The sequence below is a fragment of the Bifidobacterium sp. SO4 genome (assembly GCF_018555355.1).
Taxonomy (GTDB): domain Bacteria; phylum Actinomycetota; class Actinomycetes; order Actinomycetales; family Bifidobacteriaceae; genus Bifidobacterium; species Bifidobacterium miconisargentati.
The window spans coordinates 1-57,671 of record NZ_JAFEJP010000014.1 but is presented as its reverse complement, the minus strand read 5'-3'; the positions used below and the strand labels follow the sequence as shown (position 1 = coordinate 57,671).

The 57,671-nt window shown below is 64.7% G+C and carries 43 protein-coding genes, 1 other RNA gene and 1 pseudogene (1 of these 45 running past the window's edge); 31 read left to right on the top strand and 14 right to left on the bottom strand.

Annotated elements, in window-relative coordinates:
* The 12 genes from rsmH to ssrA form a co-directional block, all read left to right on the top strand.
* Positions 1 to 220, top strand: partial view of a 16S rRNA (cytosine(1402)-N(4))-methyltransferase RsmH gene (gene rsmH / locus JS536_RS09365; RefSeq protein ID WP_214356715.1) — the 3' portion only. Its footprint begins 872 nt before the window's first position; only the last 220 of its 1,092 coding nucleotides appear in the window; the start codon falls outside the window, past its left edge; the stop codon is at positions 218 to 220.
* A complete protein-coding gene (locus tag JS536_RS09360; RefSeq protein ID WP_236029224.1) occupies positions 220 to 666 on the top strand; it encodes a hypothetical protein in 447 nt (148 codons plus the stop codon). Before rsmH ends, JS536_RS09360 begins: the two co-directional genes overlap by 1 nt.
* Positions 667 to 2,469 (top strand): penicillin-binding transpeptidase domain-containing protein, encoded by a 1,803-nt coding sequence (locus tag JS536_RS09355; protein ID WP_214356714.1) that lies wholly within the window; start codon positions 667 to 669, stop codon positions 2,467 to 2,469. It begins immediately after the preceding gene.
* Between the two features lie 26 nt (positions 2,470 to 2,495).
* Complete coding sequence (locus tag JS536_RS09350; protein ID WP_214304087.1) at positions 2,496 to 3,365, top strand: hypothetical protein; 870 nt, start codon at positions 2,496 to 2,498, stop codon at positions 3,363 to 3,365.
* Positions 3,366 to 3,472: 107 nt separating this feature from the next.
* Positions 3,473 to 4,939 carry a UDP-N-acetylmuramoyl-tripeptide--D-alanyl-D-alanine ligase gene (gene murF / locus JS536_RS09345; RefSeq protein ID WP_214356713.1) on the top strand — a complete coding sequence of 489 codons (1,467 nt, stop codon included), beginning with the start codon at positions 3,473 to 3,475 and terminating at the stop codon, positions 4,937 to 4,939.
* A gap of 42 nt (positions 4,940 to 4,981) precedes the next feature.
* On the top strand, positions 4,982 to 6,088 hold the full coding sequence (gene mraY / locus JS536_RS09340; protein ID WP_214304089.1) for a phospho-N-acetylmuramoyl-pentapeptide-transferase: 1,107 nt from the start codon (positions 4,982 to 4,984) through the stop codon (positions 6,086 to 6,088).
* A 54-nt stretch (positions 6,089 to 6,142) separates the two neighbouring features.
* Entirely contained in the window at positions 6,143 to 7,588 is a 1,446-nt protein-coding gene (murD, locus tag JS536_RS09335) for a UDP-N-acetylmuramoyl-L-alanine--D-glutamate ligase (RefSeq protein WP_214356712.1), read from the top strand.
* The gene (ftsW, locus tag JS536_RS09330) at positions 7,575 to 8,792 is read left to right on the top strand and encodes a putative lipid II flippase FtsW (protein WP_109057745.1); all 1,218 of its coding nucleotides are present in this window, start codon (positions 7,575 to 7,577) and stop codon (positions 8,790 to 8,792) included. Before murD ends, ftsW begins: the two co-directional genes overlap by 14 nt.
* Before the next feature lie 16 nt (positions 8,793 to 8,808).
* Positions 8,809 to 9,987, top strand: coding sequence for a UDP-N-acetylglucosamine--N-acetylmuramyl-(pentapeptide) pyrophosphoryl-undecaprenol N-acetylglucosamine transferase (locus tag JS536_RS09325; RefSeq protein WP_214356711.1), 1,179 nt, complete (start codon positions 8,809 to 8,811; stop codon positions 9,985 to 9,987).
* 90 nt (positions 9,988 to 10,077) lie between these two features.
* Positions 10,078 to 11,607 carry a UDP-N-acetylmuramate--L-alanine ligase gene (gene murC / locus JS536_RS09320; RefSeq protein ID WP_214356737.1) on the top strand — a complete coding sequence of 510 codons (1,530 nt, stop codon included), beginning with the start codon at positions 10,078 to 10,080 and terminating at the stop codon, positions 11,605 to 11,607.
* A 551-nt stretch (positions 11,608 to 12,158) separates the two neighbouring features.
* A complete protein-coding gene (locus JS536_RS09315; RefSeq protein WP_346427478.1) occupies positions 12,159 to 13,031 on the top strand; it encodes an FtsQ-type POTRA domain-containing protein in 873 nt (290 codons plus the stop codon).
* A gap of 92 nt (positions 13,032 to 13,123) precedes the next feature.
* Positions 13,124 to 13,521, top strand: a transfer-messenger RNA (tmRNA) gene (gene ssrA, locus JS536_RS09310).
* 318 nt (positions 13,522 to 13,839) lie between these two features.
* Here ssrA and JS536_RS09305 read toward each other — a convergent pair.
* The 3 genes from JS536_RS09305 to JS536_RS09295 all read right to left on the bottom strand — a co-directional run bounded on the left by JS536_RS09305 (position 13,840) and on the right by JS536_RS09295 (position 17,487).
* A complete protein-coding gene (locus JS536_RS09305; protein WP_109057742.1) occupies positions 13,840 to 15,066 on the bottom strand; it encodes an MFS transporter in 1,227 nt (408 codons plus the stop codon).
* A gap of 240 nt (positions 15,067 to 15,306) precedes the next feature.
* Positions 15,307 to 16,203, bottom strand: a complete 897-nt coding sequence (locus tag JS536_RS09300; protein ID WP_109057741.1) for a carbohydrate kinase — start codon at positions 16,201 to 16,203, stop codon at positions 15,307 to 15,309.
* Between the two features lie 69 nt (positions 16,204 to 16,272).
* The gene (locus JS536_RS09295) at positions 16,273 to 17,487 is read right to left on the bottom strand and encodes an ROK family transcriptional regulator (protein ID WP_214356735.1); all 1,215 of its coding nucleotides are present in this window, start codon (positions 17,485 to 17,487) and stop codon (positions 16,273 to 16,275) included.
* A 381-nt stretch (positions 17,488 to 17,868) separates the two neighbouring features.
* Here JS536_RS09295 and JS536_RS09290 point away from each other — a divergent pair, with 381 nt between their 5' ends.
* The 5 genes from JS536_RS09290 (at position 17,869) to JS536_RS09270 (ending at position 24,904) form a co-directional block, all read left to right on the top strand.
* Positions 17,869 to 19,191, top strand: coding sequence for an extracellular solute-binding protein (locus tag JS536_RS09290; protein WP_109057740.1), 1,323 nt, complete (start codon positions 17,869 to 17,871; stop codon positions 19,189 to 19,191).
* Positions 19,192 to 19,370: 179 nt separating this feature from the next.
* Positions 19,371 to 20,342: a sugar ABC transporter permease gene (locus JS536_RS09285; protein WP_109057739.1), complete on the top strand. Its 972-nt coding sequence runs from the start codon at positions 19,371 to 19,373 to the stop codon at positions 20,340 to 20,342.
* Positions 20,343 to 20,347: 5 nt separating this feature from the next.
* A complete protein-coding gene (locus tag JS536_RS09280; protein ID WP_214356734.1) occupies positions 20,348 to 21,298 on the top strand; it encodes an ABC transporter permease subunit in 951 nt (316 codons plus the stop codon).
* A 221-nt stretch (positions 21,299 to 21,519) separates the two neighbouring features.
* Positions 21,520 to 23,772: a 1,3-beta-galactosyl-N-acetylhexosamine phosphorylase gene (gnpA, locus tag JS536_RS09275; protein ID WP_214356710.1), complete on the top strand. Its 2,253-nt coding sequence runs from the start codon at positions 21,520 to 21,522 to the stop codon at positions 23,770 to 23,772.
* A gap of 199 nt (positions 23,773 to 23,971) precedes the next feature.
* Entirely contained in the window at positions 23,972 to 24,904 is a 933-nt protein-coding gene (locus JS536_RS09270) for an ROK family protein (protein WP_214356709.1), read from the top strand.
* A 148-nt stretch (positions 24,905 to 25,052) separates the two neighbouring features.
* On the opposite strand, the gene JS536_RS09265 is transcribed toward JS536_RS09270, so the two are convergent.
* The gene (locus JS536_RS09265) at positions 25,053 to 26,186 is read right to left on the bottom strand and encodes an ROK family transcriptional regulator (RefSeq protein WP_214356708.1); all 1,134 of its coding nucleotides are present in this window, start codon (positions 26,184 to 26,186) and stop codon (positions 25,053 to 25,055) included.
* A gap of 463 nt (positions 26,187 to 26,649) precedes the next feature.
* On the opposite strand from JS536_RS09265, the gene JS536_RS09260 reads away from it, so the two are divergent.
* The 4 genes from JS536_RS09260 to JS536_RS09245 all read left to right on the top strand — a co-directional run bounded on the left by JS536_RS09260 (position 26,650) and on the right by JS536_RS09245 (position 32,367).
* Positions 26,650 to 28,281: an ABC transporter substrate-binding protein gene (locus tag JS536_RS09260; RefSeq protein ID WP_214356707.1), complete on the top strand. Its 1,632-nt coding sequence runs from the start codon at positions 26,650 to 26,652 to the stop codon at positions 28,279 to 28,281.
* Between the two features lie 90 nt (positions 28,282 to 28,371).
* Complete coding sequence (locus tag JS536_RS09255) at positions 28,372 to 29,463, top strand: ABC transporter permease subunit (RefSeq protein WP_214356706.1); 1,092 nt, start codon at positions 28,372 to 28,374, stop codon at positions 29,461 to 29,463.
* A gap of 1 nt (position 29,464) precedes the next feature.
* Positions 29,465 to 30,646, top strand: coding sequence for an ABC transporter permease (locus JS536_RS09250; RefSeq protein WP_214356705.1), 1,182 nt, complete (start codon positions 29,465 to 29,467; stop codon positions 30,644 to 30,646).
* Positions 30,647 to 30,648: 2 nt separating this feature from the next.
* On the top strand, positions 30,649 to 32,367 hold the full coding sequence (locus tag JS536_RS09245) for an ABC transporter ATP-binding protein (RefSeq protein ID WP_214304099.1): 1,719 nt from the start codon (positions 30,649 to 30,651) through the stop codon (positions 32,365 to 32,367).
* A 284-nt stretch (positions 32,368 to 32,651) separates the two neighbouring features.
* Here the strand turns inward: JS536_RS09245 and JS536_RS09240 are convergent, their stop codons facing one another.
* The 4 genes and pseudogenes from JS536_RS09240 to JS536_RS09225 form a co-directional block, all read right to left on the bottom strand.
* On the bottom strand, positions 32,652 to 33,173 hold the full coding sequence (locus JS536_RS09240; RefSeq protein WP_214356704.1) for an NUDIX domain-containing protein: 522 nt from the start codon (positions 33,171 to 33,173) through the stop codon (positions 32,652 to 32,654).
* 414 nt (positions 33,174 to 33,587) lie between these two features.
* Positions 33,588 to 35,189 (bottom strand): aminopeptidase P family protein, encoded by a 1,602-nt coding sequence (locus JS536_RS09235; RefSeq protein WP_214356703.1) that lies wholly within the window; start codon positions 35,187 to 35,189, stop codon positions 33,588 to 33,590.
* A 396-nt stretch (positions 35,190 to 35,585) separates the two neighbouring features.
* Positions 35,586 to 35,687: pseudogene (locus tag JS536_RS12040) on the bottom strand (macro domain-containing protein); the annotation flags it as partial.
* 160 nt (positions 35,688 to 35,847) lie between these two features.
* Positions 35,848 to 36,867: a hypothetical protein gene (locus tag JS536_RS09225; RefSeq protein ID WP_240544350.1), complete on the bottom strand. Its 1,020-nt coding sequence runs from the start codon at positions 36,865 to 36,867 to the stop codon at positions 35,848 to 35,850.
* Between the two features lie 941 nt (positions 36,868 to 37,808).
* Here JS536_RS09225 and JS536_RS09220 point away from each other — a divergent pair.
* Together JS536_RS09220 and JS536_RS09215 are read left to right on the top strand one after the other, a co-directional pair.
* Entirely contained in the window at positions 37,809 to 39,419 is a 1,611-nt protein-coding gene (locus JS536_RS09220) for a folylpolyglutamate synthase/dihydrofolate synthase family protein (protein WP_240544349.1), read from the top strand.
* 101 nt (positions 39,420 to 39,520) lie between these two features.
* The gene (locus JS536_RS09215) at positions 39,521 to 43,237 is read left to right on the top strand and encodes an AAA family ATPase (protein WP_214356702.1); all 3,717 of its coding nucleotides are present in this window, start codon (positions 39,521 to 39,523) and stop codon (positions 43,235 to 43,237) included.
* Positions 43,238 to 43,300: 63 nt separating this feature from the next.
* On the opposite strand, the gene JS536_RS09210 is transcribed toward JS536_RS09215, so the two are convergent.
* Together JS536_RS09210 and JS536_RS09205 are read right to left on the bottom strand one after the other, a co-directional pair.
* Entirely contained in the window at positions 43,301 to 44,299 is a 999-nt protein-coding gene (locus tag JS536_RS09210; RefSeq protein WP_214356701.1) for a GNAT family N-acetyltransferase, read from the bottom strand.
* Positions 44,300 to 44,374: 75 nt separating this feature from the next.
* Entirely contained in the window at positions 44,375 to 45,928 is a 1,554-nt protein-coding gene (locus JS536_RS09205; RefSeq protein WP_214356700.1) for a UDP-N-acetylmuramoyl-L-alanyl-D-glutamate--2,6-diaminopimelate ligase, read from the bottom strand.
* A 269-nt stretch (positions 45,929 to 46,197) separates the two neighbouring features.
* On the opposite strand from JS536_RS09205, the gene JS536_RS09200 reads away from it, so the two are divergent.
* Positions 46,198 to 46,908 (top strand): sigma-70 family RNA polymerase sigma factor, encoded by a 711-nt coding sequence (locus tag JS536_RS09200; RefSeq protein WP_240544352.1) that lies wholly within the window; start codon positions 46,198 to 46,200, stop codon positions 46,906 to 46,908.
* Entirely contained in the window at positions 46,905 to 47,192 is a 288-nt protein-coding gene (locus JS536_RS09195; protein WP_214356699.1) for a hypothetical protein, read from the top strand. Before JS536_RS09200 ends, JS536_RS09195 begins: the two co-directional genes overlap by 4 nt.
* Before the next feature lie 529 nt (positions 47,193 to 47,721).
* On the opposite strand, the gene JS536_RS09190 is transcribed toward JS536_RS09195, so the two are convergent.
* The gene (locus JS536_RS09190; protein ID WP_214356698.1) at positions 47,722 to 48,669 is read right to left on the bottom strand and encodes an aldose 1-epimerase family protein; all 948 of its coding nucleotides are present in this window, start codon (positions 48,667 to 48,669) and stop codon (positions 47,722 to 47,724) included.
* Positions 48,670 to 48,823: 154 nt separating this feature from the next.
* On the opposite strand from JS536_RS09190, the gene JS536_RS09185 reads away from it, so the two are divergent.
* Both JS536_RS09185 and JS536_RS09180 read left to right on the top strand, forming a co-directional pair.
* The gene (locus JS536_RS09185) at positions 48,824 to 49,837 is read left to right on the top strand and encodes a 4-hydroxy-3-methylbut-2-enyl diphosphate reductase (protein ID WP_214356697.1); all 1,014 of its coding nucleotides are present in this window, start codon (positions 48,824 to 48,826) and stop codon (positions 49,835 to 49,837) included.
* A gap of 183 nt (positions 49,838 to 50,020) precedes the next feature.
* The gene (locus JS536_RS09180) at positions 50,021 to 51,337 is read left to right on the top strand and encodes a zinc ribbon domain-containing protein (RefSeq protein ID WP_214356696.1); all 1,317 of its coding nucleotides are present in this window, start codon (positions 50,021 to 50,023) and stop codon (positions 51,335 to 51,337) included.
* Between the two features lie 3 nt (positions 51,338 to 51,340).
* Here JS536_RS09180 and ybaK read toward each other — a convergent pair whose 3' ends face one another.
* The 3 genes from ybaK to JS536_RS09165 form a co-directional block, all read right to left on the bottom strand.
* The gene (gene ybaK, locus JS536_RS09175) at positions 51,341 to 51,850 is read right to left on the bottom strand and encodes a Cys-tRNA(Pro) deacylase (protein WP_214356695.1); all 510 of its coding nucleotides are present in this window, start codon (positions 51,848 to 51,850) and stop codon (positions 51,341 to 51,343) included.
* A 125-nt stretch (positions 51,851 to 51,975) separates the two neighbouring features.
* Positions 51,976 to 53,034, bottom strand: a complete 1,059-nt coding sequence (gene gap / locus JS536_RS09170; protein ID WP_033890062.1) for a type I glyceraldehyde-3-phosphate dehydrogenase — start codon at positions 53,032 to 53,034, stop codon at positions 51,976 to 51,978.
* A gap of 215 nt (positions 53,035 to 53,249) precedes the next feature.
* Entirely contained in the window at positions 53,250 to 53,975 is a 726-nt protein-coding gene (locus JS536_RS09165; protein WP_214356694.1) for a thiamine diphosphokinase, read from the bottom strand.
* Positions 53,976 to 54,073: 98 nt separating this feature from the next.
* Between JS536_RS09165 and JS536_RS09160 the strand changes: the two genes are divergently transcribed.
* The 4 genes from JS536_RS09160 (at position 54,074) to rplT (ending at position 57,446) form a co-directional block, all read left to right on the top strand.
* Complete coding sequence (locus JS536_RS09160) at positions 54,074 to 55,828, top strand: fused MFS/spermidine synthase (RefSeq protein ID WP_240544347.1); 1,755 nt, start codon at positions 54,074 to 54,076, stop codon at positions 55,826 to 55,828.
* 238 nt (positions 55,829 to 56,066) lie between these two features.
* On the top strand, positions 56,067 to 56,834 hold the full coding sequence (gene infC, locus JS536_RS09155) for a translation initiation factor IF-3 (protein ID WP_236029232.1): 768 nt from the start codon (positions 56,067 to 56,069) through the stop codon (positions 56,832 to 56,834).
* On the top strand, positions 56,815 to 57,009 hold the full coding sequence (gene rpmI, locus JS536_RS09150) for a 50S ribosomal protein L35 (RefSeq protein ID WP_109057724.1): 195 nt from the start codon (positions 56,815 to 56,817) through the stop codon (positions 57,007 to 57,009). Before infC ends, rpmI begins: the two co-directional genes overlap by 20 nt.
* 53 nt (positions 57,010 to 57,062) lie before the next feature.
* Positions 57,063 to 57,446 (top strand): 50S ribosomal protein L20, encoded by a 384-nt coding sequence (rplT, locus tag JS536_RS09145; RefSeq protein WP_109057723.1) that lies wholly within the window; start codon positions 57,063 to 57,065, stop codon positions 57,444 to 57,446.
* Positions 57,447 to 57,671: the final 225 nt, after the last annotated feature.

Genomic DNA, 57,671 nt, shown 5'->3' with positions numbered 1-57,671 from the left:
CATCAAGGCGGACGAGCAGGAGATCGCCTCCAACCCGAGATCGGCCTCCGTGCGATTGCGGGCCGTGGAGGTCAGCCGCGAGATTCCCGCACGCTGGCGCGCCCGTTTCGCCGAGACCGCCGAACACCCGAACCCGTCGGCGCGCAAGGTCGGCACACATCACGCAACACGTTCCAACACACGAGCCAACCGCGGCGAACGCCGCACTAGGAGGGGCTGATGGCAGCCAGCGCACGCAGCGTCCGGTCGAACGCCGCCTCGTCCAGCCGACCCGAATCCAAGACGCAGACCTCGTCCAGGCCGCAGCTGCGTCTGATCTCCGGCCAGCGCACCGAGACGCAGGGCAATATGGTCGCCCGCGTCATCGAATGGACACGCACCCGCAGCGCGCCGCTCGTCCATGTGGTCGTCGCCGTGGCCTTCCTGATGGCCACGCTCTTCGGCGCGCTCATGCTGCGCACCCAGATGGTCCAGAACTCGTTCGAGGCGGCGCAGATCGAAGCGCACATCAACGTGCTCACCCAGGACGTGGAGGACGACCAGGCCAAGCTCGACCAGCTCGTGGCCTCCCTGCCCGACAAGGCCAGCGACATGGGCATGGTGCCCCAGCAGGGATCCGTGTCCATCGACCTCAACGGATACAAGTCCAATGAAAGCGGGAAGTAAGTGAAGACCATCCAGCGCATCGTCCGGTTCGCCAAGGTGAAGACCTTCGCGTTCAAGTGCATCGCCGTGGGCACCGCACTCGCCCTGGTGGCCACCGCATGCGTGGCCCAGCTGGCATCCACCCAGCTCATCGGAGGACGCCAGACCGCGCAGGCCGCCACCGCCAGCCGTACGCTGACCGTGACCCTGAGCGCCAAGCGCGGACGCATCCTGGACACCAACGGCAACGTGCTCGCCCAGAGCGTGGAGCGCTACACCATCGTGGCCAACCCCGAGGCCGCACAGGAATTCGTGCCCATCACCTGCAACGACACCACCCGCGACTACTGCGACGAGATCGACGGCAAGCCCGTGGGCGCCACCGGCGCCGCGGCCGTGGGCCGTCTCCTGGCCAAGGCGCTGGGCATGAACGCCATGGAACTGGGCGCCAAGATGTCCGGCACCGGCCAGTACGTGGTCCTCAAAAAGGACGTGACCCCGCAGGTCAAGCGCAGCATCGACGCGCTGAACCTCGGCGGCATCGTCTGGGGCGAGCTCAGCAGCGAACGCCTGTACGCGGACGGCGAGATCCTGGGCTCCCTGCTCGGCGGCGTCAACGACGAAGGCACCGGTGTGGCCGGCATCGAGCAGATGGAAAACAAGGAGCTCACCGGCACCGACGGCCACCAGACCTACCAGCGTGGCAACGGCGGCGAGGAGATTCCCGGCACGATGACCGAATCCGTGGCCGCGAAGGACGGCTCCGACGTGACGCTCACCATCGACCGCGACGTGCAGTGGTACGTCAAGAAGGTCCTCAAGGAAGCCAAGTCCAAGTACGGCTCGCCGTGGGGCATCGCCGTGGTGCAGAACATCTCCAGCGGCGAGATCCTGGCGCTCGCCGACAGCGACGAGGTGGAGGCCGGCAGCGACGAGGCCAAGATGAGCACTTCTCGCGCCGTCTCCGAAACCTTCGAGCCCGGCTCGGTGGGCAAGGTCATCTCCATGTCCGGCTATCTGCAGACCGGCCTGCACAAGATGACCGACCAGCTCACGGTGCCGGACCACACCACCCAGGACGGCCAGACCATCAAGGATTCGTTCGACCATGGCAGCGAACGCTGGACGCTCGCCGGCATCCTGCAGAACTCCTCCAACGTGGGCATGGTGCTCGCCGGACTCGGCTTCACGGACGAGCAGCGTTATGAGTTCATGACCAAGTTCGGCATCGGCCAGTCCACCGGCCTGGGCCTGCCCGGCGAGTCCTCCGGCATGCTTACCAGTCCATCCTCCTGGGATCTGCGCACCCGCAACACCATCCTGTTCGGTCAGGGCTACACCGTCAACGCACTGCAGCTCAACAACGTGGTGGCCACCATCGCCAACAAGGGTGTCAAGCAGCAGCAATCCATCATCAAGTCCACCACCTCAACCGGCGGTACCACGTCCAAGACCGGCAAGGACACGGCCACGAGGGTGATCGACGAGGATGTGGCGGCCGACATGATGAACGCCATGGAATCCGTGGCGGAAAGCTACAGCAAGTTCGTCAAGGTCGATGGCTACCGCATGGCCGCCAAGTCCGGCACCGCCGAGGTGCAGGGTGCGGACGGCACGCTGTCCTCGATCATCTCCGATTACTCGGTGGTTATCCCGGCCGACAACCCGCGGTACGCGGTGACCGTGGTGCTCAAGGACCCGAGCGGCGTCTACGGCGGTCTGACGGCCGGCCCGGTCTCCGCCCAGATCTGTGAGTTCCTTATGCAGAAATACGAGGTCCCTGTCTCATCACCGCGTAAAAATGCTATCCCGGTCACGTGGTGAATGGCGCGGCAGAAAGGCGACAATCCATGAGTGCAGTGAGCGAATCCATCGCCCAGCGGATGACCTTGGGCATGCTGTCCCAACGGTACGGTCTTGAGATCGATCCGCCGTTCGCGGTCAACGTCACCGTCACCTCCCTCAGCGACAGCGTGGACACCGTGGTGCCCGGATCCCTGTTCATCTGCGGCAAGGACACCGCCGATCTGACGCAGGCGGAGCAGGCCGGCGCCTATGCGGCCCTGCTGCCGTACAGTCTCAAAAGCAAATGCCCGGAGATCGGCATCCCGAGGTTGTTCGGCACGCTCGACACGTCGCTGCTGGGCGATCTGGCTTCGGGATTCGCCGGTTCCCCATCCGGCACGATGGCCGTGTTCGTGGTGGCCGGCACCGACAAGGGCGAGGTCGATGCGGGCGCCGGCCAGCTTGCGGACTTCCTGCACATGCTGGGCAACCCCGTGGCCATCATCAGTTCCTCCGGATCCACCTCGATGACCCGTCCCCTGAACCTCACCTACCCGCTGGGCATCCTGGACATGCAGCGCACGCTCGCGGTGTGTGCCGAGGATGGCGTCGCGGCGGTGATCATCGCCATGGACGACGAGACGTTGCAGCCCCACGCCTTGGAATCGGTGAACGTGGACGTGCTGGGTTCCCAGCGTTCGGCCAACGCCGACGATCTGGCATCCCTGAAAAGCAAGTACGCCTTCGTGGCGGACGAGGACCTCGTGATGATCCACCCCACCCGGGAATCGGACGAAATGGCGGCCGAATCGCCGGTGGGCTCGAACATCATGCGCATGCGGCACATGTCGCTCGCCATCGCCATGGTGTTGGCGGCCGGTGTGCGCAGGAACAACGTGCGCAGCGCGCTCAGGGTGGCCAACAACCTGAAATAGCGGAACACGAATGGTATGGATGCCGGCTATGCCGCCGATGGAAGGATGATGACGGCGTGACCGGCGCGGACGGACATGAGCAGGAAGAACGAAAAGGAGCAGATGATATGGTGCCGATGAGTGTGGAGGAGATCGCCCAGGCGGTCTCCGGCCGTGTGATCGCGGGGGAGGGGCCTTTCGGAACGGCCACCGGTGCCGTGAGCGACTCGCGTGAGGCCAAGGACGGATCGGTGTTCGTGGCGATCAAGGGCGAGCATGTGGACGGCCACGACTTCGTGGCCAAGGTCGCCGCCCAGGGCGCGGTGGCCGCGATCGTTGACCATGAGGTCGAATCCGCCGGCCTGCCCCAGATCGTGGTGGCCGACACCGTCGATGCGCTGGGCGAACTGGCCCGCCACAACATCGCCCGCCGCCGCGAACTGCCGGGCGACTTCGACCTGATCGGCCTGACCGGCTCGGTGGGCAAGACCACCACCAAGGACCTCCTGTCCGCGCTGCTGTCCACCGTGGGCCCCACCGTGGCCCCGGTCGGCTCGTTCAACAACGAGATCGGCCTGCCGCTGACCGCGCTGAAGGTCGGCCCCGAGACCCGTTTCTTCGTGGCCGAAATGGGCGCGAGCCACATCGGCGAGATCGCGCGTCTGACCCGTATCGCCCCGCCGAACCTGGCCATCGTGCTCAAGGTGGGTGTGGCCCACCTCGGCGAATTCGGCTCCCGCGCACGCATCGCCCAGGCCAAAAGCGAGATCGTGCAGGGCCTGCTGCCCGGCGGCGTGGCCGTACTCAACGCCGACGACGACCATGTGGCGCCCATGGCGGCCCTGGCCCCCGGCGAGGTGGCCTGGTTCGGTCTGGAAGGCGGTCGTGAGCACGAGGTCATGGCCCGCGACATCACGTCCGACGAATCCGACCATGCCGAATTCACGCTGGTGACCGCCTCCGGAGACAGCGTGCCGGTGCATCTGGGCATTCCGGGCCGTCACAACGTGATGAACGCGCTGGCCGCCGCGACCGTGGCCCTGCGCTACGGCATGACGCCCGCGGCCGTGGCCGAGACCCTTGCCGCGCAGCACACCATCAGCCCGCACCGCATGGCGCTGAGCACCGTGACCCGCGGCGAAGCTTCCTTCACCCTCATCGACGACTCCTTCAACGCCAACCCCGACTCCATGAAGGCCGGCCTTGACGGGCTCAAGGCGTGGAGGCCGGCGGATGGCCGCACGCCTTTCCGCGTCGCCCTGCTGGGCGCCATGCTGGAACTCGGCCCGGACGAGACGGACCTGCACGCCCAGGTGGGCGCATACGCGGCCGGCCTTGGACTGGACGCCATCATCGCCGTGGGCTCGGCCAAGGACCCGCATCTGGACTCGCTGGCCGAGGCGCTGGCCTCCGGCGCCCGTGAAGCGGCCGTTGCAAACGGGCCCGCGATTCCGATCGACTGCGCGCACGACACCGACCAGGCCGAACGCCTCGTGCTGGATTTCGCGGCCGGGCACCCGGACATGGTGGTGCTCCTCAAGGGATCCCACGCCTCGGGACTGAGCGCGCTGGCCGAACGCTGGGCCAGGAACTGAACCAACGGAACAACGAGATAACGAGATAAAGGGAAGATCCACGTGATTGCTCTGATCATTGGAATGCTGGTGTCGCTGATCGTAACATTGGCCGGCACGCCGCTGCTGATTCGGCTGGTGCACAAACTGCACTACGGCCAGTACATCCGCCAGGACGGACCGCAGTCACATCTGGTCAAGCGCGGCACCCCCACGCTGGGCGGCGTGGTCATCAACTTCGCCATCCTGTTCGGCTGGGCGGCCTCCGCGCTCTACCGCTACCTGCATTCGGGCGACGTGCCCTCCTGGTCCGCGGTATTGGTGCTGTTCGCCATGCTCTCGATGGGCGTGCTCGGCTTCATCGACGACTTCGCCAAGGTGCGCAAGAAGCAGAACGAGGGCCTGACCGTGGGCGGCAAGTTCATCGGCCAGTTCATCTTCGCCACCATCTACGCCGTGCTGGCGCTCGTCATCCCCACCAAGACCGGCCTGCCCAGCGCGCAGCCCGGCATGAGCTTCATCGAGAAGCCGTTCTTCAGCTTCGACTTCGCCGGCCGCGCCGTGGCCATCATCCTGTTCGTGATCTGGGTGAACTTCCTGATGACCGCCTGGACCAACGCCGTGAACCTCACCGACGGCCTCGACGGCCTGGCCGCCGGTTCCTCGATGATCTCCTTCACCGGCTTCGGCATCATCGCCTTCTGGGAGAGCTACCACATCAAGGGCGGCGACCACGGCGGCTACTCGTACGCCGTGTCCGACCCGCTGGACCTGACCATCATCGCCGTGTGCGCGGCCGTGGCCTGCTTCGGATTCCTGTGGTACAACTCGAACCCCGCCTCCATCTTCATGGGCGACACCGGCTCGCTGGCCCTGGGTGGCCTGTTCGCGGCCCTGTCCATCGCCACGCACACCGAATTCCTGGCGGTGATCATGGGCGGCCTGTACGTCATGGAGGCCATGAGCGACGTGATCCAGGTGGGCTACTTCAAGATGACCCACAAGCGCGTGTTCAAAATGGCGCCCATCCACCACCATTTCGAACTGCTCGGCTGGACCGAGACCAAGGTGGTGGTCCGCTTCTGGATGATCGAACTGCTCTTCGTGCTGCTGGCGCTGACCATCTTCTACGGCGACTGGGTGACCCGCTCCGGCCTGCTGTTCAGCTAGCGGAAACGTGGACGGCCTATGCTCGCCCGCGGCAATGATTTCTAGGGAGGAACGATGCAAATCGAGAACAAGACGGTGGTGATCGCCGGACTGGGCGTGTCCGGCACCTCGCTGGCGGAGGTATTGAAGGAACGTGGCGCCCATGTGATCGGCGTGGACGAGCGCAAGCCCGGAGCCGACCTGCGCTCGTTCGACGACGTGGACTGGGACAAGGTCGACTACGTCATGTCCTCGCCGGTGTTCAACCCGCGCACCCCGTTCATCCTGGAGGCCCAGCGCCGCGGCATCCCGGTGATGAGCGAGGTCGAGTTCGCCTGGCGACTGCGCGTGGACAACGCACGCACCGGCCGTCCGGCGCCGTGGATCGGCATCACCGGCACCAACGGCAAGACCTCCACCACCGAGATGACCTCCGAGATGCTCAAGGCCTGCGGTCTGGACGCACCCACCGCCGGCAACATCGCCTCCGGGGACATGTCCATGAGCCTGTCCCGCTGCGCCACCAACCCCGCGCACGACGTGCTGTGCGTGGAGCTGAGCTCCTTCCAGCTGCACTTCACCGATTCGCTGGCCCTCGACTGCGCCGCGATCACCAACATCGCCGACGACCATCTCGACTGGCACGGCGGGCGCGAGAACTACGCGGCGGACAAGTCCAAGGTGTTCCACGGTGCCAGTCGCGTCATCGTCTACAACGCGCAGGACGCCAAGGTGAGCGCCCTGGCCGCCGAGGCGAACGTCGCCGAAGGCTGCCGCAGGGTGGGCTTCACGCTCGTGGCCCCCGAAGCCGGGCAGATCGGCATCGAGGATGGCTGGATAGTCGACAGGAGCGGCGTGGCCGGGGGCGTCGAAGGCGAGGCGACGCGCATCGCGCCCATCACCGACTTCAAACACCTCATGGAACCGGACGGCTCGCTCTACCCGCACCTCGTGGCCGACGCGCTGACCGCCCTCGCGCTCGTCCTGGGCTACGGCGCGGACCTCGCGACCGCATTGGACGCGCTGAAGGCGTTCAAGCCGGGCGGCCACCGCATCGAGACCGTGGCCGAGGCCAGGCTCGCCGACGGCGTGGTGCGCTTCGTGGACGATTCCAAGGCCACCAACGGCCATGCGGCCCGCGCCTCGCTCTCCAGCTTCCCCGCCAAGTCCGTGGTGTGGATCGCCGGAGGCCTGGCCAAGGGCAGCCGGTTCGAAGACCTCGTCAGGGACCAGGCGCACACCATCAAGGCCGTCGTCATCATCGGCAAGGACCAGCAGCCCATGCTCGACGCCTTCGCCACCCAGGCGCCGGACATCCCGCTCACCGTCATCGACCCCGCCGACAACGACACCGTGATGGACCGCGCCGTCGAGGCGTGTGGCAAATACGCCTCCGGCGGAAACATCGTGCTCATGGCCCCCGCCTGCGCATCCATGGATCAGTTCGTGTCCTACGCGGACCGCGGCAACCGGTTCGCGGCCGCCGCCCGCACCTGGAGCGAGGTGCATGGCCTCCACTGATCCCCGCCTGCGCGCCCTGCATAAGACTTCGGACCAGCCGGCTCTGGTCATCAGCGACTACACCGGCTGGCGCAGCCTGCTCAACCCCCTGTGGTGCTACCACGGCTTCCGCATGGCCGTGGTGGGCCTGACCGTCTTCGGCCTGATTATGGTCTTCTCCAGCTCCACGGTCACCATGGCCGCGCAGGGCAAGTCACCGTTCGTCCAGCTCATCAGCCAGGGCGGCTTCTGCGTGATCGGCCTGATCCTGGGCTTCATGGCCATGATGATGCCGGTGTCGTTCTGGCGCAGGGCCGGCATCGGCATCGTGCTGGCCGCCCAGATCCTGCAGCTGCTGACCTTCACGCCCCTGGGCATCGACGTCTACGGCAACAGGGGCTGGCTGAACCTGGGCTTCACCACCATCCAGCCGGCCGAGTTCATGAAGTTCGCCATGTGCGTCTGGCTGCCGTCATCGCTGCACGCCTGCGGCAGGTTCTACCGCAAGGAGGGCATCAAGGCGTACCGCTTCCCGCTGCTCGTCTACGGCATCGGACTCGCGCTCGTGGTGGGCGGCAAGGACCTCGGCACCGCCATGATCCTCATCTTCATCGGCGGTGTGGCGTTCCTGGTCTCCGGCTTCCCCGGCAAATGGATGGCGGTGGGCGCGGGATTGGCGGTCGCCATGGTCATCGTCCTGGCCGTCTCCAGCCCCAACCGCATGAAGCGCATCCTGGCCACCTACGGCGACTGTTCGGCCGCGGACGCGCAGCAGGTGTGCTATCAGTCCATCCACGCCAAATACGCCATCGCCTCCGGAGGCCTGCTGGGTCTGGGCATCGGCAATTCGCGTGAGAAATGGAACTACCTGCCCGCCGCACACAACGACTTCATCTACGCCATCATCGGCGAGGAGACCGGATTCGTGGGCTGCGCCATCGTGATCCTGTTCTTCGTGATCCTCGGCTGGTGCATGATCGCCGTGGCGCTGCAGGTGCCGGACCGCTACGTGTCCATGGTGCTCATGTGCGTGACCATCTGGATCGTGGGCCAGGCGCTCGTCAACATCGGCGTGGTGGTGGGCGTGTTCCCCGTGCTCGGCGTGCCCATGCCGTTCGTCTCCGCCGGCGGCTCGTCCATGATCATGTGCCTGTCCGCGGCGGGCCTCGTTGTGGGGCTTATGCGCGCGCAGCCGCAGATCAAACAGGCCCGACAGACGGTGTAGAGTACACTCGATAACCATGACTCAAGGCACACCCCATATCGTGTTGGCCGGCGGCGGAACCGCCGGCCATGTCAATCCTCTGCTCGCCGTGGCCGGCGCGATCCGTGAGATCGATCCGGCGGCCCAGGTCACCGTCATCGGCACCGCCGTGGGCCTCGAAAAGGATCTCGTGCCGCAGGCGGGCTACGAACTCGACACCATCGAAAAAGTGCCGTTCCCTCGCCGGCCCAACCTGTACATGCTCAGGTTCCCGGCCAAATGGAAGCGCGAGACCGCCAAGGTCCGCGCCATCCTCGAAAGCCGCAAGGCCGACGTGGTGGCCGGATTCGGCGGATACGCCTCGGCGCCCGTCTACGCCACCGCACACAGGATGGGCATCCCGATCGCCATCCACGAGCAGAACGCCCGTGCCGGCATGGCCAACAAGCTCGGCGCCCGCTGGGCCGACTTCATCGGCACCGTCTACGAGGGCACCGGCCTCAAACCACGCCAGGGAGCGGACATCGAGCGCGTTGGACTGCCGCTGCGCCCCGCCATCGCCCGACTGGCCAAGCGCATCGGCGAGGACCGCGACGGTCTGCGCCGCGAAGCCGCCGCACAGCTTGGCGTGGATCCCGCCCGTCCGCTGGTGCTGGTCACCGGCGGCTCCCTCGGCGCGCAAAGCCTCAACCGCGCCATCGCATCCTCGGCCCGTGAGCTGCTGGAACACGCCCAGATCATCCATCTGACCGGCCGCGGCAAGATCGACGAGGTCCGCACGTTGGCCACCGAATCCGCGGGAGCGGACGTATTGACCGGACTCGGTCCCGAATCGGCCGGTTCCGGCGACTACCATACGGCCGAATACCTGGAGCGCATCGACCTGGCCTTCGCCTGCGCCGATCTGGTGATCTGCCGCGCGGGCGCCGGATCCGTCTCCGAACTGGCCGCGCTGGGCCTGCCCGCCATCTACGTGCCCCTGCCCATCGGCAACGGTGAGCAGCGCTTCAACGCCGAGCCCGTGGTGAACGCGGGCGGCGGCCTTATGGTGGCGGACAGGGATCTGACCCCCGACTGGGTCAAAGGCCATGTGCCCGCCCTGCTCGCCGACCGGGAACGACTCGCGGGATTCGGCCGCAAGGCCTGGGAATACGGCATCCGTGACGCGGCCGAAGTCATGGCCCGCCATGTGCTCGCCCTCGCCGGTCGCCGCTGATGCGCATCCCGCCGGACGGACGGCGAGGGCGACCTAAGATATGTTCCGGAACATCTGTGTAAGGAGCGTCAGAAATTGACTCAACCCATCGTGCTTGACCCCACCCATGCCGCATTCGACGCATCGGCGAGGCCGGCGTACCTCGGTCCCACCCACTTCATCGGCATCGGCGGCGCCGGCATGAGCGTGCTCGCCGAGATGCTGCACGCCCAAGGGGTCGCCGTGGACGGCTCCGACCGCGAACGCAGCGCCAAGACCGACCGTCTCGCCGCACTCGGCATCACCGTGGAATTCGGCCAGCGCGCCGAGAACGTGGCCGGAGCGTCCACCGTGGTCTACTCCAGCGCCATCAAGCCGGACAACCCCGAAATCGTGGCCGCCGCCGAGGCCGGCGCGCGCATCGTGCACCGCAGCGACATCCTCGCCCTGCTCATGAACGGCAAGCAGGCCGTCACCGTGGCGGGCGCGCACGGCAAGACCACCACCAGTTCCATGCTCGCGCACATCCTCGTGAACACGGGCGAGGATCCGAGCTACGCCATCGGTGGCTCCATCCAGGGGCCGGACGGCACCACGCTGGATGGCGGCCATGCCGGAGCCGGCCAGGTGCTCGTGGCCGAGGCGGACGAATCCGACGGTAGCTTCGCCAAATACCACCCCACCATCGCCGTCATCACCAACACCGAAGCCGACCATCTCGACCATTACGGCGACGAGGCTCACTACCAGGCCGCGTTCGTGGACCATGCCGGCCACGCCACCGACCATGTGGTGATCTGCGCCGACGACAAGGACAACCTCGGCGTGATCGCCGACATGCCCGCCGACGTCAAGGCCCGCGTCATCGCCTACGGCACCGCGCCGGCCGGCGAATTGGCCTCCGATCTGGACTTCTCGGCCATCGCCGCCTACGTGCGCATCGTCTCCGAGACCGAGGCCGCCGGCAGCGGCAGCGAACGGTTCACGCTGGAGCTGCCCGCCGCGGTGACCGGGGACCAATCCGTGTCCCAGAACGTGGTGCTCAAGGTGCCCGGCATCCACAACGCGCGCAACGCCGCGGCCGCCATCACCGCCGCCGTGCTGCTCGGCGTGGCTCCCGAGGCCGCCGCGCAGGCCATCGCCGGCTTCCTGGGCGCATCCCGTAGGTTCCAGGTGCGCGGCACGGTCAAGCAGGTCACCGTGGTGGACGACTACGCCCACCATCCCACGGAGATCGCCGCGCTGCTCGACGCCGCACGACGCCGTTATCCGGAATCCGTCATCCGCGTGATCTTCCAGCCGCATCTGTTCTCCCGCACGAGGTTCTTCGCCCGCGAATTCGCCGAGGCGCTGGCCAAGGCGGACGACGTGATCGTCACCGGCATCTTCCCCGCCCGCGAAAAGCAGGAGGACTTCCCGGACGTCGGCCCGCAGACCATCGTGGACGCCGCCGCGGGGCTCAAGGACGCCTCCGCCGGCACCTGGATCCAGGCGGTGGGGGACATGTGCCTGGCCGCCAAGATGATGGCCATGCGTGCCCACCACGGCGACGTGGTGTTCACCGTGGGCGCGGGCGACATCACGGATATGGACGAGGTGCTGCTGACCGCGCTCGAGGCGCATCGCGAAAGCTGCGAGTGATGGCGGGACGTACCGTACGCTCCGCCGGCGGCTCCGGTGGCGCCAGACGTCCGCGCACGGTGGCCTCGCATGTGAACGAGAAGCCCCTGAAGGGCGAGGAACAGGCGGGACGCGCCGGCAGGACCGTCCGTCAGACCGGTTCGGTCTCCATGTCGTCCTCGTCGTTCCCCGCACAACCGGCCGCCAGCGCCGTGACCCGGCAGAACGTGCGTGCCGCGGCGCGTGTGGCGGGCAAGTCCGCCACGAAATCGCCGGCCAAGTCCGTTGCACGAGGCGTGACGCGGTCCACCGCCCAGTCCGGCGCGCGGTTCGTCTCGAAGCCTTCGGGACAGGGCGGTGCCGCCGCTTCGGCTTCGTCCGGGACGCACCAGGGCGCCAAGTCACCTTCACGCAATGCGTCCCGCTCGTTCAATCCCTTCGCAAGGACCGTGTCCAAGCCCGCGACGTCCCGTGCCGGCAAGCCACGTGCGGTGGCCTCGCATCATGACGGGGAGTCGGCGAGGGTCCGAGGACGTGGCGCTGCCCCGGTCGAGCGCCCGTCATCCACCGACGTGACGGTGGCCAAGGGACAGGCCGGCGCATTCGTGGACGCCCGCCGCCTGCGCAGCGAGGACTACGTGACCGAGACCCTGCACCAGACCACCGGCATGCTCGGCATCGCATCGCGTCCGAAGGTGGTGGACTTCACCGAACGTGCCAAGGAACGCAAGCGCGCCAGTGCCCGTGTGATCGCCGTCCACGTGCTCGCGGCACTTGCCGGCATCGCCGTGCTGGCCGGGCTGACCTGGCTCCTGTTCTTCTCCACCGTGTTCCGCCTGGAAACCGGGGCGATCAGCGTGACCGGCGCCAACGAATGGGTGAGTGCCCAGACCATTCACGCCATCGCGGACAAGCAGGCCGGCAAGTCGCTGTTCCTGGTCTCCACGAACGACGTGGCGAACCAGCTCAAGGACATTCCCGGAGTGTCCGAAGCCAAGGTCTCACGGCGATTCCCGAAGGCCATGAGCGTCGAGATCACCGCGCAGAAGCCCGCCGCCATGCTCAAAAGCGGTGATACGCTGACCGCGGTGGATGCCGAGGCCCGCGTGCTCAATTCGGTCTCGTCCAAGGACGTGGATGGCATTCCGGTCATCGAGGTCAAGGACGTGGAGACGAGCCTGAAGAACCGCTCGGTCAAGGAGGCGCTGACCATCCTGGGGGCTCTGCCCGAATCGATGCGCCAGCAGATCTCCAAGGTGACCGCCGAGACGCAGGACTCCGTGACCACCACGTTGGACGGCGGCGAACGGGTGATCGTCTGGGGCGATTCCTCCCAGCTCAAGCTCAAGATGGCCGTGGTGGACAAGATCATCAACGATCCGAACGTGATAGGGGAGCGGCATCAGGTGGATGTCTCCGCGCCGCTCAAACCGATCATCAAATGATTTCGTCCAGCGCGTACGGCTTGCGCGGTCGGACGAACGGGTGTATCTTGAAAAGTCCGGCTGAAAAGTCGGATGCTTGATAATTCAAGATTGGGGTCGATCGGTTTCGACGGTGACCTGTTCGCTGCAGGGAAGCGTGCCGAGAACGCCGGGTCCGCTCGTGGATGACCCCGGCAAAAGAATAAGTGCTAAATCTAACCGCACTGAGTTCGCTCTCGCTGCCTGAGCTTCGCGCCAGGATTAACCAGTGAGCAGCCGCTCCGTTCACTCTCTCTCGTCTTTGGGGGGATGCTGAGCGTCGTTAAGAAGACTTGCTGATGTAGCTGAGCCTCAGGGCTGCATCGGGACTTTTACTGCGGATATGCTCGCCATCGGTTGTCTGCGACACAGATGGGGGGCAGAAAAACCGCCGCACGGCCAGCAGACTACGCACGTAGAAGACTGCGGGCTCGGTCATCGGACCGGGGTTCAATTCCCCGCGACTCCACCATGAAAGGCGTCGTTCCCCGAAAGGGGAGCGGCGCCTTTTTTCGTATTGAAACAATGTCCCGACCGGGCCCGATCTTGGCGGCATGATCGGCGACATACGTTAAAGGCTCTGTTAAGACAAGATTGACATGGCCCTCATTTTGGCTCCCCTTGTCAGGGGAGCTGTCGGTGAAGCCGACTGAGGGGTAGCCAGACATGGGTTCATGTCAATCTTGGTCTAACAGAACCTACGAAAAAACCGCCGTCCCGATGGGGGAGCGGCGGTTTTTCAAAGTCCGAGGTCAGTCAGCGCGGACCGACCGGGAACCGGTGAAGGCGATCAGGCCTTCTTGCCTTCGAGGATCTTGTAGCCGAAGCCCATGACCAGCACGTAGAGGCAGCCGACGGCCATCACGAGGATGCCACCGAACTGGCCGGCCGCGTCGGCGGCCACACCCATGATCGGCGGGAAGATGGCGCCACCGATCAGACCCATGAGCATGAGGCCGGAGATCTCGTTCTGACGATCCGGACGGTACATCAGGGCGTGGGACAGGAACAGGGAGAACACGTTGGAGTTACCGAAGCCGACCAGGGCCACGGCGACCCAGAACAGCCAGACCGGCGGGTTGTCCTGCACGAGGGCGAAGATCGCGAAGCAGACGGCGGACAGGGTCATGATGACGCCGCAGATGCGCAGGCCGACCTTGTTGGAGATCTTCTGGAGCACGATGCCGCCGGTGAAGCAGCCGATCATACGGGCGATGAAGTAGACCATGGTGGCGGTGGCGGCGATCTCGGTGAACTGGTCGCCGGTGTGCTCGGTCAGGATACGCGGTGCCTGGGCGTTGATGCCGACGTCCACACCCACGTGGGCCACGATGCCGAGGAAGCACAGGAACACGATGGCGTCGGAGAACAGGAGCTTGAAGCAGCGGCCGATGGTGGTGGTGCCGGCGTCCGGGGCGGGCTCCTCGATCTTGTCGAAGGCCAGCAGGATGTAGCCGATGATGCCGATGACGAAGTAGATCACGAACAGGATCCACCACATGCCGAGCTTGGTGGCGCCCCAGATGGCGATGTACGGGGCGAACAGGGAGGCGAAGGCCTTGACGAACTGGCCGGTGGTCAGCGTGGAGGCGAGCTTGTCACCCTTGACGAAGACGGTCAGCAGCGGGTTCAGGGACACCTGCATAAGGGTGTTGCCGATGCCGAGGAAGGCGAAGGAGATGACGATCAGGACGAGGCGGGCGGTGCCGGAGAGCGCCACGTAGGCGATGATCGGCAGGGCCATGGCCACGAGGGTCACGAGGATGGACCACAGCACGGTCTTGCGGCGGCCGATCTTGTTCATCAGCATGCCGGTGGGCACGGAGAAGATGAGGAACCAGAAGAACACCATCGTGGTGAACAGGTTCGCGGTGCCGTCGGCCAGTGCGAACTCGCCCTTGACGTAGTTCGTCGCGGTGCCGACCAGGTCGACGAAGCCCATGACGAAGAAGGCGAACATCACCGGCAGGATCTTGGCGAATCCGGCGTTGCCGGTCTTGGTGGTTTCGTTGCTCATTATGAATCCCTTTTTCTTAACTGCAATGAGGCAATGAATCTGTGTCGATATTCAGTTATGTTCCGGCCTGCGTCGGCCGGGTTTTCCGCGTCAATCGGGTATGGCTCACGCTGGGGAAGCGTGTTTTGGTTATGCATCCGAAGCGGCGTTGCCTCGGCGTGAGCCATACCCGAAAGCGGGAGGAAAGGAGGTTATCGGGCGGGTGCTAACGACCCGCGGGATGGGATGGAAGAGGTCGACTCACTTGCCGGCTTCGGCGAGGTAGTCGGGCATCTGCTCCGGGTAGTCCGGCCAGGCGCCGGCCTGAGTGCACACGAAGGCGGCGGTGTTGACGGCCTTGCGGTGAGCCTCGGAGAGGGAGTCGCCCAGCAGGGTGCGGGCGGTGAAGGTGCCGGAGAAGGAATCGCCAGCGCCGACGGTGTCCACGACCTCGACGTGCGGGGTGTCCACGGTGGAGGACTCGCCCTTGCGGGAGATGATGGTGGAGTAGGCGGAACCGGCGGTCAGGATCACGTAGTCCAAGTTGAACTCGTCCAGGAACCAACGGCAGGCGTCCTCACCGGAGGTGCCGCGGATGTCGAACATGTCGCGCAGGAGCAGCAGCTCCTCGTCGTTGATCTTGAAGACGGTGGAGTAGCCCAGCAGCTCCTCGATGAGCTCCTTGGAGTAGTGGTCGCCGCGCAGGTTGATGTCGAAGAACTTCATCGCGCCCGGCTTGGTCTGCTTGAGCAGCTCGGTGATGGTGGCGTGGGACTCGGGGGAGCGCAGGGCCAGGGTGCCGAAGCAGACGGCGTCCGCCTTGGAGACCACGTCGATGAGCTGGCGGGTGTAGGCGATGTGATCCCAGGCCACGCCCTTGACGATGGTGTACTCCGGGATGCCGTTCTTCAGGGCCACCTCGACGGTGGAGGTCGGCCAGGCGTTGCGCTGGATGATGGTGTTGATGCCGGCTTCCTCGGCCTTGGCCACCAGTTCGTCGCCGAGCTCATCCTCGCCGACCGCGCTGACGGACCAGCCCTCGGCACCGTTCTTCATCGCGTGGTAGGCGAAGTTCACCGGAGCGCCGCCGGCGCGCTTGCCGCCCGGCAGCATATCCCACAGCAGCTCACCCAGGCTCAGAACGATCGGGTTAGACATGGTTGTTTCCTTTCCTTTGTTTGGTTTCTTCCGTAGGGAAAATCTTTGTTTTATCCGCGTCCCGCGTCGTCACGAGACGTCGAAGAACATCGAGGGATGTTCCAGGAATTGTGTGACCGCCACGGCTGCGGCGCCGGAGACGGCCGCGTCCGCCGACAGTGTGGACAGGGTGATGGAAGTCGTTTCGTTGAGTTCGGGGATGGACCGTTCGTCCACCGTGCGGCGCACCTCGTCGAGCAGCAGCGGGCCCGCTTCGGCCACGATGTCGCCGATGATGATGTGCCGGGGATTGAAGCCGTTGAAGATGGTCACGCAACCGTAGCCGACGTAGCGTCCGATTTCGCGGATCATCTCTCGGGCGCGTTCGTCGCCCTCGCGGGCCTTGGCGAACAGCGCGCGCACCGCATCGGTGTGGGTCATGGCCGCGGCTCCCGGCACCACCTCGCCGTCCTCGATGAGCATGTCATGGATGGCGGGGGTGGAGCAGTAGCGCTCGAGGCAGCCGACGTTGCCGCAGTCGCACGGACGGCCGTTGACGTCGATGGAGATGTGGCCGATTTCGGTGGCGGCGCCGAGGTAGCCGTTGATGAGGCGGCCGTTGTCGATGACGCCGAGGCCGACGCCCTCGCCGAGCAGGTAGTAGGAGAGGTTGGCCTCCGTGTGGACGGCCGGGTCGAACAGGTAGTGGGCCAGGGCGCCGGCGCGGGCGTCCTGCTCGGTGAACACCGGCACGCGGAAGGCGGCGGAGAATTCCTTGATGAAGTTAATCCTGCGCCAGCCCTGCATGCTGGAGACCACGGCGGTGCGGCCTCCGTTGCGCAGGTAGGGGCCCGGCACGGCCATGCCGACGGCGACGATGGACGGGTCATCCGCTAGCAGCTGCGTGATGCGCTCGTGGATGATGGCGATGGTGTCGTCGATGGTGTTGTCGTAGACGGTGGGCAGGTTCTCAAGGCTCAGGGCGTTGCCGCACAGGTCGAACACGCCGATCTGGACGAGCGAGCGCGCGAACTTGATGCCGATGATGCGGAATCGGGCGGTGTCGAGCTCCAGACCGATGGAACGGCGGTTCTTGGAGCCTTCGATGTCGCCGGTCTCCTCGATGACGCCGGCCTCGATGAGACGGGCGGTGATCTTGGTGATGGCGGCGGGGGTCAGGTCCAGGGCCTTGGCGATCTGGGCGCGGGAGCTGATGCCGTTGTGGTACAGGTGCTTGAGGATGCGGGAACGGTTCGATTCGGAGACGGTGGCACGGGACTTGGCCGGATTGGCTTCGATCGCCATGATGGTCATGTGTCCTCCTTGCCGTGCGTCGTCGCGAGTGGTTCACACTCAGCATTGAATCTAAACTTGGTTAAGATGTTAACGCGGTTAATGTATTAACGCAACGAAGCGATGCGGCGGCGTGTCGCGTGCGCGCCCGCGGGGACTGGGGTCTAGCGGTGTATCACATGTTTCGCGAGTGTTTCCGTTTGATGTAAAGAATGTTGACAAATAGGCCGATTTCGCGGAGTATCGCGAAATGTCACCGTTTACACGGCAAGGCTGGAGAAGTGGACACGCGGTTAATGTAAAGGTAGTTGACATTGACGCTTTCGCGCCGTACCCTGAACGTAGTTGCCAAGGAAGAACGGCAACGAACCAAGCTCGAAGAGGAGTAGGAACATGGTTTCATTCAACAAGCGACTTATGGCCGGTCTGGCCGCGGTGGCCGCTCTGTCCATGGGACTGGCCGGATGCGGTTCCCAGTCGAACACCGGAACCAGCGAGGGTGATTCGTCCGACGGCGGCGTCGTGAACATCACCTACATGCATCGTCTGCCCGATAACGACGGCATGGTGCTGGTCAACGACATCGTGGCCAAGTGGAACAAGGAGCACCCGGACATCCAGGTCAAGGCCACCAAGTTCGACGGCAAGGCCTCCGAGATGATCAAGAAGCTCGAGACCGACGTCAAGTCCGGCGAGGCCCCCGATCTGGCCCAGGTCGGCTACGCCGAGCTGCCCGAGGTCTTCACCAAGGGCATGCTGCAGGACGTGACCCAGTACGCCGAGCAGTACAAGAACGATTTCGCCTCCGGCCCGTACTCCCTGGTGCAGGTGGACGGCAAGGCCTACGGCCTGCCGCAGGACACCGGCCCGCTGGTCTACTTCTACAACAAGGCCGAGTTCGAGAAGCTCGGCATCACCGAGGTCCCGCAGAGCGCCAGCGACTTCATCGCCGCGGCCAAGAAGGCCGCCGCCGCCGGCAAGTACATCATGTCCTACCAGCCCGATGAGGCCGGCAACATGATCTCCGGCCTGGCCGGCGCCTCCGGCGGCTGGTACAAGGTCAAGGACAACGCCTGGGTGGTCAACACCGAGACGGACGGCTCCAAGGCCGTGGCCGACTTCTACCAGCAGCTGCTCGACGCCAAGGCCGTGACCACCAACCCGCGTTGGGATCCGACCTTCGACGCCTCCATCAAGAACGGTGAGCTGATCGGCACCGTGGCCGCCGCCTGGGAGGCCCCGCTGTTCATGACCTCCTCCGGCGGCACCGGCTCCGGCGAATGGCAGGTCGCCCAGCTCGGCGATTGGTTCGGCAACGCCGGCAAGACCGGCCCCGACGGCGGCTCCGCCGTGGCCGTGCTGAAGAACTCGAAGCACCCGAAGGAAGCCATGGAGTTCCTGGATTGGTTCAACACCCAGATCTCCGACCTGGTCTCCCAGGGCCTGGTCCCGGCGGCCACCACCGAGGACGCCAAGACCCCGGATGACTGGTCGACCTTCTTCGGCGGCCAGGACATCATGTCCGAGTTCAAGACCGCGAACAACAACATGGGCGACTTCACCTACATGCCCGGCTTCTCCGCCGTCGCCGCGAAGATGAACGAGACCGCCGCCAAGGCCTCCGACGGCTCCGGCAAGGTCGCGGACATCTTCTCCGAGGCACAGACCACGTCCGTCGACACGCTGAAGAACCTGGGCCTGTCCGTAGCCGAGTAACGGTCGGTCCGCCGGGGCCTTTACCGGAAAGAGACTGACTGTTCCACACACCGAAAGGCCGGAGTTCATCGCTCCGGCCTTTCTTTATGAAGGGCGGCCCGGCTGCCGTTCGAGGTATCGCCGCCGCCCGCAACGAATCTTTTTGTATCCCGCACTGTTCTTTGAAAGACAGGTTTCCTATGACTGCAACAACGCAACCGGCGAAGACGGGGGTCGCCAAGCGTGCCGCCAAGCCGAAGCGGTCGGATGCCGCACGGCGTGAGAACCGCACCGGCTGGGCCTTCATGGCGCCCTTCGCCATCCTGTTCGCCCTGGTGTTCATCCTGCCCATCGTCTGGGCCATCTATTCCAGCTTCTTCCGCCAGGTCACCGTGGGCGGTGGCGCTTACGGCGGCGGCGAACTGGTCAACAAGTTCGTCGGACTGCAGAACTTCCAGTACGTGATCACGTCCGGCGCGTTCTGGGCCGGCGTGGGCAGGGTGGTCATCTACACCCTGATCCAGGTGCCGATCATGATCATCGCCGCACTGGCGCTGGCCATGCTCGTCGACTCGTACATCGTCAAGCACATCACCGCCTTCCGCCTCGGCTACTTCCTGCCGTACGCCATCCCCGGCGTGGTGGCCTCCATCATCTGGGTCTACCTGTACAACGGCCAGATCTCGCCGATCGTCAAGGGCCTTGCCGCCCTGGGCATCAAGGTGAACTTCTTCGCCGACAACGTGGTCCTGGGCTCGATGGCCAACATCACCACCTGGACCTTCACCGGCTACAACATGCTGATCTTCCTCGCGGCCCTCCAGGCCATCCCGCACGACCTGTACGAGGCGGCCCGCATCGACGGCGCCAACGGCTTCCAGATCGCCATGAAGATCAAGCTGCCGAACGTGCGCGCCGCGGCCCTGCTCGCCATGCTGCTGTCCATCGTGGGCACCATCCAGCTGTTCAACGAGCCGCAGGTCATGACCATCTCCGACCCGAGCATCTCCAAGTCGTACACCCCGATGATGATGGCCCTCAACACCTCGCAGGGCACCTTGACGCCGGGCGGCGACGGACCCGCATCCGCCGTGGCCATCGTCATGGCATTGATCGCGGGCGTGCTCGCCGTGGCGTACACGCTGGTTGAAAGGAAGGTGAACGCGGAATGAGCGCCGTGAACGTCGATAGCAAGGAGGCCCGTGCCGCCGCGCGTGCCCGCAAGAAGGCCGACAAGATCCGTGACCAGCATGCCAACGACCTGCCCCGTTCCATGCAGCCCTCCGCGCTGGTCAAGACCGTCACCGTCGTGGTGCTGGTCGCCGCGCTGATCTACTTCCTGTTCCCGATCTACTGGGCCATCATCGCCTCCACGAAGACCCCGAGCGAGATGACCGGCAGCAACGGCCTGTGGTTCGCGGTCGGCATCACCGACCTGCCGGGCGCCATTGCCAAGAACTACTCCACGCTGCTGGGCTGGACCCGAGGCCAGTTCTGGCGCTGGGTGCTCAACTCGCTGGTCTACTCCGGCGTCTCCGCCCTGATCGGCACGCTCGTGGCCGTCATGGCCGGCTACGCCACCGCCAAGTTCAACTTCCGCGGCAAGAACATCGCCATCGGCGTGATCATGGGCTGCATGCTCATGCCCGCCGCGCTGCTGACCATCCCGCAGTACTCGATCTTCCATGCCGTGCACCTGACCAACACGATGCTCTCGATCATCATCCCGTGCTGCGTCTCCCCGTTCGGCTTCTTCCTGGGCCGCGTGTACGCGCAGACCTCGGTGCCGAACGAACTGCTGGAGGCGGCCCGCATCGACGGCGCCAGCGAGGCGCGCATCTTCTTCACCATCGTGCTGAGGATCCTCGCCCCGGCCATGGTCACGATCTTCCTGTTCCTGTTCGTGGCCACCTGGAACAACTTCCTGCTGCCGTTGATGATGGTCTCGTCCGACACCCTGAAGCCCGTGACCCTGGGCCTGTACGGCATGGTCTCGCTGGCCACGTTCACCGATCGCGGCGCCCTGATGATGGGTGCCCTGCTCGGCGTCCTGCCCGTGATCGTCCTGTTCCTCGGCCTCCAGCGCTACTGGCAGGCCGGCCTGGCCGCCGGTGCGGTCAAGGGCTGAGCCGTTAAGCGGACAGTCCAGTGGACTGTCCGTAGGCTCAGCCTGAGCGAGGCGACAGTCGAGCGAAGGTCGGATTGAGTCCGAGCGTAGCGAGGTCCGTTCTTGCGGGGGCCGGAGGCGATGCCGCGAAGCGGACAGCCCGGTGCCGAACCGATTGTCTCGGTGGCTCCCCTCAATCAGGGGAGCCACCTCTTACCGAAATTACAAGGAGTAACACTTTCATGACCACCACTGGACGTTTCACGCTTCCCAGCGAGGAGAACTTCGCCGAGAAGACCAAGGAACTGGCCGAACTGTGGGGCGCCGACGCCATCCGCAACTCGGACGGCACCCATCTGGACGACGCCGTCCTGGCGTTGGGCAAGAAGATCTACAGCGCCTACTTCCCGACCCGCGCGCACAACGAGTGGATCACCCTCCACATGGACGAGACGCCGCAGGTCTACCTGCTGACCCAGCGCGTGCTCGCCGAGACGGACACCGTCTCCATCGACCTCATGGCCACGTTCTACGAGGAGCAGCTGACCCCGAACTATGACGCCGACCCGGCCAAGTACTGGGAGGTCATCGACCGCACCACCGGCGAGGTCGTGGATCCGGCGAACTGGTCCGTGGACAAGGACTCCCACAGCGTGACCGTGACCGGCGCGACCCCGATGCACGAGTACACGGCCTCGTTCCTCGCCTACATCATCTGGGACCCGGTCGAGATGTACAACCATCTCACCAACGACTGGGGCGACAAGGAACACGAGATCCCGTTCGACATCTACCATCCCGCCACCCGCAAGTTCGTGTTCGACACGTTCGAGAAATGGCTTGCGGAGAACCCCACCACCGACGTGGTGCGCTTCACCACCTTCTTCTACCAGTTCACGCTCCTGTTCGACCAGAAGCACCGTGAGAAGATCGTCGACTGGTTCGGCTGCTCCTGCACCGTCAGCCCGCAGGCCCTGGACGACTTCGAGAAGCAGTACGGCTACCGTCTGCGTCCGGAGGACTTCGTGGACGGCGGCTGCTACAACTCCGCATGGCGCGTGCCGCGCAAGGCCCAGCGCGACTGGATCGACTTCCTCTCCGGCTTCGTGCGCGAGAACGTCAAGAAGCTCGCGGACATGTCCCACGCCGCCGGCAAGGAAGCCATGATGTTCCTCGGCGACCAGTGGATCGGCACCGAACCCTACAAGGACGGCTTCGGCGACCTCGGCCTGGACGCCGTGGTCGGCTCCATCGGCGACGGCACCACCACCCGCATGATCGCGGACATCAAGGGCGTCAGGTACACCGAAGGCCGCTTCCTGCCGTACTTCTTCCCGGACACCTTCTACGAGGGCAACGATCCGAGCATCGAGGCATGGGACAACTGGCGCAAGGCCCGCCGCGCCATCCTGCGTTCGCCGATCGCCCGCATGGGCTACGGCGGCTACCTCTCGCTCGCGGCCAAGTTCCCCAAGTTCGTGGACGCAGTGACGCACATCGCCGACGAATTCCGCGACATCCACGAGCGCACCGGGGGAGCGGCGGCCGAAGGCGAGCTCAACGTGGCCATCCTGAACTCCTGGGGCAAGATGCGCTCCTGGATGGCGTACACGGTGGCCCACGCCCTGCCCAACAAGCAGACCTACTCGTACTACGGCATCCTCGAGGCCCTCTCCGGCATGCGCGTCAACGTACGGTTCATCAGCTTCGACGACGTGCTGGACCACGGCGTGGATCCGGACATCGACGTGGTGATCACCGGAGGCCCGGTGGACACCGCCTACTCCGGCGGCGACGTGTGGACCAGGGAGCCCAGGCTGGCCGAGACGCTGCGCGCCTGGGTGCGCGGCGGCGGCGCCCTCGTGGGCGTGGGCGAGCCGAGCTCCCAGTGGTTCCAGGGCCGCTTCTTCCAGCTGGCCGACGTGCTCGGCGTGGACGAGGAACGCTTCCAGACCCTGTCGGTGGACAAGTACTTCCCGCCGGTCACCCCGGACCACTTCATCACCGAGGACGTGCACGTCGATCCGGCGGCGCGCGAGGCCTGGAGCGAGGCCGGCTACCGCATCCCGCTGTCCGGCTGCGGCGGCGGCCAGGGCAAGGCCCCGCTCGGCGGCATCGACTTCGGCGAGGCGATCGCCAACACGTTCCCGATCAACGAGAACGTGACCCTGCTGAGGGCCGACGGCGGCGAGGTGCAGCTCGCGGTCAACGAGTACGGCAAGGGACGTGGCGTGTACGTCTCCGGCCTGCCGTACTCCGCGGCCAACGCCCGCCTGCTCGAACGCATCCTGTTCTACGCCTCCCACAACGAAGGCAAGTACGCGGCGTTCAGCTCCACCAACCCCGAGTGCGAGGTGGCGCGATTCCCCGAACAGCACTGGTACTGCGTGATCAACAACACCGATCGTGCGCAGTCCACCGATGTGGCGCTGCCCTCCGGTGAGGTCGAGCACTTCGATCTCGGCCCCAGCGGCATCGCCTGGCGCGAACTGTAAATCGACGGCACGATTGCGGATCACGCCATGAACGTCCGGCCTGCGGTACCTACTCCTCCTGCAGGCCGGCTTTGTATGTGTGCCGGTTCGTCGCCCGTCGGAGCATGTCGGGCGCGGGCCGGAGTGAGCGGGAGTGCATGCGTATCCGGCCAACGACGGCCGGGGAACACGGTTGGGAACTTCGGAAAGGCAAGGAAGCATGGGTGAACCAACGCGGAACAACGTACATGAGGGAACATATCGGGTCGGCGTGGATATCGGCGGCACCAAAATCGAGGCCGTGCTGGTGGACGCCGCCGGCAACGTCGCGGCAAGCCATCGTGTGCCGGCCCGCCGCGGCGCCGGCAACGTGGTCGAGGATGTGACGGCACTGGTGCGCACGGTGGCCGGCGATCATCTCGGCGAACTCGCCGGCGTGGGCATCGGCACGCCCGGTCAGGTCGATTCCGATGCCGGCACCGTGTCCCATGTGGTCAATCTCGACATCGACACGCTCGCCCTGGGTCCTGAAGTGGGGGAGCGGCTGGGCGGGATCCCCGTCCGCGTGGAGAACGACGTCAACGCCGCCGCACTCGGTGCGGCGCAATTGGTACCGGGCGCCAGGGGCGAGGGAACCGTGGTGTTCCTGAACTTCGGCACCGGTCTGGCCGCCGGGGTCATCGTGGACGGCGTGCTGCAGCATGGCTTCAGCGGAGCGGCGGGGGAGGTCGGCCACATCCCGATCGATCCCAACCGGTTCGCATGCCCGTGCGGTCAGCGAGGCTGCCTGGAGACCGTATGCTCCGGGGCCTCGGTGCAACGGCTGTGGCCCGCGGATGGCAGGCCCGCCATGCCGGACCTCATCGAACGCGCGCACTGCGAACAGGCCGACGCCGTGCGGGTGCTCGGCATCGTCTCGCACGCGATGGGCGATACGCTGCAGATCGTGGGCCAGGCGTTCGACCCGCGCGTGATCATCGTGGGCGGAGGCATGGCCAAGACCGGTGAGCCGCTATTGGATGTAATGAGCGACGAGCTGTTCCGCCGCGAGGCCGACTGCCCGTTCCTCAAGGGCCTGCATCTGGCCGACCGCCTGAGGCTCGCCCCCGTGGACCAGCCCATCGGCGCGCTCGGTGCCGCACTGGCGGTGTGAAGACACTTCACCTGGCTCCCCTCTCTGAGGGGAGCTGTCGTCGGAGACGACTGAGGGGAGCATCCTTTTGTCTGGATTGCTCCCCTCAGTCAACTTCGCTGCCAACTCTCTTCGGGCAGGGGAGCCGGAAATTCACTACCTGATATAACTACCCGTTGATATAGCGGCGGATCACGGCGATGGCGCCGCCGCGCAGGGTGAGGTCGCCGCCGACCTGGCAGCGGCGGATGATGGTGCGCACATGGAACGAGGAGCCGGTGGCGGCGTCGAACCGCTGCTGGGCCGCCTCCAGGAACGTGTTGTTGATGATGTCCGCGGGGCCGGCCACGCACACGTCCGCGATGTCCAGCAATCCCACGGGCATGGCCAGCGCCGAGGCGAACAGGTCGCCGGCCTGGCGGATCACGTCGGCGCGGCCCCGCGCGTCATGGTGGCGCATCCGTTCGCGCAACGCATGGGCGGAGATCAGCATCTCCAGGCATCCGCGCTTGCCGCACGGGCATTCAGGGCCGTCCGGATCGATGGCGATGTGACCGATCTCGCCGGCGGCGTGATGGTCGCCGATGACCGGCATGTCATGGATCAGCGTGGCCGTGCCCACGCCCTGGCCGAACGTGGTGAAGATCAGATCGGGGCCGGCCTGGCCGAAGAACCGTTCGGTGAGCATCGCCGCGATGGCGTCGTTGACGATGACCACCGGAAGGTCGAACTGGCGTTCGAGCAGCGGACCCAGCTCCACGTTATGCCAGCCGAGCATCGTGGAATCGCGCACGGTACCCTCCTGCACCACGCCGGAGACCACGATGCCGATGCCCAGCACGTCGCCGAAGTCCAGGTCGGAGCGCAGCTGGTCGATCAGCTGCACGATGGCATCGGTCTCGACGTGGTTGTCCGGGCCCAGCGCGACTTCCATGCAGTCCTGGGGAATGCCGAGCAGATCGGTCACGGCACCCTGGATGAGCTGGGGATGGGACAGATCGATGCTGATGATCTTGAGGCGCGAGGTGTCGATGCCGAGCAACGCGCCGCGCTTGCCCTTGCCGGTGGGATTGGCCGCGTATCCGGTCTCGCACAGAAGCCCCTCGTCCAGCATGTCGGAGATCACGTCGGAGATGGCCACGCGGCTCAGCCCGGTCAGACGGCCCAGGTCGGCGCGGGAACGACGCTGCGAGGGGAACAGCAGATTGAAAATCAGCGCCCGGTTGGTGCGCCGGATGTCCGCCGGGCTGGCCTTGCCCTGCCGGCCGGTGGCGGTGCCCCCGTGTTCGAAACCCGATGCCATAATGCCTTCCCCGCACGCCTCCGCTGGCGACGAATCCTTCGCTCAACCGTCATCGTTGACGTCCTATTTATCAATACTGTTTTCAGTATAGATGAAAACGGTCACAATAGAAACCTCTGAGCGTTGCAAAATGGCCGTTTTGATTTATGTAACCAACATTAACAATCGCTGGTTGACGAACCATGCGCGAATGTCGAACGCCCTGGCTGGCCGTCAGCCCGCCAACGGCCCGCCGATGTCCGCATAATGGAATACAGACCTATTTATCTCACCATTCGATCACGTGCGCAAAAGACGCCGTCATATCCGCGATACTGCTCAACACCGCATAAACACTGGCCTTCCACGCCACAAGCATCATCCGGCCAGCGTACATGGAAACGCGCGGGTAACAAACCGGCACCATAGTCAGCGGTAATCCATACCACGCAATGGCATGGAACAGTTTAGAGAGAGGATTCTCGTGAATTCCAAGAAGATTCTGGCCGTGGTCGCATCCGCAGCCGCCGTCGTCTCACTGACCGCCTGCGGCGGCGTGAAGGACGACGGTGGCACCGCTGCCTCTGGCTCCAACGCCATCACCATCGGCACCACCGACAAGATCACCAGCGTCGACCCCGCCGGCTCCTACGACAACGGCTCCTACGCCGTGCAGATCAACATCTTCCCGTTCCTGTACGCCCAGGACTACAACACCTCCGAGCTGAGCCCGGACATCGCCGCCGACGACGGCACCTGGAACGACGACGGCACCGAGTTCACCGTCAAGCTCAAGGACGGTCTGAAGTTCGCCAACGGCAACGACCTGACAGCCTCCGACGTCAAGTTCTCCTTCGACCGCATCAAGAAGATCAACGACGAGAACGGCCCGAGCTCGCTGCTGGCCAACATCGAGTCCGTCACCGCCAAGGACGACACCACCGTGGTCTTCAAGGATTCCGTGCCCTTCGACGTGACCCTGAAGCAGGTGCTCTCCAGCCCGGCCGGCCCGATCGTGGACGAGGACTCCTTCTCCGCCGACAAGCTGACCGACGCCGACACCATCGTGTCCAAGAACGCCTTCGCCGGCCCGTACAAGCTCACCGCGTTCAAGCTCAACGAGTCCGCCGCCTACGCCAAGAACGACTCCTACCAGGGCCTGACCCCGGCCAAGAACACCGCCGTGCAGGTCAAGTACTTCGCGGACGCCTCCAACCTCAAGCTCGCCGTGCAGCAGGGCCAGGTGGACGTGGCCTACCGCTCCCTGAGCCCGACCGACATCGAGGACCTGTCCAAGGACTCCAAGGTCAAGGTCGTCAAGGGACCGGGCGGTGAGGAGCGCTTCCTCGCCTTCAACTTCAAGATTCAGCCCTATGGCGAATCCCAGCCGGACGCCGACGCCGCCAAGGCCAAGGCCGTGCGCCAGGCAGTCGCCAACCTGATCGACCGCGAGGAGCTGAGCACCAAGGTCTACAAGGGCACCTACACCCCGATGTACTCCTTCATCCCGGACGGCCTGGCCGGCCACGAGGACACGCTGAAGTCCGCCTATGGCGACGGCAACGGCAAACCCAGCGCCGAGAAGGCCAAGAAGGTGCTCGAGGACGCCGGCGTCAAGACCCCGGTCGACCTGAAGCTCCAGTACAACAACGACCATTACGGTTCCTCCTCCGCCGACGAGTACGCGGCCATCAAGACCCAGCTCGAGGAGGGCGGCCTGTTCAAGGTCGACCTGCAGTCCACCGAATGGACGCAGTACAACAAGGAACGCAACGTGACCGACGATTCCGACGGTTCCTACCCGGTCTACCAGCTCGGCTGGTTCCCGGATTACTCCGACCCGGACAACTACCTGTCCCCGTTCTTCCGCGACGGCAACTTCGTCAACAACGCCTACTCCAACAAGGAGGTCAACGACCTCATCGTCAAGCAGGCCGGCGAGAAGGACGCCTCCGCCCGTGAGGAGATCCTCAAGCAGATCCAGAAGCTCGAGACCGAGGATCTTTCCACGATCCCGCTGCTGCAGGGCGCGCAGGTGGCCGTCACCGGCGCGAACGTCAAGGGCGTCACGCTCGATGCCTCGTTCCGCTTCCGCTACGCCTCGGTGACCAAGTAACGTCCACCCGGCAATGATTGGCTCCCCTCCGAAACAAGGAGGGGAGCCAATCCGTCTCAAGACCCGTAATTAGAAACAAAGGAGCATCGCGTGTCAGACAACGCCACAGCGGCCTCCGCGACCTCATCGGCGACGAAGAAGCCGAAGAAGAACCGTCTCTCGGGTGGGTTCTTCCGCTTCGTGCTGACGAGGTTCCTGCTGATCATCCCCACCGTCTTCATTCTCGTCACCATCGTGTTCTTCGTGATGCGCGCCACCGGCGACCCCATCTCCGCCGCCTTGGGTGGACGCCTCACCCCGGATGAGCTGCAGCGCCGCATCCACGCCGCCGGCTATGACCGGCCGCTCATCGTGCAGTACCTCGACTATCTCGGCGGTCTGCTGCATGGCGATTTGGGCACTACGCTCACCGACAACCAGCCCGTCATCACCATCCTCACCCGCTACGGCGCGGCCACGTTCGAGCTCGCGTTCCTGAGCCTGATCGTCGCGCTCATCGTGGGCATCGGTCTGGGCCGTCTGGCCGCCAAATACCGCGACCGTGCCGCCGACGCCGGCATCCGCGTGTTCGCCATCCTGTGCTACGCCACCCCGGTGTTCTTCCTCGGCCTCGTGCTGAAGCTCATCTTCGCCGTTTGGCTCAACATCCTGCCGCCGTCCGGCCGCTCCGACCTGTCCAGCGAAATGCAGTTCCAGCGGCTCGTCTCGCCCACCGGCTTCTACATCATCGACGCCCTGCAGCTCGGCGACGTGACCGTGCTCGTGGACGTGCTGCGCCACGCGGTGCTGCCGGCCCTCGCCCTGGGCCTGCTGACCGCGGGCGTGTTCATCCGCCTCGTGCGCACCAACGTGATCTCCACCTACACCTCCGGCTACGTGGAGGCCGCCCGTTCCCGCGGCGTCTCCGAGAAGCGCCTGCTCGACAAGCACGCCTGGCGTCCGGCCCTCATCCCGATCATCACCGTGATGGGCATGCAGATCGCCATGATGCTGGCCGGCGCGGTGCTCACCGAAACCACGTTCGAATGGAAGGGCCTGGGCTTCATGCTGTCCAACTACTTGAAGGCCCGCGACTTCGTGGCAGTGCAGGGCATCGTGATCCTCATCGCCATCATCGTGGCCGTGGTGAACTTCATCGTGGACGTGATCAGCGCCCTGATCGACCCGAGAGTGAGGTACTGACATGACCGAAAGCACCGCAACCAAAGTCGGCGTGCCCGGCGACGAGCGCCTGAACAATCTCAACGTCAACAAGCCCACCCCATGGTGGGAGAAGATCGCCATCGTGCGCGACCTGAAGATCGCGGTCGGCTGGCAGAAGGGCATGCTCGTCACCGGTCTGGTGATCACCGTGTTCTTCATCCTGCTCGCCCTGTTCGCCCCGCTCATCGCGCCGTACGGCTACGCGCAGATGAAGGACGACTCCGGTGTATCCTTCCCGACCCAGTCCGCACCCAGCGCCGAACACATCTGGGGCACCACCGTGGGCGGCTACGACGTATTCAGCCGCACCATCTGGGGCGCGCGCACCGCCATCATCGCCATCGTCATCGCCGTGGTCCTCTCCATCTTCGCCGGCGTGCTGCTGGGTCTGGTCTCCGGTTACTTCGGCGGCTGGGTGGACCGCGTGCTCGTGGTGATCGCCGACGCCATCTACTCGTTCCCCTCGCTGCTGCTCGCCATCCTCATGGCCATCATGATCTCCGGTGGCCAGTCCGGCCTGTGGAGCGGCATCCTGGCCTCCGGCATCTCCATCACCGTGGTCTACATCCCGCAGTACTTCCGCACGATCCGCGCCGAAGTGGTGCGCATCAAGAACTCGGCGTACGTCGAATCCGCCAAGGTGGTGGGCGCCTCCACGTGGCGCATCATGACCAAGCACCTGCTCAAGAACTCCACCCGCACCCTGCCGGTGATCCTGACGCTCAACTCCTCCGAGGCCATCCTGACGCTCGCCGGACTGGGCTTCCTGGGCTTTGGCATCGAACCGACCGCCGCCTCCGAATGGGGCTACGACCTCAACCGTTCGGTCGCGGACGTGACCGCAGGCATCTGGTGGACCGCCGTGTTCCCGGGCTTGGCCATCGTGCTCATCGTGCTCGGCATCACGCTCGTGGGCGAGTCGCTCAACGACCTCGCCGACCCGCGTCTGCGCGCACGCAAGTCCGCCGGCGAGGTGGTCGGCTCCATCGAGGACACCTCCGTGGATCCGAACGAGAAGCCGTCCGCCCGCAACGAGGTGATCGCTGAACTCGACTCGACCCTGAACCCGCCCGCCACCGTCACCGACCATGACCCGGCCATCGTGGCCTCCGAATGGACCGGCGAAGACAGGACGGCCGCGAACGGCGAAGGCAAGGAGTGAAGATGACCGAGAACACCAACGAAAACAAGAACCTCGCCGAAATCAAGGATCTGTCCGTTTCCTTCATGACCGACGCCGGCTCCATCAAGGCCGTCGAGGACGTGAACTTCACGATTCCGCGCAAGACCGTGGTCGGCGTGGTGGGTGAGTCCGGTTCCGGCAAATCCGTGACCGCACGCTCCATCATCAAGCTGCTGCCTGAAACCGCCACCACCTCGGGCGCCGTCTACCTGTCCAAGCGTGACGGCTCCGATTCGCTGGACGTGCTTTCGCTCTCCGGCGAGCAGCTGCGCCAGGTGCGCGGCTCCGAGGCCGCCATGGTGTTCCAGGAGCCGAACTCGGTGCTGAATCCGGTCTACACGATCGGTTGGCAGATCGAGGAGGGCCTGCGCGCCCATGGCTTGAAGGACAAGAAGGCCCTGCGCGCCAAGGCCATCGACATCCTGAAGAAGGTCGGCATCCCGGACGCCGAAACGCGCGTGGACTACTATCCGCACCAGTTCTCCGGCGGCCAGAAGCAGCGCATCGTCATCGCCATGGCGCTCGTGCTGAACCCCGGCCTGATCCTCGCCGACGAGCCGACCACCGCGTTGGACGTGACCGTGCAGGCCGAGATCCTCGACCTGCTGCGCCTCGCCCGCGACGAGTTCGACGCCTCCGTGCTCATCATCACCCACAACATGGGCGTGATCGCGGACATCGCCGACCAGGTGGTGGTCATGTACCGCGGCCATGTGGTCGAGCAGGGCACCGTGGAACAGGTCTTCTACCATCCGCAGGACGACTACACCAAACGGTTGCTGGGCGCCGTGCCACGCATCGGCCAGAAGCTCGTGGTGCGCGACCGCGAAGGCAAGCCGATCGAGCGCAAGGCCGACTGGCGCGAGCAGCCGGTGGCCGTGGAGGCCAAGGGACTGACCATCACGTACCCCGGCCACCTCATGCAGCCCGACTTCAAGGCCGTGGACGGCATCGACTTCACCATCCACCGCTCCGAAGTGCTGGGACTCGTGGGCGAGTCCGGTTCCGGCAAGTCCACCACGGGCCGCGCCATCGCGGGCCTGCAGAAGGTCTCCGGCGGCTCGCTCAACGTGCTCGGCATCGAGATGAACGGCGTCAAGGAGCGTGATTTCAAGCCCAAGCGCGCGGATATCGGCTTCGTGTTCCAGGATCCGGGATCCTCGTTCAACCCGCTCATGACCATCGCGGAGAACGTGGCCGAGCCGCTGATCGTGCACCGCAAGTACGGCTCCGTGGCCGAGGCCAAGGATTACGTGGGCGACCTGCTGGAGATGGTCCAGCTGCCGCGCGCCTACATGAACCGCTTCCCGCACGAGCTGTCCGGCGGCCAGCGCCAGCGCGCCTCCTTGGCGCGCGGGCTCGCATTGAAGCCCTCGCTGCTCATCGCCGATGAGCCCACGTCGGCTCTGGACGTGTCCGTGCAGGCCAAGGTGCTGGAGCTGTTCAAGCGGCTGCAGGTGGAGATCGGGTTCGCATGCCTGTTCATCACCCATGACCTTGCTGTGGTGGACATGCTCGCCGACCGCATCATGGTGATGCACAAGGGCAAGATCGTCGAACACGGCGACGCCGACCAGATCATGCAGCGCCCGGAGGATCCGTACACCAAGAAGCTGCTGGCCTCCCTGCCCGTGCCCGACCCGCGCGAACAGCAGATTCATCGTGCCCAGTTGCACGAGCTGCTCGCCGCCGAGGCGTAAAGCACCGCTCATGGCTCCCCTTGTCGGGACATTGCCGTGAAGCAAACGGCGGTGCCGTTTGTAGGCAATGTGCGAGGCGACAGCCGAGCCACAGTAGGCTGCGAACGGAGTTCGTCGTTGATTGCAGGACGAGCTGTCGGCGAAGCCGACTGAGGGGTAGCCAGACCTTATCGTCATCTCGTCTGACTACCCCTCAGTCTCACTCCGCTCGACAGCTCCCCTGACAAGGGGAGCCATGAAAAAGCGCCATGTCTTTTTTAATTGACATGGCGTTTTTTCATGGCTCAGTACTGTTCCCCGTCGAACCGGAAGAACGCATGCGCATCGCCGCGCTTCTTGTTCTCGATGTACCGGCGGAACAGCTCCAACCGTTCCACGGTGCTCGCGGCCAGCGGCTGGGGGAGCGCGTCCAGGTCGAACCAGCCCACGTTGAGGCTCTCCTCGTCACCCACGAACGGCTCGGCGTTGCCGCCCGGCTTCAGGGCGCACAGGAACGAATGATCCATGTACATCGTGTTGTCGCCGTTCGCATAGGTGATGACCCTGTCGGACGAGGTGACGGCCACCAGATCGGTGACGATGGCGTCCACGCCCGTCTCCTCCTTGATCTCGCGTACCACCGTGTCCGCAGGCTGCTCGCCCGGCTCATTGATGCCATAGACCATTGCCCATTCGCCGGTGTCCGAGCGACGGCCCAGCAGCAACTGGCCGCGGTCATTGAGCACGCAGCCGGTCACGCCGTTGAGCCACAGCAGATCATGGCCGATTTTCTTACGCAATTCGAGTACGAATTCGGGTGTTGGCATGTTGTTACCTTTCGTTCGGCCATGATCCTTCGCGACTGCCTGCGCAGTCGCTCACTTCGCCTACGGACAGTCCAGTGGACTGTCCGCTTAACGGCTCAGCTTGGCCGATTTTCTTACGCAATTCGAGCACGAATTCCGGAGTTGGCATGGTATTCGCCTTTCTATATATAAAAAGGCTCCCCTCGTCAGGACATTGCCGTGAAGCAAACAGCAGAGCTGTTTGTAGGCAATGTGCGAGGCGACAGCCGAGCCAGTAGGACGCGAACGGAGTTCGTCGTTGGTTGCAGGACGAGCTGTCAGCGAAGCTGACTGAGGGGAGCCCGAGGATGATTACTTATTGGCAGCGGCGTAATAGGGAGCGCTACGCGCGCCGCCATGTTTCCTCACGCCTTCGGCGTTCGGCGTCGCCTACGGTCAGTCCACCGGACTGACCGCTTTACGGCTCCGCATCCACGCTTCGACCTCATCGATCTGCTTCGGAATGCCGGCGGAGATCCATTCGGGGCCGTTCTCGGTCATGAGCACGTCGTCCTCGATGCGGATGCCGATACCGCGGTACTCCGGCGGAATGAGCAGGTCGTCCTCGCGGAAGTACAGGCCCGGCTCGATGGTGAAGATCATGCCCGGACGAATCGGCGCGCCCTGATACGCCTCGAAACGAGCCTGCGCGCAATCATGCACGTCCAGACCCAGATGATGGGCCACGCCGCAGGCCAGCCAACGGCGATGCTGTTGGCCCTCGGGGGAGAGGGACTCCTCGACGCTCACCGGCAGCAGGCCCCAGTCGTGCAAACGCTCGGCGATCACGCGCATGCAGGCGTGATGGATGTCGGAATACGTGGCACCCGGCTTGGCTGCCTCGAAACCGGCCTGCTGGGAATCCAGCACGGCCTGGTACAGGCGCTTCTGCAGATCGGTGAACTTGCCGTTGGTCGGGAAGGTTCGGGTGATGTCCGCCGTGTAGAGGGAATCGACCTCCACGCCGGCGTCCACGAGCAGCATGTCGCCGGTCTTCACCACGCCGGTGTTGCGCATCCAATGCAGGATGGGGGCGTGCGGACCGGAGGCCACGATGGAGTCGTATCCGACGGCGTTGCCCAGCTCGCGGGAGACCGCGTTGAACGCGCCTTCGAGAATGCGCTCGGAACGCGGCTTGTCCAGTGCGGCGGGCAGGGCGGACAGCAGACGGTCGAAGCCCTGCTTGGTGGCGTTCACGGCCTTGCGCATCTCGCCGATTTCATAGGAATCCTTGACCATGCGGGCCTCGGACGTGAACTCGTGCAGCTTGTCGTCCGCGGCGGAGTTCTTGTCGGGATCGGTCGCGCCGTTCGCCTCTCGAATCGACTCGACCAGGGAGGTGATCTGCGGATCGGTCTCGTGCATCACGCGCACGCGGACGGCACCGGCCTCGGTGCCGACATCCTTGGACAGAGCATCGGCCAGCTGTGCGATATCGTGCGTTTCGATGCCGGTCATGGCGGTCATTTCCTTGAGTCCGGCGCGCGGGCCGACCCAGTACTCGCCGTAATGCGGGTTCATGAAGAAGTCCGTGGTGGAGTTATCGGCGCGCGGGGCCACGAACAGTTCGGGCGTATGGGTCTGACCGGCCTTGGCCTCGGGGGAATCCGGGTCGACGGGGTTGAGCACCAGCACGGCACCGGCCTCATAGTCCACGCCGAGACCGGTGTAATAGGCGAAGACGGTGTCCGGGCGGAACATGTAATCGCAATCGTTATTGCGTACCTTCGGCTGACCGGCCGGAATCACCAGGCGCTCGCCGGGGAAGGCCTTGCCCAGCGCGGCGATGCGGGCAGGAGTGAACTTGGAGGATTCCAGCGGCGCGATGGCGGGCTCGTCATCGGCCCAGCCGGACTTCATGAACTCCTTGAACGCTTCCGACCTCGGACGCAGCGAACGGTTGTTCACACGGTCGCTCATGGCCTGATCGCTGCCCGGGGCGCTCGCCTGCTCCTCGGCCTCGTATTCCTTGTCCTTCTCGGTGATGACCTCACCCATTGACACTCCTTGCGAAGAATCCGAAATGTTACCGCTCTCATAGTAGTCCGTCGGGAGGGTAGGGCATACAGTCCCGCGGGATTGCGTCGCTAATCGAAAATGGTGAGGTAGACGTTGAAACCGTCACCTGCCAAGCCGCCTGCGGAGATATCGCCGTCGAGGAACCGGTCGATTTCATCAATCGCCACGGCCTGGGCTTCGGCCTTCGGATAGCCGTAGATGCCGGCGGAGATGAGCGGGAACGCGATGCTGACGCAGCCGAGTGATCGCGCGAGTTCCAGCGAATTGCGGTAGCAGGCGCGCAGCAGTCGTTCCTCGTCGTGCGAGCCGCCCCTGCCAGACGGGGCCGGCGGTATGGATCACATACCGGGCGGGCAGGTCGAAGCCGGGCGTGGCCACGGCCTGGCCGGTACGGATTGGGGAGAGCCGGTCGCAGGCCTCCTGCATGCGTCGCGCGCCGGCCGCCCGGAAGATCGCCCCGCACACGCCGCCTCCCATGAGCAGCCGGGTGTTCGCCGCGTTCACGATGGCATCCACCTTCATCGTGGTGATGTCCCGTCGTACCACTGTCAACGGCATACATGCCTCCCCGGATACGCTGATTGTCCGACATCCTCCACAGTAATCGGCGCTGGTCGCGTCATCGGCGCAGTACTCGCTATGAAACGGGATGCGATGTCGCGCCTTCGCCCGATTGACCCTTCCGATTGGCGGTCTGCGGAATTCCCGCACGAAGGAGTTTCATCGTCAACGGAGTGCGTTCCATTGCATCCTCATAAGTGAAATGAACAACTTCGGAAGCGCCGGCACGCTGCAACCCGGCATCCCGTTCGCGTTCCTTGGCGATCATCTCCTGAATGCCGCGGTTGCCGGTCATGGCCGGATCCACATATTTGCGTGTGCCGTCATATTCGGCAACCACCACGCGACCGCCATCGAGTCGCCATACGAAATCGACACGGTAGTCGGCACCGGTTTGGGGATCCCTGACCGGCACCTGGATACGAGGTGAAGCAAAGCCCTCTTCGATCATCGTTCCCCGTGCGAATGATTCGCCACCGTTCTCGCTTTTCGGGTTGACGTGGCGTAGCAGTCTGAAGATGGGGAGGAAATCGGCACGCATTCGCCCGCATGCGGTGGTTACCTGTTCGACGGTGAGTCCTTTGGCGAACGCCGAATCGAAGATGGGCAATGCGAAGCGAAAATCATATGTTCGCGCGCATTCGATGACCGTGTGCGCCGGGGAGGCCAACAGCAATCCGGTACTCGGATCCTTGGAGGCGGTCGATCGCGCATCCGGCATGTAGATGCGCTTCAGCTGATGGTGCTGTTGTCGTGATCCGTGATTCGCCGTCATGATGGATACCGAGTCATCGTGCAAGCACCATTGATGCTCGAAGCCATAGGCGCACGCCGCCGTAAGGCCGCCGAACACCCATTGCGGATGGGCTAGGCCCAAGGCTTTGGCGATATGCAGGGTGCGTTCGGGAGGCGTCAAATCGTTCCAGTATCCGCTTGGCACATACAGGCTCGGTACGCCCCGGTAGGCATGAATGAGTTCGCCTGTTTTGGCTCGACGTTGCATCGCCAACTGCTCGGCGGGAACGCGGGAATAGGCGCATCGTTGTTCGGACTGTGCTTGTTGCAGGAGGGATGCCACGGCTTTGTGTGTCTTCATGCCGTCCAGGGTATTGGAGGATTCATCGGGACTGCTTGGCGGATGGAGGTTGTGGTTCCAGCTTATGGGCGATGCCGACTGATACTGGCGAAGACCGGTGATGATGCCGAATCGGCTGGGTCACGCAAAAGGTGGATAGTGATCGTCGTAGTCCACAATGGGATGCCGTATGTGGCCGTTGCGGCACATGATGTCGAACGGATGTCCGACATGGCGATTTGTGTGTTCTGCTATGCGACGTGATTGCGTCGCGGTGTGGTTTTTCGACTGCGCGAGGCAGAGGCCGGGGCGTTGGACAGACGTTTGTGGCCATAATATGAGCAGGTCGCATCACCGATACGAAGCCGTAGTGCAGGCGACTGGCATGCTGTCTTCGTTGTGCGGATGCCGTTGCCATGAATACGGATCGATGGGATTTGCAGACCGTGATTTGCGGGGCAATTATGCATGCCGCCGATGGAGGAATTTCTCCCCGTGCCCGTATGACTTCGCTGAGTGCGAACCAGGGAAGTCGGGAACAATATAACTGGCTTTGAGACTTCGCTGATGGCGGATGTTGAAGTCGTTCTGCCAGCAGTCCGCGACACGGCTTCGCTGGGGCTTGATTCAGCGTGGTTTGCGGTGCAAATGGCGGCAATTCGGCTTCATACAATGCTCTCAGTGAGGCGGGCGAAACAGTTGTTGGTCTTCCGGCTGCGCTCTCGGGAGGTGCGGGGCAATATCCTGCTGAAGGATGCGATATGTCGTTTATGCTAAGCCACGCAATCGCCGTGAGCGAAGCCGTGGAGCCGGTCTTTGGCGGGCTGCCGCCGCGGAGAGGCCTCCGGTGGACCAGCGCAACGGCCGCCTCGGCACCCCGATGGCTAGACTGGTGGAAGTTTGTGTATGAAGCGTATGAGGCCCGCGGAAACCACCGCCGGCCGCGGAGGGAGACAAAGTACATGTCATTCGAGCATCCGAACAGGAACAACGAGACGATCCGGGACGTCGAGCTGGACATCATGAGCCGCCCGCCGGAACATAACACCACCAACCTCGACCTGGACCGCATGAACCTGATGCTCGACCTGCTGGGCCACCCGGAGCAGTCGTTCCGCGTGATCCACATCACCGGCACCAACGGCAAAGGCTCCACCGCCCGCATGGCCGAGGCCATCTGCCGCGCCTACGGCATGCGCACAGGCCTGTACACCTCACCGCATCTGGAGAAGGTCAACGAGCGCATCTGCATCGACGGCCAGCAGCTCTCCGACGACGATTTCATCGACATCTGGGACCAGACCAAAGACCTCGTGGCCCTCGTGGACGCCAAGATGGCCGAACAGGGCAAGCCGAAGATGAGCTTCTTCGAGGTCCTCACCGCCATGGCCATCTGGAAGTTCGCCGACGCGCCGGTGGACGTGGCCATCGTCGAGGTCGGCATGGGCGGCGCTTGGGACGCCACCAACGTGCTCAATGCCGACGCCGCCATCATCGGCCCGGTGGACATGGATCACATGCAGTGGCTGGGCGACACGGTCGAGAAGATCGCGGGCGAAAAGGTCGGCATCATCAAGCCCGGTTGCACCGCCGTCATCGGCCCGCAGCCGCATGAGGAGGCCGTGATGCCGATCATCGAGGAGGCCACCGCACGCAACCACGCCACGCTCGTGCGCGACGGCTACGAGATGACCGTTTCCGACCGCATGGCCGCCGTCGGAGGCCAGGTCGCCACGCTCACCACCCCGAACGGCACCTACGAGGGCGTGCCGATCGCCAAGTTCGGCGAACACCAGGCCCACAACGCGCTCGCCGCGCTCGCCGCCGCCGAAGTGGTGATCCCGGTCAACGGCCCGCTGGACGGCGATCTGGTGGCCGAGGCGCTGAGCTCGGTCCGCATCCCCGGCCGTATCGAGCAGATCCGTACCTCGCCCACCATCATCCTGGACGGCGGCCACAACGTGAACGCCGCCGAGGCCCTGCGCAAGGCCATCGAGGAAAGCTACGACTTCAAGCAGCTGGTCGGCGTGGTGGCCATGATGCGCGACAAGCAGGTCGAGGAATACCTCGGCGTGCTGGAGCCGATCCTGAGTTCCGTGGTGGTGACCGAGAACTCCTGGCGTGACCGCGTGATGCCTGCCGACGAGCTGGAGAATATCGCCGTGGAGGTGTTCGGCCGCGACCGCGTGGTCAAGGAGGCGAATCTGCCGGACGCCATCCAGACCGCCGTCAACATGGTCGACGCCGAGGACGAGCTCGGCGTGGGCTACGGTCACGGCGTGCTCATCTGCGGCAGCTTCGTGACCGCCGGTGACGCGCGCACCATGCTCGCCGAACACGCCAGCCCCACCATGGCGCAGGCCATGAGCATTCACCAGCTCGTGGTCGAACCGGACAACGGCACCCAGGACGATGCCGATGACAATGCCGATGCGGACACCGAACAGGACGACGACAAGATCGGCCCCGACGACTTCGACGTGTTCGATGTGCTCGGCCTCGGCAAGCAGAACCAGCGGAACGCCGATGCGGACGACGACCCGTCCGACGAAGGCTCCTCCACGGCCGCATAACCGGCCGACCGCACCGTCCCGACCCCGCACACGATCCGCACGGCCGCCGTCCCGCATCCGCGACGACGGCGGCCACTCCGGTAACGAACGGCCAGACACCCATGTATCTCAAGGAACTCACCCTCAGAGGCTTCAAATCCTTCGCCTCCGCCACCACGCTGCGCTTCGAGCCGGGTATCACGGCGGTGGTGGGCCCCAACGGTTCGGGCAAGTCGAACATCGTCGACGCCCTGACATGGGTGATGGGCGAGCAGGGCGCCAGGAACCTGCGCGGCTCGTCGATGGAGGACGTGATCTTCGCCGGCACGTCCTCCCGGCCGCCGCTCGGCCGCGCGCAGGTGAGCCTGACCATCGACAACGCCGACCATGCGCTCGACATCGACTACACCGAAGTCACCATCTCCCGTACCATCTTCCGCAACGGCGGCTCGGAATACGCCATCAACGGAAGCCCCTGCCGTCTGCTTGACATCCAGGAACTGCTCAGCGACACCGGCCTCGGCCAGCAGATGCACGTCATCGTGGGACAGGGCAGACTGGACGCCATCCTCCGCGCCGACCCGTCCGGCCACCGCGCGTTCATCGAGGAGGCCGCCGGCATCCTCAAGCATCGCAAGCGCAAGGAACGCGCGCTGCGCAAGCTGGCCAACACCGAATCGAACCTGAATCGGCTGGACGATCTGCTGGGGGAGATCCGCCGTCAGATGGGGCCTCTCGGCAGGCAGGCCCGCATCTCCCGCAAGGCGGACGCGATCCAGGTGATCGTCCGCGATGCCCAGGCCCGCCTGTACGCCGAGGACGCGCAACTCTCGATGCGGCGGCGTGAGACGGTCCGTACCGAACTGACCGACGTTCGCACACGACTGGCCGCCTCCCAACGTGAGCTGGCCCGCGTCAAGGTCCGTATCGAACAGGTGGAGTCCATCAACTCCGCATCCAGCCCGGCCATCGCCCGGACCAACCAGCAGTGGCATGATCTCGCCCGGATGCAGGAACGGCTGCGATCGTTGGCACAGCTCGCCGAAGAGCGCGGCAGGTCGCTTGCAAGTCAGATGACGACGAATCTCGGCGAGGATCCGGATGTACTGCTCGCACGCGCCGCGGAACTGGACGTCCAGGCCGAAGGCCAGGCCAAGGCCGTGTCCGACGCGCGCCTCGCGCTCGACAAGGCCACCGAGGAGCGTGCCGGCAACGAGAAACAACTGGCCGCCGTACGCCAGACCCTGACCGAACTGCGCCGGATCGTGCAGCAGCGAGACCAGCAGATCGCCCGGTTGCGCGAGCTCATCGCCCGTGAGGAATCGGCCGTCGAACTGGCGGAAAGCCGTCTGAAGGACCATGCCTCGCAGCGAGGAACGCTGATTCGTCAACGCGACGAGGCGCGCGAACAACTGGAGTCGTTGCGGGCCGAAGCCGAATCGCAGGGTGACGATGACGGCGCCGCGCTGGATGACGCCCGCGCGAGGCTTGCCGAATGCCGGGACGCGCTGAACGCGCTCACCGACCGGCAGCGCGACGTGCAATCCCGCATCATCGCCCTCAAGGCCAAGGCCGATGCGCTGAAGGACACATTGGGCAGCCGCAATGCGTCCGGGGCATTGGAGCGTGACCCGGATGTGGACGTGCTGGGTCGTCTTACCGATTTCATCCATGTTGCGGACGGTTGGGAGGAGGCCGTGTCCCATGCGCTCGACCAGTTCGCGGGTGCGATGGTGGTGCCCGGAACCGGCGACATGCTGCATGCGCTGGAACGCGCACGCGAGGACCGGCTTGGCAAGGCTGTGGTGATCACGGCGGCGACGGAGACCGGGGGAGCGGACGATCGGTGGACGAACGATGGTGGTTCCGCGGGCTCCGATGCCGCGGCGGCTCCGTCGCGTCCGAACGATGGGGTTTCTTCCACGGCATCGGCCGATAGGTGCCGTCCGTTGGCCGAGTTGATCGTCCCCAATCCCGATGCCGCCGATACCGCACGGGCCGCGGCGGTCGTGCGTGCGGTGCGACTCCTGCTGTCCGATGTCGCGGCCGCGGATACCGCGGAGAAGGCACAGCGATTGACGGCTTCCGGTCGTGCGGCGCGCGCGGTGACCCCGAGCGGGGAGCTGTTCGCCCACGGTGTGGCGGCGATGGGCGGCTCCTCGATCGCGCAATCGGATCTGCTGCTCGCCGCCCGCCGGGACAAGGCGTTGGCGCAGATCAGACAGCTCAACGACGCACTCGCCGAACTGGACGCGCAGGTGGTGCCGGCCATGGCCGAATGCGATGAGGCCGCGCGCCTCGTGGACCGGGAATCGGCCAAACGTACCGAAGCCCGGATCCAGGCGCAGCAAGCCGAACGGGCGCTGGTCACGGCAAACGATCGCATGACCGCCATAGCCAGACAGCTCAAACAGCTGGATGCCGCGGCCGCCTCCCTCGAAGACGATAGGGATTCGCACCGGCTCAAACTCGCCGATCTCAATCAGGCATTGGCGGACACGCGGTCATCCACCGCGGACCATGCCGACTTCGACACACTGGACGAGCGTGAACGTTCGCTGGAACAGGCGCTGAACCGGACCCGTGAACGCGAGGTCGCGGCGAAAATCGCCTGGAACGACGCCAATCGCAAGGCCGATTCGCTGAGCCGGCAGGCCGGATTGCTCCGGGACAACGCCAAGGAGGCGTCCGCAAGGCGGGCCCGTCTCGAAGCGGCGAACGAACGACGCCGTGCCGAAGCCGCCCGTCTGCAGGGCGTGGCCGATGACGCGCGCGCGGTGGCCACGCTGGTCGCCCGCTCGTTGGAGGCGGTGTCCGCGGAACGCGATCGTTTGCAGTCGGAAGTGTCCGGACATGACGCGGAACTGAAGGTCCTGCGCGCGCGCCGGGATGCCATCGAACCGGATGTCACCGATCTGACCGCGCGCGAACACGCCTTGGATGTCAACCGCGAGAGGCTGGCCTCCGAAGCCGACCAGCTCACCCGGAAGGTCGCCGACGAGCTTGGCCTCGGCCTGGAGGAGCTGGTACGCGACTACGGGCCGGACCAGCCGGTGCCGGTGCTGGACGACAACGGCGAACCCCTGCCGCTGGACGGCGGGGAAGAAGCCCCTGCCGAACCGGATGCCGCTGAATCCGCCGCCGATTCGGGACGGGGAACCGTTCCGCGGTACCGGACCGTGCCGTATGACCGTGCGGAGCAGCGCAGGCGGCTGGACAAGGCCCGCCGCGACCTTGCGGCGCTGGGCAAGGTCAACCCGCTGGCCACCGAGGAATTCGAGGCGTTGCAGGAACGCAACAGGTACCTCAACGACCAGCGCGACGACGTGGCCAAATCGCGTGACGATCTGATGACGCTGATCCGTGACCTCGATTCCACGATGGTCGAGGTGTTCCGCTCCGCGTTCGAGGACACGGCCAAGGCCTTCGAGCAGGTGTTCGCCACATTGTTCCCCGGCGGCACGGGACGGTTGCGTCTGGAACGCCCGGATGATCTGCTCACCACCGGCGTGCTGGTGGAGGCGAGTCCCGCGGGCAAGCGTGTCAAACAGCTGAGCCTGCTGTCCGGCGGCGAACGTTCGCTGACCGCGTTGGCGTTGCTGTTCGCGATCTTCACGGCGCGACCGAGCCCGTTCTACGTGATGGACGAGGTCGAGGCCGCGCTGGACGACGTGAACCTGACGCGCCTGATCAATGCGCTCGAGGAACTGCGCGAGCACGCCCAGCTCATCATCATCACCCACCAGCAGCGCACGATGTCCATCGCCGACGCGCTTTATGGCGTCACGATGCGCTCCGACGGCGTGACCGCGGTGATCAGCCAGAAACTCAGGGAATAGAAAAGGGAACCGGCCGAAAGCCGATTCCCTTTTGCTGAATTAGCGGGCTAATGAAACAACACCCTACTTCCGCAGCGCCTTGCGCACGCTCTGCAGGGTCTGCAACGCCCAGTAGAACGCCTTCTTGACCGGCACGTCGCGGGCCGGGGCCACGGGTGTCACCTCTTCGGTGAACTTGGTCTTGAACTCGTTGAGGCCCTTGAGGGACGGCGCGAAATCGGAGCCGATGCCCATGAGGTCGTAGTCGGTGATGCCCTGGGCGCCCAGAATGCAGCACTCGGAGTAGAGCAGCTTGTCCGTCACATGCAGACGCATGACCTCGTTGCGCATGCCGGCGTAGTAGCGCACGGCGCGCGTGCCGTTCACGGTCACGATGGACCACGCCACCACGCGGCCCTCGATACGCGCGGCGAACACGCGGCAATGGTCCGCGCCCAGTGCCTTGATCATGTCGGAGTAGTCGCTCATCGGGGCCGGGCGGAAGCCGTCGCGCTTGCCGGTCTCGACCATCACATCGTAGTATTCGGCGAAATCGGCCAGCGCCCGCTGCGTCTCGTCCGCCACCTCGGCCGGGCACTCGCGCAGCGACTTGCGTACGTCGCGGCGGCCGCGGCGCTTCATACGGCCCATGATCGCATCGTCGCCGCCGGTCACGTCGATGACCACGGTGAAATCGTACGGCACGGTGGACAGCACCTTGTGCGTGCCGCCGGTGTGCCAGGTGTCGATGCGCAGGAACGCCACCTTCCCGTCGGTCTTCCTGACCATGGCCACGATGGCGTCGATCACCTCGCGCTCCTCGGCCTCGCTCGGCTTGGACACCCACGCCGGGCCGTGCATCGAACGCAGGTAATGGTAGCCGTGCGTCTCGAAGTCGATGAACGAGATCACGGCGATGAGCTCGCCGTCGCGCCTGATGAGGTAGTCGCCCCACGGCGTGCGTCCCTCGATGTCCGCCTGGAACGCCGACCACACCTTGGTCTGTTCGATCGGCAGCGCGATGCTCGCCTTCGCCGCCTCGGCCTCCAGCGTCTGTCCGTCAACCTTCTCCAACGTAATCATTGAACTGTATGCCTTTTCCTTCTGACTTGCCTGATTACTCGAATCGTCGTCGCCCGAATCGTCCGTTATCGGGCCTCACAGGCCGAACATGCGCTCGACCACGCGGTCGTCGCCCTCGAACGGCACATGCTTGTTGTGCTCCTTGATCCAACGCTCGTCGCCCTTGCCGATGATGAGCAGGATATTGAAGCGATCGGCGTGGGCTCGCGCGTCGTACACGGCGTTCATGATGGCCGTCGGACGGTCGGAGATCACCGTGGAGGCCACGTCCTTGTTCGTGATGTAGCCCTGCATCTCCATGCAGATGTCGATGAACGGTTCGGTGTCCGTATCCTCGGCCGTGAAGATGAAGTTCGCGATGCGGTCCTGCGCCGCCTCGACGATCTCCTTGCGGCGGTCGTACGCCTTGTTGCCGGCCGAACCGGTGACCAGCGTGATGTGCGGGTGCTCATCGCCCCAACGCTCGTAGACGAAGTCGAGCAGCGCGGTCACGGACGCGAAGTTGTGCGCGTAATCCACGATCGCCAGCGTGTTCGACTGCGGATCGCGGAACTGCTCCATACGGCCGGCAATACGCACCGGCTCGATGGCATGCAACGGCTCGGTGTCCTTCAGGGACACGCCGGCCGCATGCGCGATGGCGATGGCCGCCGCGGCGTTGAGATAGTTGAAGTCGCCGTCGATGGACAGGTGGAAGTCGCCCAGCTCGACGTCGTTCGCGCTGATGCGGAACGTGGAGTGCGTGGCGTCCATGGGACGGGCGGTCACGTTCGCCCCGGTACCCTGATCGTCCGCGTCATGCAGGGCGAACGTGGTGACCGGAATGCCGGCGAGGGCCGCGTCCTGGCGAATCAGGTCCGCGTGCATGCTGTCCGCACCCAGGACCAGCGTCTTCGCGTTGGCCACGATCTGGCGCTTGCAGTACAGGTAGTCCTCGAACGTGGGGTGTTCGATGGGGCTGATGTGGTCGGGGGAGATGTTGAGGAACGCCGCCACGTCGAAGGTGAGCCCGTAGACGCGGTCCACCTTGTATGCCTGGGAAGAGACCTCCATGACCAGGTACTTCATGCCGTTATCCGCGGCCTCGCGCATCATGCGGAAGGCGTCCATCGATTCGGGCGTGGTCAGGTCGGATTCCACGTAGGTGTGGCCGTCGAGGCAGTTGTCCACGGAGGAGAACAGCGCCGCCTTGCCGCCGGACACCGCGTTGAGCAGCGCCTGCGTGAAGTACGTGGTGGTGGTCTTGCCCTTGGTGCCGGTGATGCCGATCACCGTCAGCTCGTCCTGCGGACGGCCGTAGAACGCCGCGGACAGCAGGCTCATCGCCTTGCGCGAGTCGGTGACGATGAGGCCGGGGGCGTCGGTCACCGAGGAATAGTCGGTCTCGGCCATGTACGCCTGGAGACCTTTGGCGTCGATGCCCTCCAGGTATTCGGCCTTGAAGCGGCCTTTGCAGCACAGAAGCGTGCCGGGCGTCACCTTGCGGGTGTCGTACGTGATCGCCGCGAACGGGTCGTCGGCGGCGTCAATCCGCGTGGCGTCATCGGTCCATACGTCGTTCTTGATGATCTCGCGCAGCAGATGGTGTTCCCTGAGCAGTGCGGCGGCGGAAGCCAAAGTCAAAGCCATAAATCGTTCTCCCTGTTGTTAGCCGATTAGCCATTCTACAAGGAGGCTGTATCGTGGCGCGGCTCACACGGCATCGGCCACGATATGGGCACATGATTTGGCTAGAATGGGCAACCGTGACGACAAGCGAAGCGATCGAACGGTCCGGTGCAGCCGGCGGATTGGGGCAGGAAACGGCATCTGCGGCGGAGGGCGTGGACCCTCGAACCGCGGAACCGGCGGCGGGTGAGTCCGTGGCCGCCAAGCGCGCCCGGTTCGAACGGCTCGCCATGCCCGCCGTCAATGCGCTGTACCGTCAGGCGATGAAGCTGACGAACAACCCCGACGACGCGCAGGATCTGGTGCAGGACACGTTCGAACGCGGGTTCAAGGCCTTCGACTCCTTCCAGGAGGGATCCAACTTCGAGGCGTGGATGACCACCATCGAACGCAACGCCTATTTCAACCAGTACGCCAAAGCCAAGCGTCGTCCGCAGCGCGCCAACGACTCGACCGGCGAATACGACGACTGGGACATCTACGACGCCGCCGAGCACACGTCGGACGGTCTCAAATCCGCGGAGGAGGAGTATCTGGACGCCTTCGCCCCCGAGGAGATCATGGCCGCGCTCGCCAAGCTCTCCCCGGAACGCCGCCAGGTGTTCATCGACGCGGCGATCGACGGCAAGTCCTACCAGCAGGTGGCGGACGAGCAGGGCGTGAAGATCGGCACGGTGATGAGCCGGCTGAACCGCGCACGCACGCAGCTGAAGCGTGAACTGGCATCCTATGCGCGCGAACGCGGGTACCTGCCGGCAGCGAACACGGACAAGGGCGTGAACGATTCCGGCCGACCGGTCTCGCGGGTGGGTTCACCATCCGCGAAGTCCGGCGAAACCGGGCGTGGAACGGCCGAACGAGTCCATAATGGAAATGGTAATGATGAGGCGGCTCCCGGCAGGGGAGTCGCGTATGCCCGTATGGGGGAGGAGAGGCGATGAACAATCAGATCGAGCGGACTCGTCATATCTCCATCACCCGTACCGGGGAGGACGGTTCAGTCAGCCAGACCGAGGTGCATATCACGGAGATTTCCGGCATGTCCGATGTCGCCGATGCGGCAGTCTCCGGTGATGACTGTTTCGATCCGTCCAGCTGTTGCAGCGCGCGCGAACAGGCCATGATCGCCTCGTTGCGTGCCTATCTGCGGCCTGATGTGGCGCCGGAGTGTCTGATGGCCAAGCTCAAGGCCACGCTGGACTACTGCTGCGGCGACGGCAAGTAGTCTTTTATGACTTAGCGGTTGACCGCTGGCTGGCCGGGGTATGCGGTTCCCGACACACTCAAGGCCGTTCGGCCGAGCCTACGGTCTGGAACCGCATACCCCGGCCAGCCACCTCCGTTCCGTTGGATGGTTCCGCTTGTGAACCGGCCCGTAGAAGTCGATGTCAGGCGATGTTGCGGAACAGGCCGAATACGAAGAAACCCACCTGATTGCTCAGGTGGGTTTTCACGTTTTGTCAAACGCTGCCAGGATCAGGCGTTCGGGCGCTTGCCGTGGTTGGCGGCCTTCTTACGACGATCCTTGCGCTTACGTCCGCGCATGCCCATGATGGACTCCTTTGCTAAGTAAAAAATAAGCCTTCGGAATTATGCCACATTCTCCGGACCGGATGCAACACGACGCAACACGGCAGTCGGAAAGCCGATTCGTCCGGCGATTCGCGTTTCCTTCCGAAGAACTTCATTCATCCCGAGACCAGCTCCTCCCGAATCACTTAAGGGGCCGGAAGGAGCCGGTTGCAGACGGAGGCTCAGTGCTGCTCGGCCTTGATGAACAGCTTGGTGGTGCTGGAGGCGCCGGGCTTGAGCACGATGAGGTCGTTGCCGGTGTTGAAGGCGTTGGCGTACGCGGTCTGCGGCTCCACGGCGGTGCCGGCCGGGTGCATGTAGGCCGGGAAGCCGGTGCCGGTGCACACCTGGAAGGAGGTGATGGTCTCGTCGCCGCCGACCTTGATGACCAGGCCGTCGGGGCGCGTGAACGTGGCGGTCACGCTGCCGTCCTCGTCGTGGCGAAGGTCGGTCCAGGCGTCGTCGAACGGCTGGTTGACCAGCAGCGGATTGTCGTTAAGGTCGTACTTGGTGCCGGCGACCGGCTCGGTGCCGGTGGGGATGAGGTTCTCGTCCACGGTCACGTGCGTGTCGGCCGGCACGGTCAGATGGCACTGGGCGTTATGGCCGTCGATCTCGTCGCCGTAGCCGTTGAAGCCGTTGTCGAGCCACGGGTGGATGGCCAGGGCCCACGGGGCGTCCACGTCGCCGTCGTTCTGCGCGGTCACGGTGATGTGCAGGCCGTCCGCATCCAGCTCATGGGTGGCGGTCACGGTCACGTCGAATGGGTAGCCCAGCAGGAACGGGGCGCGCCAGGACTGCGTCACGGAGGTCTCGGTCAGGGATTCCAGCTTCCAGAAGGCGCGGTAGCCGTAACCGTGGATGGCGGTGTTGCGGTCATGCTCGTCGATCGGCAGCGTGTAGGTCTTGCCCTCGAACTCGTAGGTGCCGCCGGCGATGCGGTTGGGGAACGGCACCAGCAGCTGGCCATGGCAGCAGGTCACCGGGTCGTCCGGACCCAGCGGCACGATCACGTTCTTGCCCTGATAGGTCACCTTGCGCATGGTGGCGCCCAGTTCGGTGATCACGGCGGCGTAATCACCATAGGAAATGCTGTACTGCTGACCGGTGCGCGGCGTCTTGTTCGTCATAGAATCACTCCCGTAGTGAGATGTGTGGATCGGTAACCGATTGTTACCGCTAACGGACAAGTCTAGCGTGTCCGCGGCGCGACCGGGCGGTGCGTTCATTCCGTTTCGGCAACAATCCCGTCACCGCCGGCCATGCCTTACACTGGAGGTCGATATGCAAGCCAAGGAGGTTCCGATGACCAAGTCCGTCGTGCTGGCCGATCCGCGCGGATTCTGCGCGGGCGTGGATCGTGCGATCCTGACAGTCCAGACGATTCTCAAGGCCGCGGAATCATCCGGCGAACCCCGCGCGGACGGACTGCCGCCGGTGTACGTGCGTCGTCAGATCGTGCACAACAAACATGTGGTGGAGGAGTTGGCGTCGCAGGGCGCGGTGTTCGTGCAGGAACTCGCCGAAATCCCCGACGAGGCCGCCGCCGCGGGCATCCCCGTGGTGTTCTCCGCCCACGGAGTCTCCCCGGAGGTCAAGCACGAGGCCGAACGCCGCGGCATGCATGTGGTGGACGCCACCTGCCCTCTTGTGGGCAAGGTGCACCGCGAGGTGCTGCGGTTCGTGCGCGAAGGCTATGAGATCGTCTACATCGGCCACAAGGGACACGACGAGGCGGTAGGCGTGGTGGGGGAGAGCCCCGAGCATGTGCACCTCATCGAGCACGAATCGGACGTGAACTCGCTGGACTTCACCCCGGACGTGAAGCTCGTGCTGCTCTCGCAGACCACGTTGAGCGTGGACGAGACGGCCGGCACCATCGCCGCGCTCAAGGCTCGGTTCCCGTGGATCGAGGAGCCGCCGAGCTCCGACATCTGCTATGCCACCTCGAACCGTCAGGCCGCGGTCAAACTGGTGGCGCAGCAGTCCGACTGCGTGGTCATCGTGGGATCGGCGAACTCCTCGAACTCCGTGCGGCTCATGGAGGTGGCCCAGGAGGGACTTGGGAAGCGCGGCCGCGCCTACCGTGTGGACGACGCCGGCGAGCTCGACCCCTCATGGTTCGAGGGCGTGGCATCCGTGGGCGTGTCGTCCGGCGCCTCCGTGCCGGACGAGCTGGTCTCGGGCGTGATCGAGGCGTTGCGCGGATGGGGCTTCACCGGCATCAAGTCGGTGGAGACCATCAAGGAGAACATGCATTTCGTGCTGCCGCCGCAGGTGCGCGCTCTCGCCCGATAGCCGTTCGTTCGGTGGCATTGAAGGCCCTATCGGTTGTAAACGATCCGGGCGTGTGCTCTGTCATCTCCTCCGTCTCCGTAAAAACTCCCGAAACCCGTAAAACATGATCGCCGAAACGCGCCGATGCGGCTGCGGGCCTACTATGGCGGTGTAGAGAGAAGTCCTGAGAGACGGGGAGGGGCCATGCGGTTCTGCACCAACTGCGGCGCGAAGCTCGGCGAGAACGATCGATTCTGTGTGCAATGCGGTCAGGAGCGTGACGACTGGCCTGTGCAAAATGCCACGCCGTCGAATGACGCGGCGTCCGGTCCCGCGCAATCCGAGCAGCCCGCCGATCTGGCGTCGCAGCCCACGATGATCGACCCGTCCATGCAGCAGCCCGTCTCGCCGCAGGTGCCGCAGCCGTCCCGGTCCGCCGTTCCCGCCCCGACGGTGCCGTTGCCGTACACGGCCCAGCCTGCGACCAGTGCCGCCACGATTCCGGTGCCGGGTACACCAACCGGCGCGCCCGCGACTCCGACCGCACCTCAATCCCAGTCGCAGTCCAAACCCAAGCAGAACAGAGGTCTGATCGCCGCCATCATCGTGGCCGCGGTGGTGGCCGTGGCATTGGTCGGCGCGTTGCTGTGGGTGCTGGTGATCCATCCGAGGATGTCCGGTTCGCCGAACCCGGCCTCGTCCTCCCAGAGCACTGGCACGTCCGGCAAGACCGGCTCCGACACGTCCGGCGAATCCACCGACCCCAAGGCCAAGGCCTGCGCCGACGCCCCGGATTTCAACATCGACTCCCACGACATGCACGGCAAGGATCTGGTGGTGCGTCTGAAGGTCACGGCCTCCTGCGGCAGTGGAAGCACCCTGAACCTCGATGACGACGCCGTGCGCATCACCCTCAAGGACGGCGACGCCACGCTCGCCGACGCCGTCTACGACTTCTCCGACGACCCGCTGACCGCCAAGGCCGGCGAGGACGCCGAAACCTCCGTGGCCTTCGCACAGTCCCAGTACTGGTTCGTGCCCGGCGAGGCCGATTGGGACAACCTGGAGATCACGGGCGAGCTTGGTGCCGACGCACAGGGAGACAAGGCCAAGCTTGACAATTCCAAGGACTTCGCCGGTGCGGACGCGCTCGACAAGGACGGCCGGGAGAAGGTCGCCAAGGCCGCCATCGACCGGCAGATCAGCCATGACAAGTCCGCGGTCGACGACCTGACCGGCGATTACACCACGCAGCTGTCCAGCAAGCAGCTCAACATGCAGGCGGACGGCAAGACCTGGACCTATCAGGACATCTGGCAGCAGTACGTCGATCTCAAGAACGACTGGCCGAACACGGTGCTGCTGTGGTCCGGCGACTGGCCGAAGTACCAGCGCAGCGGCACCACCGAATACTACGTGATGCTCTCCGGCGAAACCTTCGGCAGCATCGACGATGGCTGGGATTGGTGCAGCACCAACGGTTTCGGCCAGAACGACTGCATGCCCATCAGCTTCGAATAGCCGTCACCACGTGCCGATCGGCGCGGCCACGGCGTCCAGCACCTTCAGCAGGTCGTTCGGATTGACGCCCACGGACAGGCCGCGCTTGCCGCCCGAGACCAGGATCTCGTCGAACTGCAGCGCGCTTTCGTCCAGCACGGTCTTGTGCCGGGTCTTCTGGCCGAGCGGCGAGATGCCGCCCACCACATAGCCGGATTCGCGCATGGCCACCTTCGGATCTGCCATGGCGGCCTTCTTGGCACCCACGGCGGCCGCCAGCGCCTTCAGGTCCATGTGGCCGCTGACCGGCACCACGCCGACCACGCGCTCCGAGCCGGTGTCCGCCATGAGGGTCTTGAACACCTGATGCTCGTCAAGACCGAGCTTGGTGGCCGCCTCCACGCCGTAGCCGTCGTCCATGTGGTCGTTCGAATGCTCGTATTCGTATACATGGAACGCCACGCCGGCCCTCTCCAGCTGGACGGTCGCCGGCGTGGATCCCGCGCCTTTGTCATGCTTGCTTTTCTTAGCCATGATTCCCGTTCTACTACGAAGAAACCCCCGCACGGGGCGGGGGTTTCATCAAATGCCTATGGATTCGCGCAACCGCGAACCCATCCGTCTACCGGTCTTGCGGCCGGGCCGACTTCAGACGAGACTCACTCGGAGATCTCGGCGAAGTACAGCAGGGTACGGATCATGTTGGAGGTGAAGCCGTACTCGTTGTCGTAGAAGGAGACGGTGCGAGCCAGGGTCACGCCGTCAACGGTGTTGACGTCGGTCTGGGTCGGGTCGAACACGCCACCGTGGGTGTCGCCGAGGATATCGGAGGAGACGATGCCCTCATCGTTGTAGCCGTAGAACTCGCAGTTCTCGAAGGCTTCCTTGAAGGCGGCGTTGATCTCGTCGGCGGTGGTCTCGGTGTTCAGAACGGTGGTCAGCTCGGTGACGGAGCCGTCCGGGACCTGGACGCGCTGGGCGTGGCCCTGCAGCTTGCCGTTCACGGACGGAACGACCTTGCCGATGGCCTTGGCGGCGCCGGTGGAGTGGGCGATGGTGTTGATGGCGGCGGCGCGCAGGTTGCGGCCGGTCTTGGTGCCACGCGGGCCGTCCAGCAGCATCTGGGTGCCGGTGTAGGCGTGGATGGTGGTCATGAAGCCGGCCTTGATGCCGAACTTCTCGTCCAGCAGCTTGACCATGGCGGCCATGGAGTTGGTGGTGCAGGAACCGGCGGACACGATCACGTCGGAAGCCTTGAGGATGTCGTGGTTCACGCCGAACACGACGGTCGGGGTGACGTCATCCTTGGCCGGGGCGGAGATCAGGACCTTCTTGGCGCCGGCGTTGATGTGGGCCTGGGACTTCTCGGCGGAGGTGTAGAAGCCGGTGCACTCGAGCACGTACTCGACACCGTCGTTCTTGACCCACGGAATGTTGTTGGCGTCCTTCTCGGCGTAGACCTTGTACTCCTTGCCGTCCACCACGATGGAGTCCTCGGTGGCCTTGACGTCGACCGGGGTGCCGTCGTCGTGACGGAAGGTGCCGTGGGTGGAATCGTACTTCAGCAGGTAAGCCAGGGTGGCCGGGGTGGTCAGATCGTTGATGGCGGCAACTTCGATGTCACCAGCCTGGCCGCCGCGAGCCTGCAGCTCGAAGATGCGACGGAAGGCGAGACGACCAATGCGACCGAAGCCGTTGATACCAATCTTAACTGTCATGTAATTCTCCCTTGTAGGGTGGCCATGGTGGGCATGCGCACACCGGGCCATTGTTTACCAACGCTTGTTACTTTAATGCCTTGTCTGTACACAAGGCAATGTTGCAGCATGCGTTTTGGGCAAAATCGCCCGTTTTTTTGTGAGCGTTCACATTCCGTTCTCCGCATGACCGCATGCCGGGCGTCGGCAGGGGAAAGCGCCGATTCGCGGATGGTTCAGCGAACCAGCAGTTTGGACACTTCGGTGTCCAGTTCGCCGATGCCGCCGTCGAATGCGCGGAACCGGCTCACCCCGGGCAGCGCCACCTCGATGGGGAAGGTGACGATCAGCGTGCCGTGCTCCACGCTGACGGCCGCGTCCACCTGGTCGCGGAACTCGTTGCTGACCCCCTGCACCACCGTGTTGGTCAGCGTGCCGTCCCTCAGCTCGTACTTGAGCCCCGGCTCGTTCACGCCAAGCGAAACGTCTGAGTGGGAGAACACCGATACCATGCGGCCGTCCTCGGGCACCGGATGCGCGGGGAAGGAGAGCCTGCCGTCGGTGATGGCCGTGACGATCAGCCCGTCGCCGTACAGGTAGCCGCTTGCGCCGTGGCGCGACAGCAGCGCCATCAGCTGGATGCAGGAGATGGAATGGTCGATGCGTCCGCCGAGCCCGCCGTAGACGCGGAACTCGCGGCAACCAGCTGCCCAGCCGACCTTCAGTGCAGACAGCATGTCCGGATCGTCCTTCAGCGGCGGCAACGCGATCGTATGCGTGCCGGCCGCGGGACGACGCCCCTCCAGCGAATCGAAATCGCCCACCACCACGTCCGGGGCGATGCCCAGCTCGCGCGTATGGTCGAGCCCTCCGTCGGCCGCCACCACATACGCGCCGGACGGCACCATGGGATCGCCGGCGTAGTATTCGCCGGCGCCGAAAATCACGCACACCTTGCTCATGCGTCCAACTGTAGCCCTCCATGCCGCTCGTCGCCGTCCATCGCTGCTAGGCTGGGCGGAACGGGACATCATCCGGATGGAGAGAACGGGGGAGCGGCATGGCGCACATCACCGAAGCAAGCGAGAGGCCCATCCTCAAATCGAAGGTGTTCCTCTACGTCACCGAATTCTTCTCCGGCATGTCCGTGATGGCCGCCGAACTGGGCGCATCCAGGCTGCTGGCGCCCTACTTCTCCAGCTCGCAGATCGTGTGGACCATCATCATCGGCACCATCATGATCGCCCTCGCCTTGGGTGCGGTGTTCGGCGGCCGCTGGGCGGACAAGGACCCGAACCCGGACAAGCTGTACCTGCGCATCATGGTGGCCGCCGTATGGATCGCGCTCATCCCGCTGGTCGGCAAGTACCTCATCCTCATCATCTCCGGCCTGCTCATCGTCACCGTCTCCACGAACTTCCTCGTCATCGCGGCGTTCATCTGCTGCGCCATCATCTTCGTGCCGCCGCTGTTCCTGCTGGGCACCGTGACCGCCGGCCTCAACAAGTTCGCCACCACCTCACTGGAGGACAACGCCTCCGTGGTGGGACGGCTGTCCGCATGCAATACCGTCGGCTCGATCCTGGGCACCTTCCTGCCCACGTTCGTCACGATCCCGGCCGTGGGCACGTTCGTAAGCTTCCTCATCTTCTCCGGCGTGCTACTGCTCATCCCGCTCGCCTACTTCATCTCCATCAGGGCCAGGCGCGTGGCCTGCGTGGTCTCCGCCGTGATCTTCGTGATCACCGGCTGCGTCTCGCCGCTCACCGGCTTCGCGTTCTGGGAGACCAACCTCGCCTACGAGGGGGAGTCCATATACAACTACCTGCAGGTCAAAAACCTGTCCGACCGCACGATCCTGTCCACCAACGTGCTCTTCGGCGTCCAGTCCGTCACGATGAAGGACAAGGGACTGACCGGCATGTACTACGACACCGCCCTCGCCGCGCCCGCGCTCGCCGACAAGGCGGAATCCGCGCTGATCCTGGGCATGGGCACCGGCACGTACGCCCGTCAGCTCAGACAGTACTATCCGGACATGGCGATCACCGGCGTGGAGATCGACCGGAAGATCACCGATCTGGCCGGCACCTACTTCGACGAGCCGTCCGACGTGCCCGTCTCCACCTATGACGGCCGCGCCTGGCTGGCCGCCTCGCATGACACGTACGACGTGATCATGGTCGATGCGTACCAGGACATCACCATCCCGTTCCAGATGAGCTCGGACGAGTTCTTCTCCATGGTGCGCGAGCATCTCAATCCTGGCGGCGTGATGGTGGTCAACATGAACATGGTCTCGGACGGCGCCGGCTCGATCAACGAGGCGCTGCAGACCACCATCGCCAACACGTTCGACGGGTCATGCCGCGTCGGCACGACCTTCACGGCGGACGTGCCGAACACCACCAACCGGGAGCTGTTCGCCAAGGCCCCCACCAAGGACGAGCTGTCGCGGTACGACGGCTGCAGCGATTCCTGGCGCGGGACCGGCGAGATCGGCACCGTCTCGAAGCCGATCACCAGTGGTATGGCGAAGGACGTCAGCGCCGGGTCGCTGCGGGCCGCCACATGGGACCGCACGCACGACGGCGAACTCGCGGCGTACATGAGCGAGGTCGCCGGACGCATGACGCCGGTGGCGGATCCGGTGGCCGGCTCCACCGATTCCTCGCTGATCCTGACGGACGACAAGGCGCCGGTGGAGGTGCTCGGCATGCGTGCCATCGACCAACTCATCGCTGAGGAGGCCGGACCGTACCGCGAGATCCTGAAAACCGAGGGCATCGGCGGCCTGCTGCGCGCCGTGCAGTGATGTCCCGACACGCGGGGCGGTGATGTCCGGGCGTGTGGTAAACTTTCCATTTGGCTTGAGAAATCAAGAAAGCGGGGCAACCCCACCTGGAAGCCTTTCAAGGCCTCGGGTTCAAGGCATAAGCCTTCAGATTGCCGTCTGTTTCCATACACGGCGATTGTGATGATTCGTGAATGCATATCACGGATTGCGGAACGTGCGCATTGCGCCGGCTTCGGCTTGCCATGAACCTGTCGCGTTGAATCGACTGCCAGATGAGCCTCGCGAGGAACAGCAGAGGATTGGAGTCATCATCAGCGACGAACCACGCATTAACGACGAGATTCGCGTCCCGCAGGTACGCCTGATCGGCCCGAAGGGCGAGCAGGTGGGCGTCATTGCGACCTCCGTCGCGTTGAACCTGGCCAAGGAGGCAAACCTCGATCTCGTCGAGGTGGCCCCGAACGCGAAGCCTCCGGTCGCCAAGCTCATCGATTACGGCAAGTTCAAGTACAACGAGAAGATCAAGGCTCGTGAAGCCCGCCGCAACCAGAGCACCGCGGAAATCAAGGAGATTCGTTTCCGCCTCAAGATCGACGACCATGATTTCGACGTGAAGAAGGGTCATGTGACCCGCTTCCTCAACGGCGGCGACAAGGTCAAGGTCACCATCATGCTGCGTGGCCGCGAGATCTCCCGCCCGATCGGCGGTGTGGAACTGCTGCAGCGTCTGGCCGACGACGTGGCGGAGTACGGCACCATCGAGTCCAAGCCGAAGCAGGAGGGTCGCAACATCATCATGACCCTCGCTCCGAAGGGCAAGAAGGTGCACACCCAGTCCGAGCAGCGCCGTCGCGGTGCGGAATCCCGCGCCGAACGCCAGGCACGCCAGGCCGCCCGCCTGGCCGCCAAGCAGGAGGCGCAGGCCCAGGCCGTGGCCGAAGCCAAGGCCTCGGTTTCCCCGCAGACTTCCGATATGAAGAAGCAAACCAGCAAGGAGGGCAGCAATGCCGAAGATGAAAACTAATTCCGCCGCTTCCAAGCGCGCCAAGATCACCGGCTCCGGCAAGGTGAAGCACGTCGGTTCCGCCATGCGCCACAACCTCGAGCACAAGTCCGCTCGCAAGCGTCGCGCCCTGTCCGCCGACGACGTCCTGCGCGGCGGCCAGGCCAAGAAGATCAAGCAGCTTCTGGTGAAGTGAGCTTAGGGCCCACCCGGAAATAACAAGACTTTAGAAAGCTGAGGAAATAGATTATGGCACGTGTCAAGCGCGCAGTGAACGCCCACAAGAAGCGTCGCGTCGTTCTCGAGAGGGCTTCCGGCTACCGCGGCCAGCGCTCCCGCCTGTACCGCAAGGCCAAGGAACAGCTGCTGCACTCCTTTAACTACAACTTCCGCGACCGCAAGGCTCGCAAGGGCGACTTCCGCAAGCTGTGGATCCAGCGCATCAACGCCGCTGTCCGCGCTGAGGGCATCACCTACAACCGCTTCATCCAGGGCCTGAAGCTGGCCGGCATCGAGCTGGACCGCCGCGCCCTCGCCGAGCTGGCCGTCTCCGATCCGGAGACCTTCAAGACCATCGTCGACGCCGCCAAGGCCGCTCTGCCCGAGGACGTCAACGCTCCCGCCGAGGCGTGAAACGGACAGTCCAGTGGACTGATGTGATTTTCTGACAGAAACCCCGCTCGATGAGCGGGGTTTCGTCATATTTCCGGCTCCCCTCAGCGAGGGGAGCCGTCGGGCGGGTTCTAGTGATCGTTGCAACGCTTGGCCGGGTGGCGGGAGTCATGTATGGGCAGGTGGGTTTTCGAGGGCGTGGAGTACGCGAGTCGGGGTCTTATGTGCGAGGCGAGGCGGGAACGC

Bases quoted from the DNA above. Each gene is read 5' to 3' on its own strand.
- JS536_RS09360 (WP_236029224.1), top strand. From the start codon at position 220: ATGGCAGCCAGCGCACGCAGCGTCCGGTCGAACGCCGCCTCGTCCAGC.
- JS536_RS09350 (WP_214304087.1), top strand. From the start codon at position 2,496: ATGAGTGCAGTGAGCGAATCCATCGCCCAGCGGATGACCTTGGGCATG.
- murF (WP_214356713.1), top strand. From the start codon at position 3,473: ATGGTGCCGATGAGTGTGGAGGAGATCGCCCAGGCGGTCTCCGGCCGT.
- murD (WP_214356712.1), top strand. From the start codon at position 6,143: ATGCAAATCGAGAACAAGACGGTGGTGATCGCCGGACTGGGCGTGTCC.
- ftsW (WP_109057745.1), top strand. From the start codon at position 7,575: ATGGCCTCCACTGATCCCCGCCTGCGCGCCCTGCATAAGACTTCGGAC.
- JS536_RS09325 (WP_214356711.1), top strand. From the start codon at position 8,809: ATGACTCAAGGCACACCCCATATCGTGTTGGCCGGCGGCGGAACCGCC.
- JS536_RS09305 (WP_109057742.1), bottom strand. From the start codon at position 15,066: ATGAGCAACGAAACCACCAAGACCGGCAACGCCGGATTCGCCAAGATC.
- JS536_RS09300 (WP_109057741.1), bottom strand. From the start codon at position 16,203: ATGTCTAACCCGATCGTTCTGAGCCTGGGTGAGCTGCTGTGGGATATG.
- JS536_RS09295 (WP_214356735.1), bottom strand. From the start codon at position 17,487: ATGGCGATCGAAGCCAATCCGGCCAAGTCCCGTGCCACCGTCTCCGAA.
- JS536_RS09290 (WP_109057740.1), top strand. From the start codon at position 17,869: ATGGTTTCATTCAACAAGCGACTTATGGCCGGTCTGGCCGCGGTGGCC.
- JS536_RS09285 (WP_109057739.1), top strand. From the start codon at position 19,371: ATGACTGCAACAACGCAACCGGCGAAGACGGGGGTCGCCAAGCGTGCC.
- gnpA (WP_214356710.1), top strand. From the start codon at position 21,520: ATGACCACCACTGGACGTTTCACGCTTCCCAGCGAGGAGAACTTCGCC.
- JS536_RS09270 (WP_214356709.1), top strand. From the start codon at position 23,972: ATGGGTGAACCAACGCGGAACAACGTACATGAGGGAACATATCGGGTC.
- JS536_RS09265 (WP_214356708.1), bottom strand. From the start codon at position 26,186: ATGGCATCGGGTTTCGAACACGGGGGCACCGCCACCGGCCGGCAGGGC.
- JS536_RS09250 (WP_214356705.1), top strand. From the start codon at position 29,465: ATGACCGAAAGCACCGCAACCAAAGTCGGCGTGCCCGGCGACGAGCGC.
- JS536_RS09245 (WP_214304099.1), top strand. From the start codon at position 30,649: ATGACCGAGAACACCAACGAAAACAAGAACCTCGCCGAAATCAAGGAT.
- JS536_RS09240 (WP_214356704.1), bottom strand. From the start codon at position 33,173: ATGCCAACACCCGAATTCGTACTCGAATTGCGTAAGAAAATCGGCCAT.
- JS536_RS09235 (WP_214356703.1), bottom strand. From the start codon at position 35,189: ATGGGTGAGGTCATCACCGAGAAGGACAAGGAATACGAGGCCGAGGAG.
- JS536_RS09225 (WP_240544350.1), bottom strand. From the start codon at position 36,867: ATGAAGACACACAAAGCCGTGGCATCCCTCCTGCAACAAGCACAGTCC.
- JS536_RS09220 (WP_240544349.1), top strand. From the start codon at position 37,809: ATGTCATTCGAGCATCCGAACAGGAACAACGAGACGATCCGGGACGTC.
- JS536_RS09215 (WP_214356702.1), top strand. From the start codon at position 39,521: ATGTATCTCAAGGAACTCACCCTCAGAGGCTTCAAATCCTTCGCCTCC.
- JS536_RS09210 (WP_214356701.1), bottom strand. From the start codon at position 44,299: ATGATTACGTTGGAGAAGGTTGACGGACAGACGCTGGAGGCCGAGGCG.
- JS536_RS09205 (WP_214356700.1), bottom strand. From the start codon at position 45,928: ATGGCTTTGACTTTGGCTTCCGCCGCCGCACTGCTCAGGGAACACCAT.
- JS536_RS09200 (WP_240544352.1), top strand. From the start codon at position 46,198: ATGCCCGCCGTCAATGCGCTGTACCGTCAGGCGATGAAGCTGACGAAC.
- JS536_RS09195 (WP_214356699.1), top strand. From the start codon at position 46,905: ATGAACAATCAGATCGAGCGGACTCGTCATATCTCCATCACCCGTACC.
- JS536_RS09190 (WP_214356698.1), bottom strand. From the start codon at position 48,669: ATGACGAACAAGACGCCGCGCACCGGTCAGCAGTACAGCATTTCCTAT.
- JS536_RS09185 (WP_214356697.1), top strand. From the start codon at position 48,824: ATGCAAGCCAAGGAGGTTCCGATGACCAAGTCCGTCGTGCTGGCCGAT.
- JS536_RS09180 (WP_214356696.1), top strand. From the start codon at position 50,021: ATGCGGTTCTGCACCAACTGCGGCGCGAAGCTCGGCGAGAACGATCGA.
- ybaK (WP_214356695.1), bottom strand. From the start codon at position 51,850: ATGGCTAAGAAAAGCAAGCATGACAAAGGCGCGGGATCCACGCCGGCG.
- gap (WP_033890062.1), bottom strand. From the start codon at position 53,034: ATGACAGTTAAGATTGGTATCAACGGCTTCGGTCGCATTGGTCGTCTC.
- JS536_RS09165 (WP_214356694.1), bottom strand. From the start codon at position 53,975: ATGAGCAAGGTGTGCGTGATTTTCGGCGCCGGCGAATACTACGCCGGC.
- JS536_RS09160 (WP_240544347.1), top strand. From the start codon at position 54,074: ATGGCGCACATCACCGAAGCAAGCGAGAGGCCCATCCTCAAATCGAAG.
- rpmI (WP_109057724.1), top strand. From the start codon at position 56,815: ATGCCGAAGATGAAAACTAATTCCGCCGCTTCCAAGCGCGCCAAGATC.
- rplT (WP_109057723.1), top strand. From the start codon at position 57,063: ATGGCACGTGTCAAGCGCGCAGTGAACGCCCACAAGAAGCGTCGCGTC.